Below are 41,427 nucleotides of genomic sequence, written 5' to 3' on the forward strand. Positions count from 1 at the left end.
AGCAGACCTCACTTTCCATGTTTGCCGGAGACTGGGAATGCTGCAAAGACAATGTTAACCACGTATACAGCGCCATTGAAAGACTGAATCCCGCAAGGGTAACAGGAACAGAATGCGGTCATGCTCACAGAGCAACCGTAATTGAAGGTCCTTACTGGGCCGGACGTCCTGATGGACTTCCTCCCAAACCCTACATTCATTATGTTGAATGGCTGGCAGAAGCTCTTCGCGAAGGCAAGCTTAAAATTGATCCCGCTAAAAGGATTAAAGAGCCTGTAACCCTTCAGGACTCATGTAACTATGTTCGCAACCAAGGTCTTAAAGACGTTACCCGCGAAATTATAAGTTACATCGTTGAGCCTGGGTACTTCGTTGAGATGGCACCAAATAAAGAGCACAACTACTGTTGCGGCGGCGGTGGCGGATTCAACGGAATCGGACGTTTCCGCGAACAGCGTAACGTTGCCCTCCGTAAAAAAATGGATCAGATTCTTGATACTGGCTGCAAGCTTGTAATTGCGCCCTGCCATAACTGCTGGGATGCTATTCGTGACCTTGAGGAAGAATATGAAATCGGCATCCGCTGGTCATTCCTCAAACCTCTGATCATCGGAATGCTCGATATTCCCGAGGGTATGCGCGTAGAGTGGTAGTAACACATGATTAATTGTCAGGTGTTTATCTAATATTGTCCGCAACGAATGAGGTGTCACATGTTTAAAAAAATCCTATTGGCTACCACCGGCTCGCCGGCAAGTTTTGGTGCTGCCCGTGTAGCTTTTGACATGGCAAAGCGCTATGGCTCTGAAGTTACGATCTTCCATGTTGTAGGTGTGCCCACAAAGGCATTCTCACATGTTGTCAATGACGTACGTACAGGCGAAGAAGTTGAGATAGATGACGAGTATCTCTCTTGGGTTGAAGAAGAGCTCAAGACCACTTTCGCCAAGCAGTTTGCAGGAGCTGACAACGCTAAGATCGTTCTGAAAACAGGTGTGCCCTCTCGTGAAGTACTTCGCGAAGCACGCAAAGAAGACTCCGATCTCATCATTATGGCTGCAAGCTCAGGTGAGAACGTGACCTTCCATAAAGGCTACCCCGGTAGCACTCTGCAGAAAGTAGCAAAAGCAGCTCGCTGCCCGGTTCTTTCTGTTCACCGTGAATCTGCTTCATACTGGGGTGGGTTCTCAAATATACTATTTGGTACTGACTTCTCAAAACAGGCTGAAAGTGCATTTAAATTCGCTTTGTCCACAGCCCGTGAACTCGACTGCGACCTGACTATCTTCCATGCCCTGGATATCAGCGGCAAGGTTCTGGACCAAAATGAAATCGAGGAAAATCTCCTCGTAGCCCGCAAGCGCACCCGTGAAACATACGTACCGCTCATGGGTGATTTCAAAAACTATGACATCGAAGTATGGGAAGGAACTCCCTACGTCGAACTCGTCAAACTCGCACGTGAAAAAAGCATAGACCTTATTTGTCTTGCACATCACACGAGTGAGCTTGATCCGGAAAGAGCACGTATCGGCTCAACTGTTGAGCAGGTCATCCTCAGGGCAAACTGCCCTGTGGTAAGCGTCAGCAAACCCGATAAGGTTTAGGTTTAATAACTGAATCGAAATTAATCCATTGGTTCCGGCAACAGGACAAAATCTGTTGCCGGACATTAAAAGGGTAGAGATTCACAGGAGGAGTTATTATGTCCAAGAAGATTTTAATTATAGATGATGATCAGGATATCCGTTCATACCTTGGCGATCTTTTTACTGATAACGGTTATGAAACCGTAATGGCTGAAGATGGCTCTGTTGCTATGGATATTGTTGAAAGCGAAAAGCCGGATCTGATTACGTTAGATCTGGAGATGCCGGGCGAGTGGGGGCCACGTTTTTACCGGAAACTCAGCCAGAATGATGAGCTGAAAAGAACACCGGTGATAGTGATCAGTGGCCTTCAGGCAAATAAATACGCTATTCCCAAAGCAATAGCTACGTTGACCAAGCCCTTCGATGCAGAAGAGCTTATCAAGATTGTCAAAGAAACAATCGGCTAGCTCGGGAATACATATCGGCAGTTTAGTGAGGCTTCACTGGGCTGCCGATTTTTTTAACTTGTAAGAATGCAGATGTACGGTGTAGTCTTCTCTCCACAGGTTATCCTAACCTGCTAAAATCATTACAAAGGTAACTTTATGCCAAAAAAAATAATGGTTGTGGATGACGATCCCTACATCGTGGACTATCTGGTAAATGTTTTTGAAGATCACGGGTATCTTACATGCAGAGCTTCTGATGGAATTTCTGCCTATGATGTGGCAATGGCTGAAAAACCTGATCTGATTACTCTGGATCTGGAAATGCCTCATGAATGGGGTCCTAGATTCTATAGGAGACTGACTCAGGAAGAACAATTTTCTGATATCCCGGTTATTGTTATCAGTGGATTGCCTGGTATTCATATGGCCATCAAACGGGCTGTCGCCACAATAAAAAAGCCTTTTGATCCAACAGAAGTCATTGAAATAGTAAAAAAAGCATTAGATCAACACGACTAGTCGAGAACAAATATCGCGCTGTCGTATTTTTCTATTACCGGTTATAAACCGGATGTGGGTCATGCGTTCCGGGGGAGCAGGATGAGTAACAAGAAGTTGATGCTGGTTGACGATGAGGAAGGAATAAGACGCTTCCTAGGTCTCACCTTGATGGATCTTGGGTATACTGTTGAATCAGCTGAGAACGGAAAGGCTGCTCTCGAACTTCTTGTGTCATTTCAACCGGACATAATTCTTACTGATATAAAAATGCCGCGTATGGACGGAATTGATCTGCTCAAAGCCGTCAAATCAGACTATTCTCACATTGAAGTCATCATGCTCACCGGCCACGGAGACCTTGACCTGGCCATTGAATCCCTTAAATTCGAAGCCGCAGATTTTATTACTAAGCCAGTCAATGATGAAGTTCTCGAAATTTCTCTTAAAAGGGTCATAGAAAAAATCGAGATGAAAGACCAGATTAGAGAATACACCGAGAATCTTGAAAAGCTGGTTGAAGAAAAAACTCAGAGGATTGTTGAACTTGAACGCCAGAATGCAGCTTGTCAGGTTGTTGAAGGTTTAAGCTCTGCCTTAGCCAGTGCAGCTGATGAAGTTGAGACCGGAAGTGGTCTCTTTAATGAATTGCCATGTCTTGTATCGATCCACACCAGATATCTCGAGATTGTAGCCACCAACAAACTTCTTAAAGAACGCCTCGGTGATGTTGTGGGCATGAACAGTTTTGATATATACTCTGACCGTAACTCCGCAGGTAATGCATGTCCTGTGCAGCAGACTTTTGCTACAGGTAAAGGTCAGCGTAGCAAAGAGACGTTCATAGGCAAAGATGGAGAAGAAATCCCTGTTACTGTTTATACTGCCCCACTGCCAAACAAAAACGGCGACATTGAGCTTGTTCTGGACATTTCAGTGGACATGACAGAGCTTAAGCGACTTAATGATGAGCTACTCGAAACACAGTATAAATTTCAACGCCTGTTTGATGAAGCTCCCTGCTATATTTCTGTTCAGAACAATGACTACTCTATTTCTGAAGTAAACCGCCGTTTCAAAGAAGACTTTGATGAACCTCTTGGGCTGTCATGCTACTCTGCGTACAAACACAGGGATACACCTTGTGAAGAGTGTCCGGTGCAACGCTCTTTCAAAGATGGTGAAGCACACCAGATGGAAACAGTAGTCACAACAAAGACTGGAGAGCAAAAAAATATGCTGGTCTGGTCTGCGCCTATTCGCAATGCTTATGGCGAAATCAAGCAGGTCATGGAAATGTCTACTGATATCACAGAAATACGCCGCCTGCAGGATCATCTCACGTCTCTTGGTTTTATGCTCGGCTCCATGTCACACGGAGTTAAGGGAATGCTCACAGCGTTGGATGGAGGTATTTACCGCCTTGAGTCAGGTCTTAGAAAACAAGATAATGAACGGGTGGAAGAAGCCAGTAAGGTTTTAAAAGATGTTGTCGGCCGAGTAAAAAAGATGGTCTTGGATATACTTTATTACGCCAAATCACGTGAAATTGAAGTAGAAGAAGTACGTGCAGGGCATTTTCTAAATGATACTGCAGCCCTCTTAGTCCCAAAAGCTGCTGCAACAAATGTTAACTACACAATAGATATTCCAGAAGAATTAGGGACCATTGAAATAGACTCCAGCTCCATGTCAGCAGCACTGGTTAATTTCCTGGAAAATGCTGTAGATGCCTGTGAAATGTCTATTCCTGACAAAGAACACCAGATCAAAATCTCAGCTCATGACGATGGCAACAAGGTTATTATTACCATCAGCGATAATGGATCAGGAATGGACCAGGAAACTAGAGAAAAAATATTCACTCTCTTTTTTTCCTCTAAAGGAAAACGTGGAACTGGAATAGGTCTTTTCATATCCAACCAGACAATAGAACAACATGGTGGAAAAATTAACGTTCAATCTGAAGTTGGGCATGGCACAACTTTTACCATTACCCTGCCGCGTAAAGCCAATCCTGCAAAGCTGCAGTCCATTGATCCATGCCATAGGCAATAATAGTCTTTTTAAGTAGGAAATTTGCTCGTTTTGATTAATTCCGAATTCTGATCTAAAGTCATTATCAATTAAAACAATTACGTTAATCTCAAACAAACTGAGAAAACTCCATGAAACTGACTACCAGATCCAGATACGGAACAAGACTGCTACTTGATATTGCCCTGCACTCCGCAAATGGTCCCGTCCCCAGTAAAGATTCAGCCCGTAGGGAAGAGATTTCTCTTAAGTACCTTGAAAAAATCCTTAAAATCCTTAAAGAATCCGGATATATTATAGGTAAGCGCGGCCCGAATGGCGGCAACATACTCACAATGGAACCTGACGAAATTTCTCTTGGCAGACTCACACAGGCATTAGAAGGAGATGAAACCGTACTTGACTGTGAAGGGGATGTTACGACTTGTCCTCGCGCTGCAGTATGTCTTCGCCGCTCTATTTGGGATGATGCCAACCGTGCAATGTACAAAATGCTAGATTCATATACTTTGGCCGATCTGATCAAAGATGCAAGACTTTGTCCCATGGATAGAAAAGAATAATCACTATAGAAAGTCTACTCAGGCTTTCAAAGAATCTACGGTCCATATACTCCACACCATAAGCCTGAAAGTAAAGGTTACTTCCAAATGGTAAATGAGTCTGAATCTTCAAAATAACGTTTATAAAAAATCATATACCTTTTTTTCAGCCTTCGGAGGCAATCTTGCTCAAAAAAATCCGTCATAGTTTGATCATGAAAATGATCCTCAGCGGAGGTGTTGCACTATTGCTCAGTGTTATTCTGTGGACAAGTTTTAACATCATCTTCTTTAAAAAAAATGTTACAGAAAATGTTCTCTCTGATATTGCAATGCTGTCTGACACTGTGCTGCTCAGTCTGCATCATGCCATGATGCTGGATTCCAAAGATTTTATTCAAAATGATATAAACAACATCAGCAGGCAGGGTGATATAAAATCTATAAGGGTCATTAATAAAAAAGGACGTATTATTTATTCAAATGACCCGAAAGAGATTAACAACATAATAGATATGCAAAGTCCTCCATGCTGGAAATGTCATCAAACCACTCCTCCTCCAGACAAAATGAGCCTGCAGCAGCGTAGCAGAACCAAAACTATGAACGGAAAAAGGATTATGGGAATCATGACTCCTATTCCGAACTCGGAAGGATGTTCCCCAGGGCCATGTCATGTCCATTCAAAAGACGAAAGACTGCTCGGACTGCTTGATCTTGAAATTTCAACAGAAAAAAAGAATGCCATTCTATACACATTCGAACGGGCTAATTTCGGAATTGCTCTTGTAGTTTTTTTTGCAACCTTTGCGGCATTATTTATTTATGCCTATAATTTCATATTCAAGCCTATACGTAAGCTTATCAAAGCAACCAAAAATGTAGGTTCTGCAAAAGATTTTGTTGAAGTACAGCTTGATCAGACTGACGAGATCGGAACCTTGTCAGATGCATTCAACATGATGGGCAGGCAAGTTCAGGAAAAACATAAGGCACTCATAGAGCAAAAGGAAGAGTACCGGGATCTTTTTGAGAATGTTCCTTGTCTGGTAAGTGTTGTTGACCTTAATTTCAGGGTAATCAGGCATAACAAAGCTTACGAAAAACATTTCGGCAAACCTCGTGGCAGACAATGCTACCAGATTAATAAGGACCGTAATACCAAGTGTACAGAGTGCCCTGTTGAAAGAACGTTCTTTGATCTGACTCCTCATATGAGTGAAGAATCAGGCCGATCTAAAACAGGTAAAAATATCCACTGGATTGTGTACACGTCACCAATCAAAGACCGTAACGGAAAGATTGTTGCCGCTATGGAAATGATGATTGACATCACTAGAAGAAAAGAACTGGAAGAGAGGCTTGCTGCTTCTGAACAACGATACCATGCCATTTTCAACTCTATTCCGGGGGCAGTATTTGTACTGGATGCCGACACTCTGAATATCCTCAACTGCAATGATCCTGTTGAAGAAATATACGGATATACATTTAAAGAAGTTGTCGGACATTCTTTTCTATTGTTCTTTAAAGAAGAAGAGCGCCCGGACTATGAACATCTTCTCAAAATTAAAGCAGAGATCGGGCCCTGTTCCCAGTTACAAAAATCCGGCAGCCCCATCTATGCAGTACTTCGAATCTCACCGGCTGAATTCAATGGCACAAAAACACTTATCGTCACCTGCAGTGATGTGACTCAGAAGCTCAAGGCAGAGCAACAACTTATTCAGGCCAGCAAAATGAGTACCCTGGGAGAGATGGCATCAGGAGTAGCGCATGAACTTAATCAGCCGCTATCAATACTCAAAACTATCAGTAATCTCATGATGCGCAAAGTATCCCGCGAACAGTATATTGATCCTGAAATACTCACAGAAATGGCTGATGGTATAAATTCTCATGTCGATAGAGCCAGTAAAATAATTACCCATATGCGTGAATTTGGACGCAAGTCAGATCTAAAAACGATGCCCGTTCAGATTAACGATGTGCTTAGGCGCGGTTTCGAATTTTTCAGCAGACAACTCAGGGTCCGCAACATCACCGTTGAATGGGATTTAAACAGCCACGTACCTATCATTATGGCAGATTCCAATAGACTCGAGCAGGTAGTCATCAACCTGCTCATCAATGCTCGTGACGCCATAGAAGAACACTGGTCAAATAAAGTTCCGCTGGCCGATGACAAGAAGATTTATATCTCAACAACATATACAGATGAAAATGTCATAATAGACATATGTGACACAGGGCCTGGTATTCCTGAACAAATTAAGGGAAGACTATTTGAACCGTTCTTCACGACCAAGGATGTAGGAAAAGGGACAGGATTGGGACTGTCAATCTCATATGGGATTATTAAAGATTACAACGGAAATATCAGCGCATCTTCCAGAAAAGGACTTGGCGCATGTTTCACTATAACTTTTCCACGCGGAGACTTGAACAAGCAGTAAATCGAAGCAACGTGATACTAACTCATGATCAAACATAAACTCATATTGAACATACACTATACTCAACATAGGACTGCGATATGGACATACTCAACTTTATCATAAACTTTATTTCTTCAATGGGGCTTGGTGAACAAATATCCATTGCTACAGGTCTCATATATATTGTTTTAAGCGTACGTCAGAATTCTCTTTGCTGGCCTTTTGGAATCATAAGTGTCGGAATATGGATGACAATTGTCTTTCAGGGCAAACTGTATTCTGATGCTTTTTTGCAATTTATATATGTAGTATTAGGCTTTTATGGCTGGTATCAATGGCTTCGCGGAGGAACAGACAGCGAACCGCTGAAAGTTCAAAGATTGAGTGCTAAAATGGCACTTAAGTTAACCGGAATGGGATTGATTGCCTTCCTCCCTGCCGGATACGCAGCAGAACACTATCTTCACGCTTCCTATCCGTGGTGGGATGCTTTGACCACCGTTCTCTCACTGATTGCTCAATATCTACTTGCTAAAAAATATATTGAAAACTGGATTCTCTGGATTATAGCCGATGTAATGTATATCGGAATATATCACTTAAAAGGATGGACGGGCTACAGTGGATTGATGGCCGTATATACCATCATGGCTGTTATCGGTTATATGCAATGGCTGAAATCATATCAGGCAGAGAGAGTAAAATTGTGTCAACCCGTATAGTCCTGATCGGTTCCGAATGTACTGGCAAAACGACACTAGCTGCAAAGCTGGCTGAACACTATAAGGTCAAATTTGTACCGGAATATCTGCGCGAATATTTTGAAATAAAACAAGGTAGTCTAAGTATCAGCGATGCCATTCCCATTGCATCAGCACAACTTGAGCTTGAAAATGAAGCAGAGAAAAGAGGTGATAACCCTATCATCTGTGATACTGATATCATCTCTTCAATAGTCTACACAAAATATTACTTCGGCAGCCGCCCTGATTGGTTTGAATCACAACTGCTAAAACGCAGCAAAAGTATTTATCTGCTCTGTGATATTGACGTCAAATGGAGTGCAGATGGACAACGGGACATGCCTGAAAATCGTAATTATATGCAGAAAATGTTCATTAAAGAATTACAATTCAGAAAATATTCTTTTCACTCAATAACGGGCTCACTATCTGAGAGAATAAAAAAATCCACCATACTAATTGATCTTGCATTAAGTAATAATGACAAAGCCAATTAGCATGGGGAGTAAAATGTAGCAGTTTCTTACTGTATTAGTTAAACATACAGATAAAACTTTAGATGAATATTTCAGGGACCTTACGTTCTTTGCAGTTATCGGCAAGCCACTTAGAAATTTCTATCATTCTGGGAACCTGTAATATTCTAGCACCTGAAGCACAGACTTTTACGCAGGCACAGCAAAAAATACATTTTTCAGGATCAGTTTCAACTTGGGCGCTTACAGTAATTGCACCACTGGGACAAATGCGTTCACAGGAGCCGCATAAAAGACAACTGTCTGAAGAAACAGGAGCAGCAGACATCTTAGGCTGACGTTCTTTATAATTGGCATTTCCTGGAACACTTATAGTGCGGGGCTTACTGAACTCTCCCATAGCAAACTTATCTCTCAGACACTCACCAAATTCTCTAGCTTTATTCAGATCAACTGAGTCAGGTCTGTTTACCGCAATCGGATATTTATCAGTAGAGAAGGAATGTTCACCTATAAATGCTGCGGCTGCCACGGGTTTAAAGCCAGCTTCTATGGTCATATCGACTAATTCAAGAAGTGCGTCATCATATTCTCTGTTTCCATATACAACTACAGGAACAACAGGTGTTCCAGAAGCTTTGAGTGCAGAAAATCTTTCCAACGCAACAACCGGAACCCGTCCAGAATATACAGGAACCCCGATTATCACCAGATCATCATCATTACAGCCATAACTTGCAGGCACCCTGTCAATACGACTTACATCAATAATCTCGACACTATCTGCCTTAACTCCTTCAGCAATTGCACCCAGAACTTTTCTAGTTGTTCTGGTGGGTGAAAAACAAATAAGTTTCAATTTGGGACAAGACATAAATTAACTCCAATACTATTTATATGGGCATCGTTAAAATGTTATTTCAAAATATATCAGAGAATTAAATACAACCATCAATTGTTTCTGTAAACACACTGAATTATTTAAAACCGGATATCATTAAATTGATATCCGGTTTTAGATATGCTGCATATTTAGCGCACAAAAACTTACTTGGTAAGCTTTTCCCAATCAACATTGAACTGCTCAAGTCCTTTGTCAGTAAGTGGGTGCTTGGCAAGTTCACATATTACTTTATACGGAATAGTTGCCACATCAGCTCCTATAAGAGCAGAATCCAGTACATGCAGAGGATTGCGGATAGATGCAACCAAAATTTTGGTAGGAAAATCATAATTATCAAAAATTGTACGAATCTGCTTAATCAGTTCCATTCCATCATGAGAGATTCCGTCAAGCCGCCCAACAAATGGACTCACATATGTTGCTCCGGCTTTAGCTGCCAAAAGAGCCTGCAAGGGAGAAAAGACCAATGTAACATTGGTCTTCAGCCCTTTTTTATACAATACCTTTGTTGCCACTAACCCTTCAGAAGTCATCGGCACTTTGATCACAACATTTTCACCGAAGGCAGAAAGGGCCTCAGCCTCACGGATCATTTCATCTGCTGTCGCCCCCACGACTTCAAGGCTTACCGGCCCTTCAACTATTTTACATATTTCAGAGGCCTGTGCTTTCCAATCACCTCCCTCGCGTGAAAGAAGAGTTGGATTAGTCGTAACTCCATCCATCACCCCCTGAGCCTGAGCTGCTTTTATTTCATCCACATTTGCTGTATCCAAAAAGAATTCCATATATTTCTCCTTTTATATCTATAGCTTATTCTTTCATATAATAATTTTAATAGAAGCAAAAGAATTATCTCTATTTAGCTATTCAACTTAAATATTCAATCCAGTTACTTAAGTAGCTGTATACAGATTGCCAAGTCAGCATAAATATTTCATCTATGTTCCTTACCTTAAGTTGACATTTAGCAATAGTCGACGTAAAGAAATATCCATCATGAACGTAACTTATTCCAATCTTGCACTTTATTCTTGGTGGTGGCGCAGCTAATGCGTCGCGGTTGGTTACGTTTTAAAAGCGTATAGTAATAAACTAAATTTAATAGAAACCGCGACAGTGAAAACTGATCGCGGTTTTTTTATTGCCCGCGGTTCACTGTCGTAAAAACAGACATTCAGGAGAGAGAAAATGAGTAACAACGTAACTATTGATGCTAATGGTTTTTTCGGTGAATACGGTGGACAGTATGTCCCTGAACAGCTTCTTCCAATCCTGAACGAGCTGTCTGCAACATTTGAAAAATATAAAGATGATCCCGATTTTATCCAAGAATTTCAATACTACCTCACAAAGTATTCAGGACGTCCAACTCCGCTTTACTTATGTTCAAACCTGACCGAAGAACTCGGCGGTGCAAAGATTTACCTCAAACGAGAGGACCTTAACCACCTTGGCGCACATAAAGTTAACAATACCATTGGTCAGATTCTGCTTGCTAAACGTATGGGGAAAAAGAAAATTATTGCTGAAACCGGTGCCGGACAGCATGGTGTTGCCACAGCAGCAACAGCAGCCCTAATGGGGATGAAATGTACAGTCTATATGGGTGAAGTTGACGTTGAAAGGCAGAAACTTAATGTTTTCCGTATGCGAATGATGGGAGCAGAAGTTGTTGCTGCCAAATCCGGCCAAAAAACGCTTAAAGAAGCGGTAGATGAAGCCCTTGCAGCGTGGGTACAGGAGGCTGATGACACATTCTACCTTCTTGGTTCTGCTGTTGGACCTCATCCATATCCTATCATGGTCCGGACATTTCAGTCTGTCATCGGCAAAGAAGCAAAAGAACAATGTCTTGAAGACGAAGGCCGTCTACCTGATTTCTGCATTGCCTGTGTCGGTGGCGGATCAAATGCCATTGGACTTTTTTCTGACTTTGTTGATGACAAAGAAGTCAAACTTGTAGGAGTTGAACCATCTGGACGCAGTCTTAAAGATGGAGACCACGCGGCGACACTCTGCCTTGGTGAACCTGGTATTATGCATGGCTTCAACTCATACATGCTTAAAGACAATAACGGTGATCCTGCACCTGTTTACTCAATTTCCGCAGGACTTGACTATCCTAGCGTAGGGCCAGAGCATTCCCACCTGAAAGATCTGGGAAGAGCGGAGTATGTTCATGCTTCCGACAAAGAAGCAACTGATGCGTTCTTCAAACTTTCTCAGACTGAAGGGATTATTCCCGCACTGGAATCTTCACATGCACTGGCATATGCTATGAAACTCGCCCCCACTCTCGACAAAGAAAAGATTATTGTCGTGAACCTCTCTGGGCGCGGAGACAAAGATGTTGGTCAAATCGAAGAAATGATCAGTAGAGGCGAGCTTAAACTTCCATAAAACAACACCAGTCCATTCATCTGCCAAGCTCAGATTTGCATCTAAACTGGATTATTTGTCCAATATTTTAACAATTGATATAAAATATACAGCTAATTTTTATTAAATAAAACAGCCCGATCTGGTGTGCCACGCATCATGAATCGGGCTGTTTCATTACAGTAAAATAAATATCAATCTATCTGCCCTTGCAGAACTTCTCCTGAAAGCCATCTTTTATATGTCCCCTCGAAATCAATCATAATCAGCGATAAAAGCGGTAGGAACGACCCTAAGTTACCGTTTATTCCATATTTTTTCAGATATGCCCGCTGCCCTGTAAAAATCAAATCTTTCTGCACCATAACCATAGCATTTTGAGGGACCACCACTTTATTTTGGCCCTCGTGACTCTTTACACAGGCATTAAGATCACTCGAAATCCAGTTTCGACAAACAATTGGACGTACATCATAAATTGAGCACCTGTTTTCATGTAAGAACGGGCATGGACTAAAATAATCTTTAACAAAGGACTTCAAAGATTTTATTTCCAACGGTGCAGCAGCTTCTATGCATTTCTCAGTATATCTGGTGAATTCAGATTCGTCGCAATTCTGTGCCAAATACAGGGCAATATTAAATGCTTCATGAGGCATTAGAGATATGTGCGAAGAGCAACAGTACGAACATCCTGAAGAACAAGCCAACTCAAAGTCAGGATCTAAGATCTTTACCTGCTGTAAGATTGCATCAAAATTAGCCTCAAATAAGCGAATCCCCTTCTCCACTAATTGCCGCGGGAAAAGATTATCTTCCGGAGTGATTCCATTTAAGTCAGCGCAAACAGCAAAACTCATATCCCGAAGAAACTTTATAACTTCAGGATGATCCTCAAATAGAGGCAGAACATGTTTAAGACCATCATCAACAATTCTATCAAATTTACTCATCTAATCCCCCGCAATATACAACTTAGCATTTGATTATTACTTAAAAACAAAATTAAAAAAAGTCCCCTCAAGCAAAGCCGGAGGGGACAAAACAACTCATATATCAAATGACTAAGGAGATAAGCATAGCAAGCTTACTTTTTATAGGCTAAAGAAAAACTTCTACTCAGAAAAATCAAGTTTTCAAAAGATCACTTTCAAAAAAAGATTACTTTTCATCTGGAGCTATTCGGCTTCGGTTAGCGAGAAATACTCCTGATATATTATGCCAAAGACTAAACAAAGCGCCCGGCAATGCACTGGCTACGCTGAAATATTTAGTTGCCAGGGCAACTCCTAAACCAGAATTTTGCATGCCGACCTCAATAGCCAAAGTAAGACAGTCTTTTCGTGGAAGACCAGCTACTTTACCAACACCATATCCAGCCAGTAGCCCCCCCAGATTGTGCAGGGCAACAGCTGCAAAAACGAGCATCGGAAATGTTGCGAGCATATCGTGATTAAGTCCGATTATACACGCAATGAGCAGAGCAATGACCAAGATGGAAACTGTCGGAAAAATATGAATGACTGGATCAAGTTTACTGCGCAAAAGACGCCTCAAAACAAGTCCATCAACAAGTGGAAAAATAACAATCCAAAAGACGGATTTAACCATCGGCAAAAAAGGAATATCAATCTGCTGATTTAAAACAACATAAATGATTGCAGGAGTAAGAATTGGAGCCAGAAGAGTTGAAATGAGCGTCATCGTTACGGAAAGAGCAACATTAGCTTTAGCCAGATGAGCAATCACATTTGATGCAGTCCCCCCAGGGCATGCCCCGATGACTACCATGCCGATCATCGCTTCCTGTGGCAGTCCCAGAACTGACGATAAAAGAACTGCGAGTAATGGCATAACTGTGTATTGTAAAAGAATCCCTAATCCTACAGCCTTATAATTTCTTATGGCAACCACAAAGTCTTTGAACTCAAGAGTTAGTCCCATGCCAAACATAATAAGACCAAGACAAAGGGCTATATGAGGCTTAAGCCAGATAAAAAGGGATGGATCAATGAAAGCAATTGCACTCAACAAGACAGCCAGGAACAAAAAGTGCCTTTCAATAAGGCTACAAAAAGACGAAATCATTTATCCCCCAATAAAAAATACAATACTAAGAACTGTTTCGTGCTGTAGTGCATAATTTTTATCTACGCAAGTAAGAAAATTATGTCAGAAAACATAATTATTTTTATGTATAAAACTATCTGCAAAATTATTTTTTCTTACAAACAGGGATAAAATCTAAATTTTTCATATATTTTAATATACACCACAAGCAAATATTCACATTCAGAGATTAAACATGTCATGAATATAACATGTGACTAAGTCAGTGCGATTGAATTGGAGGATGAGTTCAAAAAGGATTTATTCTAAAAGCAGAAATACTATAAGCCTATTTAGCACCCAAGAAGTATATCAACATTGATTAACAACATAATAAGACATTACAATCATAGTAGAATGTATCGACCACTTAAAATAAACCTTAAAACAATTTGAAGGACAGGCAGGTTAACAGATCAAATATTTTAATTCATTAAGATAAACGCGATACTTCTGAACTAACGGGCCTAAAGCTTCAGTCATGCCAAGTTTAGAGACATCATGAATTGTTGTGCCCAGACGACAGAGCGGTGCGAGGCTGAAATTTGCAGCAGCACCTTTAAGGCTGTGCCCTAAACGCCCAACTTCTTCAATATTTCCAGAGTCAAGACTGCGTTCCATCATTTCCAATTCTTCAAACTGGTGAACCACAAAATGCGGTATTAGTTCCCTCAGGTCTTCTTTTATAATAAACATACTTTGACCTGTCTCTTCTCCGGATATCATTCTTTACTCCGTAATTTTTATACTTTCAGGTAAATCAACCTGTTGAGATACAGCTGCAATTGAAGAACGTATTGTATCCCACTTAACAGGCTTAGCGATAAATCCGTCACACCCGGCAGATTTACTTTCTTCCTTGTGGTTACCTAAAATATGAGCAGCAAGAGCAATAATTGTAGACCTCATTCTCTCATCTTTTGCTTCTATATCGCGCATTTTTTTTACAGCTTTCATCCCACCCACTAAAGAATGATCAACATCCATAAAAACAATGTCGTAAATATTTTCTGAAAAAAGCTGAGCAGCCCTTAATCCATCCACTGCAGTCGTTACATCTGCACCTGTATCAGTGATAAAAAGTTCAAATATTTTTCGATGATCTTCATTCTCTTCTACAAGAAGCACACTCAAACCTTTCCCGCTCTTTTGCTGAAGAACATTTTTAGTCTCCCAGGCAGCAGCAAGGCAATGCATCAAATCACTATCAAAGACAGGTTTAATTAAAATATAACCAGCACCTGCTATCCTTGCTTCATGTTTTTCCTCTTCTGTGCAGCCGGCTGAAAACATTATCGTAACCATGCTGGCAAGCGATCCAACATGCTGTGCCTTTGCAAGAAAATCAATAGCTGCCATATCCTGCATTTTACTATCCAGTAAAATCAGATTGAAAGAACTTCCACGATCTACGACAGATTTAAGATAATCAAGTCCTTCTTCACCGCTTGCAGCAGCTACAACATCAGCACCTAATGATTTTAACCGACGGCTTAAAACCTCACGCACAGTATGATTATCATCAATTAAAAGTACGCTTGTTCCAGAAAAATCTGCTGCAACACCATTGGCTTCATTAACTGACTGTTTAAAAGGAATAGATAAGTAGAAAACACTACCATCACCGCTTTTACTCTCAAACCAGATTTTTCCATCCATCAGCGAGACAAGCCGTGACGCTGAAGCCAGTCCTAAACCTACACCGCCGAACTCTCTGCTGGTTGAAGAGTCAGCCTGCGCAAAACTTTCAAATATATCACAGTACTGTCCTTCAGGAATACCTATGCCAGTATCACGCACAGCATACAATAATCGGTCAAAATCATCTCCTGATTTCTCAAGACTAAGTCGCACTTCCACCTCTCCGCTAGAAGTAAACTTCACGGCATTGGCAACAATATTCGTCAAAATCTGGCGGACACGTACAGGATCTCCTACAACAAATGCTGGTACGTCCTGATCCACATCACAAATAACTTCGAGATCTCTGGCATGTGCCGATTGGGCGAGACTTTTACAAACACTTTGAACATCTTTAGACGGATCAAAAGCAATCGGTACAAGCTCAATCTGACCAGATTCAAGCATAACAAAATCTAAAATATCATTTATAATTTTCAGAAGCAGCTCACCTGCTCCCTTGAAAATTTCAACATACCCTACCTGCTCAGGATCAAGTTCTGTTTCGAAAAGTAAATCCCCCATGCCCAGAATAGTATTCATGGGAGTCCTTATTTCGTGGCTCATCATTGCCAAAAACTGACTTTTAAACTGACTGGCATTTTCTGCCTTTTCTTTAGCTTTTTCAAGTTCTTTAACTGTGAATGAGAGCTCTCCCAGAACCGCATTTAAGTGATTCTCTGCACTCACACGGTATTCAACCTCTTTGCTGAGTTTGAGGTTCGCTAAAGTCAGTTCTTTGGTCCGTTGCTCAACCTTCTTCTCAAGTTCATCATTCATATTTGAAAAATTGAGAGCTAGAGAATTTAGAGAACGAGCAAGTTCGCCGACTTCATCAGCCCGGCCTTCATGATTGAACTCCGTAAAATCACCATTGATAATACCTGAAGCCTGTTTTGAAAGCCTGATAACAGGAGTGACAAAGGATTTATTAAGAAAGAAAATTATGAAGATGACCCCAGCAAAAGCTATAGCCAAGGAATATGGTAGCAAATAATATAGGAGATGATGTATGCGTTTATTTACATAATTTTCTAAAAGGCCTACTTTAACAAGCCCAAGAAACTCACCATCTCTTAAAATTCTTTTTTCAACGAAAATCATTTCATCAGTATTGAGTTTTTTATCTGTACTGAATTCGCTGTAAGGCTTTCCATTAGGATCATATACACCACAAAAAGCAATTGCCGGTGCAGTACAAGCACTGCTGACCAGTTCATCAAGCCTGTTGTGCTGATACTTAATGATTGCCTGCCCACTGGAATAAGCCACAAGAGAAGCAACACCATCCCCCTCTGACTTGAGTGACTCAATTATCTCATTCTGCTGAAAATTCACAACAAAATATCCAAGCGGGCAAAAGACCAGTGCCATAATGAGTAAAAGTCCTAAAGTAACTTTATATCTGATCCTAAAAAAATTAAACATTCAGAACCAATTTCCCATATTATTTAACAGAGCAATCCGGATGAATCTCACCGGAAATAAGCTTAACACGTAAATCTTCAATTTTATCCAGAACATCAGAAGATATCAAATGTCTGGTATACTTCATTTCGGAAAGAGCTACCCCCCCGTTAGATAAATCATACATTTTGATTCCTGGCACAAAGTTTCCATCCAAAATGGATAGGACCTCTTGATACACAGCTAAATCAAGGCGTTTCATCATACTGGTTAGAACAAAACCTTTGGCCATATCATCTTGATCTGAATCAACTCCCACAACATAATTTCCGGAATTGCGGGCAGCCTGAATTACACCATTTCCAGAAAGGCCAGCCACAGCGTAAATAATGTCAGCCCCGTCAGTATACATCTGCTTAGCTATAATATTCGCCTTCTTAGGATCTTCATATCCTTTTTCCAAATTTCCATTCCATACATACTTTACATCTATCTCAACATCATTACCGGACAGTTTAACACCATATTTAAATCCATTCAAAAAATCTTTGATCACATAGTGTTCGTTACCACCGATAAACCCCACTCTTCCAGTCTTTGTCTGCCAGCCGCAAAGAGCACCGACAAGGCATGATCCTGAAAATTGCCCGAAATAAATGGAGGACACATTTTTGTAGCCATCAATTTTAGCATCATTAATTATAAAATATACTTCAGGATGTTTTTTTATAAACTCCAAAATAAGATCATGATTAGCTGAAGAATTTATTACAATAATCCCACAACCTTTAAGCAGGAGCGAATTTATCTTCTCTGGAACATCCTTGCGTTCTTCCCCTGTTGTACAGACCACTACATTTAAATGCCGTTCATTTTGCAGTCTGCGAAGTCCGGATATGGTAATCCCATTGAATGAATCATCATCAAGAGTCAGGCCGCCTACAAGAAATCCTACAGTATCAGAATTTGCATGACTATAGACTGGATATAGGCATATACAGAACACCAACATAACCTTAGACAGAATCATTAAATTAACTTGATACCTGCCCATAACGCATCTCCGTATTAAGCAAAGTAGGAAATAAGATGCTACTCCTCTTCATGATCAAGCAGTCCCCCAAGATCCGCACCTAAAACGCGTCCCGGCCATTTGTAGAAGCAATAGCCGTTTTCTTCCACGAATTTACGGATTTTCTGCTGCCCTCCTCGAGCAAACGGCAAAGAAGCAAATCCTATATGCTGTTTGGTTACCTCAATATCTCCAAAAAGATACATCAAGTTAAAAGGTACTGCTTTTTCAGGGTGTATCTCTGCCGGAACCACAAGATGCATAGCTCTGGAATTGCTGCCCCGGTAAACATTTATCTTACCTGTCCTAACCTGTTTTTCTTCAGTATCATTCTTGAAAAAAGGCTCGATCAAACGCTGCAGAGTTCCGTCAACCTTTGCTACAGCAAGCCCGTAATTAGTAATCGGAACCTGCTGTCTATCACAATCCCTTATTCTTCTAAGCATATCAGCACGATCAGCCATGCAGGCACCGCAATGCACAACTAATTTATAATCAGAAAGATCCAGAGGTAGACCGCATCCTGTCTTGGATTCAAAAATAATATCTCGACCAGTATAGCCTGCAATACGGGCAGGGATCATCTCTTTGCCAAGGTCCTCAGCTTTCGGATGGTGTGGACAGGCTTCAACAATCAAAATACGATCTCCATCCCGTAGGTTGTCGATGGCATTGGCTCCCTGTACAAGTTGCTCAAGATTGCCTTTATGGCGGGCAAAAAGTATCGGGAACGTTGTCATAGAAATATCATCAGGAACCGTATCAAGAACTTTTTTGACAGCCTGAGAGTCAGCTATGACTAGTGCAGGACGCCTTTTATGTCCCGATATAGTTTGAAAAAGTTCCTCCTCCTTGACGATTACAGCGATGCCACCGGCATCAAGAATTTCGCGCAGAACCTGAGATTTAGGAAGCCCCAAACGCCCTTTAGGAGAAACAGGATCATCACTGACTACGCAAATAACAAAATCTCCCTTCCCCATAAGATCACGCGCAAGAACAGGATCAAGCATATTTTCTTCAGGGGCCAGAGCCATTATGGATTTTTTAAGCCGTTCAATGCCGCGACAGTCTATGGTTGAAGTGGCTACAAAGCGAATTCCTCTGGAACCGCAAAATTCCATATCAGCAAGGCTCGGCCTTCTGATATCGGCCTTGTTGAAAACCATGACGCACGGGATTCCCCGTTCAAGCAGTAACGTTGTAAGTTCTCTTTCCTCATCGATAATGCCGGAATCATCTGTAACAATAACGGCCACATCAACACTGTACAAAGCATCTCTGATAACCTTGGCCCTATTATCACCTGGAATATGGGCATCGGTATCATAAATTGTTACCGGTCCCAGCGGATGAATTTCCGTACGGGTAAGAGGATACATTTCATCTTCATGTGCAACAGGACTTATTTCATCACTTTCAATACCTGAAAGAGCGCGAATAATAGATGACTTCCCCACATTGCTCCTTCCGGCAATAGCAATGGCAAGTCTTGGACTTTTTTCAACCTCAGCACTCATTCTTCAACCTCCGGATCAGGGATAAACGTACATGAATAATCACAATCTTTTTTTTAATTACACTTAATCGATAACACTTTTTATACTATTTTTCATCCAGATATATTAATTTCTATTATTTAATATAAAAAGACGCAATTATGCTTTTGTCACTAAAAATAAAAAAGCGAGGCCCTATATAGAGCCCCGCACAATAATCTATTCCGTTCTGGCATGTATAAAAGCTACTTCACCTGTTTCTTTTCAATTTTTTTCCATGTATCCCGCAACGTTGCAGTTCTGTTAAACACCGGTTTTTCTGGAGTGGAATCTAGATCAGCACAGAAATAACCAATTCTTTCAAACTGGCATCTGAACCCAGGTTCAACATTCCCCAGAGCAGGCTCAACATAACATTTCGGACGGACTTCAAGTGACTCAGGATTGATATGGTCTTTAAAATCAGAGCCGTCCTTGTTGTCCATAGGATTCTCTTTCGTAAAGAGATGGTTATATAACCGAACTTCTGTTTCTACAGCATGCTCAACTGAAATCCAGTGAATAGTTCCCTTAACCTTTCGCCCGTCTTTGGACCAGCCACCGCGAGTCTCTGGATCATAAGTACAGCGAAGCTCAATAATTTCACCGTTATCATCTTTAACAACATCAGTACAAGTCACATAATATGCGTATCTCAAGCGCACTTCACGACCGACTGACAGCCTAAAGAATTTCTTAGGAGCATCTTCCATAAAATCGTCACGTTCAATATACATAGTCCGGGAAAAAGGAACCATGCGGGTCCCTGCTTCAGGATCTTCAGGATTATTCTGGAATTCAAATTCCTCAACTTGACCTTCGGGATAATTTTCAATGACAACTTTCAAAGGATTAATAACTCCCATATATCTGGGAGAATTCATATTAAGGTCTTCACGAACAGAAAATTCAAGTAGAGCAAAGTCTACCATATTAGCAGCCTTAGCAACGCCAATACGTTCACAAAAGTTACGGATAGAAGCAGGAGAATAGCCACGTCTTCTCATTCCAGAAATTGTAGGCATTCTAGGATCATCCCAGCCTGAGACATACCCATCTTCAACCAATTGAATAAGACGGCGCTTACTCATTACAGTATAGCCAAGATTAAGCCTTGCAAATTCAAGCTGCTGGGGGCGGTAAACACCTAGAGTTTCCAATACCCAGTCATAAAGAGCGCGATTGTTTTCAAATTCCAATGTACAGATTGAGTGAGTAATTTTTTCAAGAGAATCAGAAATACAATGTGTAAAATCATACATAGGATAAATGCACCAATCATCGCCAGTCCTATGATGCGAAGCCTTTCTGATACGATAAATGGTAGGATCACGCATAATTACATTAGCAGAAGACATGTCAATTTTAGCTCTCAAAACATGTTCGCCATCGCCAAACTCACCGTTCTTCATTTTTTCAAAAAGCTCAAGATTCTCTTCTATGGACCGGTTACGATATGGGCTGTCTTTTCCTGGTTCTTTAAGTGTTCCACGATATTCGCGAATTTCTTCAGCACTAAGACTGTCTACGTAAGCCTTGCCTACTTTAATTAGCTGCACAGCAAATTCGTAAAGTTTGCCAAAATAATCAGATGAATAATGAATGCGGTCATCCCAGCCAAAACCGAGCCAACGAACATCTTCCTGAATAGAATCAACGTACTCTGTATCTTCTTTAACTGGGTTTGTATCATCAAAACGCAGGTTACATGTACCGCTATAATCTTTAGCAAGTCCAAAATTAAGACAAATAGATTTAGCATGGCCTATATGTAGATAACCATTTGGCTCAGGTGGAAAACGTGTAGCAACGCGCCCTTCATATTTCCCGGTCTCATTATCTTTATCAATAATAGCTGTAATAAAATTTTTACCAACGCTAAATTCATTATTTGTATCTGACATTTATATTTATCCTTAAAATATAGTATTCTCTCAGGAAAAAATTAGTTCCTGCTGACAGTGGACTTTAATTATTAATTACGAACACAATAGGCAAACTAAATACGAAAATTTAACCCTCCGGTCAAATATGTTAACACTTAAGCTGCAATTTTTAATAAAATATTATAATTTGAAAAATAAGAGCAATACAGTACACATCTTGTGAAATACAAGTTTTCAGTTCCTAAGCTCAATTAATAGATTGTTACAATATCAGTGTCCAAAGGATTTGTTCATAATTTATTTTTCTGATAGAGTTCTGAAAGTTTAGGTTAATCAGTATGTTCCGCATTTTCAGCAATGAGGATCACTGGTATAAAACGACAAGACACAAATTCAATCTGATTTTTTAAAAGGCTACTGATTACCGACATCACCAATATGTCGATGAAAACATTTTTTTAAGGAGTCCTTATAATGAATGTAGAATTGGCTAAACCTTTCATCAAGGCTACCACTGACATACTCAGCATGATGGCCATGGTGACCCCAACTCCCGGAAAACCTTTTGTAAAAAAAGGCAACTCTGCCACAGGAGATGTAACAGGAGTTGTAGGATTCACAGGTAATGTTAATGGCAGTGTCTCTATATCTTTTGAGAAAGCATGTGCTGCTCAAATAGTTAAAAACATGCTTGGCGGAGATATTCAGGATATTATTCAAGATGTTAAAGATGCTGTGGGAGAAATCACCAATATGGTTTCAGGACAGGCTAGAGCAGGACTTATAGAAATGGGATACAAACTTTCCGGTTCGACTCCAACTGTTATAATGGGCGATAATCATACAATAGCACATGTGACAACAGGTCCTGTCATGGCTATCCCCTTCAAAACAGACCATGGCAACTTTACAATTGAATTTGCCTTTGATTAAAGCAAAACATAATATTTCATAAAAAAACCGCCAAAACTTATTTCGGCGGTTTTTTTATTTTTTTTAAATTCTAAACTTTCTTCTCTCCAATCATACCTTCAGGCGAAAGTTGGATCTCAACCCTGTTTCGGCCGGCATTCTTAGCTGCATACAAACCGATATCAGCAGCTTTAAGCAAATGTTCAAGAGTCTTAGTCTGATCATTTAACGTGGCAACACCAATACTCACAGTAATCACGAGCTCACCTGATCTTGTATACATTTTCGACTGTTCTATAGCCTTACGCAACCTTTCTGCAACTAATTCAGCCCCTTCAACATCAGTATCCGGCAGGAGTATAGAGAACTCTTCCCCACCGATTCTGCCGAAGACATCAATATTACGCAAAACCTTTATCCCTATAACCGCAAGAGCTTTCAATACATCATCACCGGCATCGTGGCCGTACATATCATTAACATTTTTAAATAGATCAATATCCAGCATTAATAAGGATAGCGACCTGTTATATCGTAAAGATCTTTGTAAAGCATCCTCAGCACTTTCCATAAAGTAACGACGATTACTAAGCCCTGTCAGAGGATCTGTAGTTGCAAGTGTCCGCAACTTATCTTCTGCCTCCTTGCGCTCCGTAACATCACGTATTGTACCTACTACCCACCACTCTTCCTCTCTACGTAAAGGAGACAACAGCACTTCAGCAGGGAAAACAGTACCATTTTTACGTCGAACATTTACAGTAAAAGCTCCATAATTTGAAAAAAGAGTATCAACACTTGATACATCTACGCTGTCAGGATCAGCATTATCCTCGCCTCGAACACAACAGTCTAAACTCTCTCCAAGCATCTCTGAAGCTGAATAACCAAAAATTTTCTCTGCGGCAGGATTCCAAAAATGAACCAGTCCATTTGCATCCATCAGTACAAGAGCATCCTGAACAGAATCACTTATGCTGTGAAGCATATCCTCACGGTCCCGCAAGTCCTGAATAGCTTTCTGCTGAGTCGTAATATCTGATGTCGTACCACGAAACCCTGTAACTGCCCCTCCGGAATCAAAAACAGGAACCCCGTTGAATTCGAGCCAAAGTTTACGCCCTTCACGGTTGATAAACCTGAAAATAAGCCCGGAAAAACTATGCCCGTTATGAGCTGCATCAAGGAATTCTTTACGCACATCCCAAGAAGATTCTTCATCGACAAAATCAAAAGGAGAACGACCGATCAGTTCCTCTGAACTATAACCGAGAATATCTTCAGCCCTTCCTGTAACAAATACAAAGCAGCCATCAGGCCCTGTCTCCCAAATAAATTCTCCAGCAGCATTTGCAACGTCGATAAACAGTTTTTCACTTTCCCGCAGTTTAGAACTAACTTTTTCACGTTCAACGATAGAAACTGTTTTTCTCCAAAACAAAAATCCACTTAAAAAATACAAAAATACAACTAGAAGAATAGTAACTCCACTCCATGGAACGATCAGCTTGGATTCTTTAACTTCACTGATTATTTTCCAACCCTCTTTAAATTTAACCCCCATGGACAATGTGCTGGGATACGTTTTTTCTTCCAGGGTGGTAAATGTATACAATCCATTTGAGGTAGAAATCTGTCCTGATAACTTTTCTGAAATAATTCTCCACTCGTCTGGATAATTATCTTGTATTGTCCCGCCACTTCCACCAAACAGGAATTTCCAGTCAAAACTTTTCTCAGGGCCTATAATCCATCCGCCACTCTCATTTACAAAATATACTTCACCAAATGATTCAGAAATCGACTTACTAAAAACATTAAGCAAATCATTACCTGAAAAATTTATTACAACCAGTCCGAGTTCCTCTCCCCATTTTCCGCGAACCTTTTTAATAAATCGCAAAACAGGAGTATAAGGAACAACGATTCGACCATATTCTTGATTAAGATCAAAAGCAGAAATATATACTTCATCATTCAGTGTCTTTGCTTCTTGCATATATCCACGATTACTTTTGTCCTGAAGCAAATCTTTTTCCACACGATTAGCTGTTCCATGTGTCATATTAATACGGACCAGCTCATTACCATCAGTAGCAAAATAACGAACCTGAACACAATTACGGCGCTCTGTTCCATAGACAGCAAAAAGCTGTGCAATACTGTCATATTTTTCAGCCAAGTTACCATTTCCATCCATACAGTTTTCTACAAGACCGGTGAGCAGACATGCATCTTCAACACCAGCCTCCAACCATAAGCTTAAAGCATTATAGTTGTTTTTAACCAGATTTATCTCCTCGTTTTCAACAAGGTCACGGTACTGGACTCGCTGGATGTACAAAATACTGACAGCAACAACCAAAACAAGAATAGCAAATGGGAGATAACCTTTGATGAAACTTTTAAAAACTTCGCTGGAAAATTTTCTTGCCATAATTATAATAATCCCCGGATTGCTTTATATTATCTAATTAAATCAACAGGTTTAACTGCCTCCATAAATAAAGAGTCAGGTTTACGAACCTGTCCATTTTCATCTATGTCTAAACAATAAGAATTAAATTCTGGAATTTTAGATTCATCAGCCCTGACAGTTGATATCAAACCAAAACCTGCTCCAGAAATGAGTCTGCCCAGTGAATAGCTATCATACATCCACTGATGCACTTCTCCTGAACGTCTAAAATTCCCCAGCTGTTCAGCCGTAAGTTTCGACTCGTCAGGAAAAGAAAGTCTAGACACATTCTCAGCATTAGCCGGATTCTTCAAATAAGAAAGAACATCAGTTGCCTCTTTACCTGCACGCGAAACAATAAACGATTCTGCGACCAAAGGTCCAGCGGCAAGGTGTTTTACAAATTCACCACCAGGAACATTACGTACCATCTGGTCAAAAAGCTCTATCATGATCCAATCATAAGCTCCTTGAGCCTCGGCATCGCCTTTGCGGGCGCGTTCCAAAAGCATAAGATAAAGGCGAGTAATTGTTTCCAGATCAGGAACGGCAATTCGTAGCACTCCACCTTTCCTAAGTACTCTGAAACATTCTTTTAAAAAAATAGGAGCAAATTTTTTGTTTAGATGCTCCAGTACATGCGAACAGTAGATAACGTCCACTTCATCATCTCTTAACGGCAGACCTGAAGTCAAATCATGAGCAATAACACCCGGCCCAGTTGAGCTGAAATCGATATTCAACCAGTCATGGTGGAATGTTTGACCACATCCTAAATTAACCTTCTTCATACTATACCTTAAAGTTAAAACAGACACGATAAACTAAAAAATTTATCTTTCAGTATTATAAAGACTATATCATTTCGCTTTTACGTTCAATGCAATTGGCCGGAATACGCATTCTTTGTGCTGTACGAACCGAAACACCGAAACGTTCAGCCACCTGTGCAGGTGTCGCACCCCGAATATACGCCTTCTTTATACGTTCACGCAGACGCACCTTATTTAAATCTTCTAAATCAGGAACTGATACTCTGACCCCTCCCCAAAAAAACATAAGCCTTTCGGCAGCTTCAGTCCCTAAGACTTTTATCAACACCTCTGCAGACATGGCCCTTTTACCGTCCAGATCAGGAAACTCTGAGGGCTTATGGTTAAAACATGTATTCATCAATCACCTCCAAGCTTAACCAAGGTCGTAGTTATCACAAATTACTGAACCTTTCTTTCAACATTCAATTCAACATTCAATTCAACATAACAATGGAGACAGTATTTATTCTTAAGTCAATTACAATGCAAGCTATTTTATAAATATATTTTACTATTTGGTAAAATATATTTATAAAATAGCTATTTCATCCATAAATAAAATAAAAAAAAGACTTTTAATTTATTTAAGTGTAGTAAGAATACTCCAAGGAGGACATATGAGTTTTTATCAGGACATGGTCGAAGGACTTAAAAACATGATTGGACCAGGCAAAAAATTTGTAAACCCAACCCAGATGGCAAAAGCATGTGACGTGGCACCGAACCAAATCATCCGATATATCCGGCAGGAGCGAGGCAAACACATTCAAGTTATTGCTAGAGTTCTTGATTCTGTAGGGGCAAAAATAATTTTCCCGGATGAAGAATCTGAAAAGAACACTGCTGCCTATCACGAGATCCCTCTGGCAATCGCAAAGCCGGACTCAATAAATTCAGGCCTGACTCCAGATATATATAATGAAGGGATATTACGGTTCAATGCTCACTGGCTGAAAAGTAAAGGCGACCCCGAGCAGATGAAACTTTTGACCGTAACCGGGGCATCAATGAGCCCTCGCATAGAGGATGGAGATCGGATAATTGTTGATGAATCACAAAAAGAATTATTTGAAGGCAGGATATATGCTATCCGTATAGACAGCGAGATAGTTATCCGGCGTATAGCCAAGGAACCTGGAAAAATTATTCTTGTATCTGATAACCAAGAAGCGGAAGTAAGACGCATAGCTCTTGAAATAAAAGATGAATCGATCGGCTGGGCAGCTATAGGAAGAGTTGTCTACGTAGCAAAAGACTTACTTTAGGTTTCCCCCAATATTTTGAAAAAAAATTTAGATGTGCTGTTGACAGTTTTCAATAATGTCTTACTTTGATTCAATCCGTTCAGATAGTTTTTCAATAATAAAATTATCCAAACGATATTAAGGGTCACGACCCGAAAAAAATCAGAGTATCTAAATATTGGAGGACAACAAATGAAACTTAAGCCGCTTAATGACCGTATACTGGTCAGACGCCTTGAAGTGGAAGAAAAGACTGTAGGCGGAATCATCATTCCTGACTCTGCTAAAGAAAAACCCATGAAAGGTGAAGTCATTGCTGCCGGCCCCGGTAAGCTTGATGATGCAGGCTCCAGAATTGCACTGGGAGTTAAAGAAGGCGATGCAGTTCTCTTTGCAAAATATGCCGGCACTGAAATCAACATTGACGGTGTTGACCATCTCATCATGCGCGAAGATGACATCCTCGCTGTAGTTGAAGCCTAATTATACTATTATATTATAGAAGACATTTCTTAAGGAGATAAGATCACATGGCTAAACAGATTCTTTTCGACGCAAAAGCGCGTGAAAAACTGAAAACAGGCGTAGATAAACTCGCCAACGCTGTAAAAGTAACTCTTGGACCTAAAGGCCGTAACGTTGTTATGGATAAATCTTTTGGTTCCCCTGTTATCACTAAAGATGGTGTATCCGTAGCTAAAGAAATCGAACTGGCAGACAAGTTCGAAAATATGGGTGCTCAGATGGTTAAGGAAGTTGCTTCCAAAACATCCGACATCGCTGGTGACGGTACAACAACAGCAACAATCCTTGCTCAAGCTATTTTTACCGAAGGTGTTAAACTTGTTGCTGCTGGCCGTAACCCAATGGCTATCAAACGCGGTATCGATAAAGCTGTTGAAGCTATCATCGATCACCTCGAGACTCTTGCCAAACCTACTCGTGACCAGAAAGAAATCGCTCAGGTCGGTACTATCTCCGCAAACAATGACGTTACCATTGGTAACATCATTGCAGAAGCTATGAATAAAGTCGGCAAAGAAGGCGTTATCACCGTAGAAGAAGCTAAAGGACTCGATACAACACTTGACGTTGTTGAAGGTATGCAGTTCGACCGCGGCTACCTTTCTCCATATTTCGTAAGCAACGCTGAAAAAATGATCTGCGAAATGGATGAGCCTCTCATCCTTATCAGCGAAAAGAAAGTTTCCAATATGAAGGAACTTCTTCCTGTTCTTGAACAGGTTGCGAAAATGAGCAAACCTCTCGTAATCATTGCTGAAGATATTGAAGGCGAAGCTCTGGCTACCCTCGTTGTCAACAAACTGCGCGGAACTCTTAACGTTGTTGCTGTTAAAGCTCCAGGTTTCGGTGATCGCCGCAAGGCAATGCTTGCCGATATTGCAGCTCTTACCGGCGGCGCTGTTGTTTCCGATGACATCGGCCTCCAGCTTGAAGGTGTTTCCCTTGAAGATCTAGGCTCTGCAAAACGCGTTGTTATCGACAAAGATAACACCACCATCGTTGACGGTGCAGGCGAAGGTGATACTATCAAAGCTCGTGTTGGCCAGATCCGCAACGAAATTGAAATATCCACATCCGATTACGACCGCGAAAAACTTCAGGAACGCCTTGCAAAGATCGTTGGCGGCGTAGCTGTTATCAACGTCGGTGCTGCTACTGAAACTGAAATGAAAGAAAAGAAAGCTCGCGTAGAAGATGCACTCAACGCTACCCGCGCAGCAGTTGAAGAAGGTATCGTTCCTGGTGGCGGAACAGCTCTTATCCGCTGTATCTCTGTCCTGGACAACGTAACTCCTTCTGATGACGATGAAACAGCAGGTATCGACATTATCCGTCGTGCCATTGAAGAGCCTCTCCGCCAGATTGCAGGCAATGCAGGTCTTGAAGGTTCTATCGTTGTTGAAAAAGTTAAAGAATCCAAAGACGGTAACGGTTTCAACGCAGCTATCGGCGAGTACGAAGACCTCATCAAGGCCGGCGTTATCGATCCGAAAAAAGTTACCCGTATTGCAATTCAGAACGCTGCTTCCGTAGCAGGACTTCTGCTTACCACCGAATGCGCCATTGCAGAAAAGCCTGAAAAGGCTGCTGACATGCCAGCTATGCCAGGCGGCATGGGTGGAATGGGCGGTATGGGTGGAATGGGCGGCATGGGCGGCATGGGTGGAATGGGCGGAATGTACTAAGCAATTCCCCCGGACACTCAAAGTCAATAGTATAAAAAATCCCCGACAGCCATTTGGTTGTCGGGGATTCTTCCTATTTTACGACCTGACAGAAAAATATTTCTAAAAATCTAATTTGATAGTTTTAGAATTCTCTGTTTTTTTAGCAGGACCTTTTTTCTTTACGGATTTAGCTGCAGGTGTACCTCCAGCCGAACCATCAAGATTGAAAGTTGTTCCACTCTTTTCTGCTCCAGCAGATTTAGCTTTGCTTTTAGCTGCCAGAAGCTCGCTAGAAGTGGCACCGGGCTTATACCCGCGCCCAAAAACCTTCGGACCGAGTTTATCTGAAATTTTCTTTGCCTCACGGTTCAACGGATTAAGTTTAATAGCTGCTGCCGATGCATCATAAGCCTCGGTATACATTCTTTTAGCTAGAAATAACTTGGCCTGCCGCACGAAAAGACTTTCATTCGCCCCGAAACGCCTAACTATATCTTTAATTACAGCAAGAGCTTTATCTTGCTCAGTCTGCATTTCCCACGCAAGGAGAAGAGAAATATAAGGTCGGCTATCAGATGGTGTTTGAGCAATGGCGCGTTCCAGATATTCTACCCCGTCAACAGGATATCCACCTTTAACCAGCCTGCTGCCCACATCCTGTAAAAGTCCGCGTTCTTCGGGAAAGGCCTCAGTAATTTTTCTAAAATACTTTTTGGCATCATTAATGTTTTTTTCAGCCAGAGCCTTTTGACCTCCAAGAACATACTTATCAATCTGATTCTTTTGCTTTCTTATTTTTTCAACAGCAGCTTTTTCAAGAGCGTCCTTAATCGTGTCATGAATTTTAAGTAGCAAAGCAGCAAGTTTTTTCTCCTGCCCTTTTGTATACTTAAGTCCTCGAGGCAAAACACGCTTAAGCTCTTCCATTGATAGCAGTTGACGAAAAACCTCATCTGCAAGAATTCCAATTTCAAATTTCTCACGGCCGAACACTTTACTTGAAGCGAGTTCATCAAGTGAAAGACTCAATGCATGCAAACAGCGCAGGTAATCTTTCCGCTGTCCATACGCCTTCGCGCGAGCAATATTTTCTTTGATGCTCTTTGGTGAACTCATACCTGCCGACTCCCGGTCAAAAACATATTTTAATCCCTAATAATATTACTGATAACAATCATGTATCTACTAAATACTATCAATTTATTACACTTTAGCCAAACTATTCCCAAATATACCAGAGAGCAAGATTAAAGCAAGTACGCCTGAACTTATGCTTTATAACAAGTGATACAGGTTAAGTTTTTCATAATATAAACAAAAAATCATTCATGCTAGTCTTCAATATTTTACGTAATAACTGTTCTTGTCAAGAAACATAGGCAAAGTACCCACTTTTTTGTGCTAAATCTCGTCACCCCAAAAGGCGTACTCAGTCTAATTGACTGAGGAGTTCACAGAGGGTAATACGCCTCGGATAGATTATTTTTAGATTTTATTAATTCTTAAATCGAAACAAAGGCAAGCTGAACTGATGAATATATATTTATTTATTATTTTATTCTCCATAGCAGGAGCATGCGTACTCGGAATAATTGCCCGCAGGTTGAACATTCAGGCTCTTTCTCCTGTTTTACCTCAAGAATTTAATGGAATTTTTGATCCGGAAGAGTACCGAAAATCTCAAGACTATACTAAAGCCGGAACTGGACTTGAAAATATTTCAAGCTCTTTTATGACACTGGTTACAATATTTTTTATCCTATGTGGAGGATTCAATATCCTTGATCTTTGGGCTGGATCATTTGGATATGGACCGATTGTTACTGGACTGATTTTTTTTGCTGGGCTGGCAGTTCTCAGTGATTTAGTCTCTTTACCTTTTTCCCTCTACAGCACTTTTGTCATCGAAGAGAAATTTGGCTTTAACAAAACCAACCTTAAGACTTTCATTCTGGATAAGTTAAAAGGATACATCTTAGGAGGAATTATTGGAGGAGTCATTCTCAGCGGTGTACTGCTCTTTTTTAATGCGACAGGCTCATTAGCATGGCTTTGGTGCTGGATCTTCACAATAGTTATAACCCTTGCCATTCAATATATAGCTCCCACATGGATTTTACCCCTCTTTAATAAATTTACTCCTATCGAAAATGGGGAGCTCAAAGATAAGATCGAGAATTTTGCAAAGGCCAACGGGTTTAAGATTTCCGGAATATTCATGATTGACGGTTCTAAGAGATCCACTAAAGCCAATGCGTATTTCACCGGATTTGGAAACAAAAAAAGAATAGCTCTCTTCGACACTTTAGTTGAATCTCTCAGTACTGATGAAATCGTTGCTGTGCTTGCTCATGAGATAGGGCACTGTAAGCTGGGACATATCCGCAAGATGCTGCTTATTAGTATCGCCAACACAGGAATTGTTTTTCTGCTTATGTCTTTTTTTCTAAACAACAGGGAACTTTTCTCGGCATTTAGTATGGACCATATTTCCGTACATGCCGGGCTTATTTTTTTCGCACTACTCTACACTCCGGTATCAATTGTCCTTTCAATATTCAGCAATATTCAATCTCGTAGACACGAATATGAAGCTGATAATTTTGCAGCCGCAACAACCAAAGAGCCATTATCATTAGTAAGTGCTCTTAAGAAACTGTCCGTCAGCAATCTTTCAAATTTAACACCTCATCCATTTTATGTCTGGCTTGAATACAGTCATCCACCGGTTCTCAAAAGAATAGAAAACCTTCAGAATCAGAAATAAGGCGAAATCAATGCTGCTGAAAAGTGAAAGGGAACTTGTTATAAAATATGGTCTTAGAATGCTTGAAGCCGGTCTTACAACAGGAACTGGCGGTAACCTGAGTGTTTTGAATCGTAAAAAAGGCTTACTGGCAATTAGCGCAAGTGGTCTGGATTACCGTGAGACAACTCTGGATGATGTAGTGATCATGAATCTTGAAGGTGAAATTGTCGAATCTAAACGCAAACCTTCAAGCGAAGCAGGATTCCATACTGCCCTGTATAAAAAAAGATCTGATATCAACGCAATAGTTCATACCCATTCAGTATATGCAACTACAGTTGCCTGTCTTAATATGGAACTCCCTGCTGTGCACTATCTGGTAGGCTTTGCAGGCAATAAAGTCCCTCTAGCCCCTTATGCGACATTTGGGAGCGCACAGCTGGCAGAAAACGTATCTGAAACCATTAAAAATTTTAATGCTGTTCTTCTCGCCAACCATGGCCTAATCTGTATTGGTCATGAAATTAAAAATGCTTTTGATGCTGCTGAAGAACTGGAGCTGGTAGCCAGAATTTATATTCAAGCACTTTCAGCAGGTAAACCGGTTATTGTACCAGATGTAGAAATGGAAAAAGTTATCGACAAGTTTTCTACTTATGGTCAAGCAGGTGGCAAGGAAAGCAAAGGTTAACAAATGGATACTCAATCCTTGAATGCCATATTCGAAATTGCATTTCCGCTATTTCTGATCATGGACCCGTTAGGCAACCTTCCGGTATGCTTATCAATGCTCAAAGAGTTTACACCATCCCAGCAACGTAAAATTCTGTTCAGAGAACTACTTTTTGCATTGGGAATCATAATTTTGTTTATGTACTTAGGTGCCGGACTGATGAAAATGCTAAGCATCCACCAGTCCACACTACGCATAGCTGGTGGGGTAATCCTTTTTATCATTTCTATGAAAATGATTTTTCCGAAACCGGATATATCCTCTACTGAAGTAGAAAAAGACCCTTTCATAGTTCCCATTGCCGTACCTTTATTTGCTGGCCCATCTCTTCTTGCTGCGGTGATGGTTTACGGATCAAGAGGTGATACGGACTTAAAAGTTCTGACAGGTACAATGCTGGCTTGGGGAATGACATTCATCATTATGATGACCGGGCCGACATTATCACGGATACTTGGTAAAAGAGGATTACGAGCCTGTGAGCGGCTTATGGGATTAATTCTAATTCTTTTGGCAGTTCAAATGCTTGAGGATGGCATTGCGTATTACATAGGTAATGTACTTAACAGATAAAACTGTACAAAACTAAATTTCGTACTTCTTAAGAGTTAGATCAATAACAGATTTAAGATCATCCCCCCTTATGGGCTTTGAAACAAAATCAGCAACACCGAGCTCATCCATCTTCTTAAAATCACTATCATCACCATAAGCACTCATTACTATAATGGGAACCTGACTATTACTAGATTCATTTTCCCGAATCATACCTATAGCTTCATATCCGTTCATTTCAGGCATCTGGATGTCCATCAGTACTAAATCATACTGCTGTTCTCTAATACAATTTAACACTTCAAGCCCATTACAGGCTGTACGGACAGAATGCCCCCATGACTCTAGATGTCTCCGCATGGTGACTTGGCTGCGAATATCATCTTCTGCCAGTAAAACTGATAATTTTTTAACATCACTACCGTTTGACGATACCGTGCTGGTGCTTCTATTCTCTGTAGACTCTATTTTATAAGGATAGCTACTGGATTTACCACAAATATCTCGCAAAAAAGAATCCACAGTATCTTTAAGTCGATGCACAGAGATGTTGCATTTATCAACATATTTTTGAATATCTATTGGTAAACTGGAATCTTCAAGCACTTTCAAGCTTCCAGTCATACCGGCTAACGGAGTTCGTAACTCATGTGCAAATACATCAAACAAGTCATTGTCAAAAATATTTCGGTGATCACTATGGCTGCAATCCTCAGCTCCGATATCCTTGATTTCACTGATATCAACAACGATTCCTGAAATGCCGAGAAAAAGGCCATTCATATCTTCAATACTAGTCAAACAATGTTTAAAAAATAATTTTTTACCAAATGAGTTTTTAATCTCACTCTCGAAAGTATACACACCCTGACTTATAGACAACTTATTTAAAAGCTCACCACCGTTCTCTAGATCAGACAAATGAGAAAGTAATTTTTCATGCCATTTCCCTGTTGCATCAGGAAAACAGGATATGCCTAAATCACGACAAATTTCATTTGAAAAAAGAACCTTACCACGACTGTCTGTTCGATAATAACCAATTCCACCAAGTTCCAGCAGTCTCCCCTGGCTTAGTTCCTGTTTAGCCAGTTGATCATGTCCGGTATAATCAAGTTCATACAATAAATATAGAAATGAAAAAATAAGTACAGACATAGAAATTACTATGTATATCAAGTATACTCCGTGAAAAGCACTTGCGAGAATTATTACTGCCGTACAGACGGAGATTAATATATAATATATCTGTTTATTCATATTATAGTGCATTTATATTTAAATATATAATGTATGTTCAAAAAAATATAATGACAAATTTTCATACATAGTATTTTACCCGTGACAGCATGGCAAGTCTTTATCATTTTTTTGAGACATTTTTTTATTTATATTCTCAAATAATAAGCTTAACTACTATATTTACTAACCTCAATTATATATCTCAAAAAAAATACTCAATCATTTTAGCAAAAAATAATAAAAGTCCCACAACCTGATGCAGGAAGCGGGACAAATATTTATAATCTATTTTTAAGTAAAGATTATAGACTCAAAGTCATTCCTTGGGCAGAACTGAGCTCGTTAGAATCTATGTTGGAAGAATCATGATTTACATTTTTAAGCATTGCCAATTCTTCTACAGAAAGAATTTTATTTATATCAAGTATGATCACAAAGTCATCACTCTGCTTACCCATACCACGAATGAATTCAGTCTTAATGGTTGTTCCCATACGAGGAGGCTCTTCAATCATATTTTCTGTAAGCTCAATAACTTCTCGGACAGAATCTGCCAAAGCCCCCATAACCGTACTCTCACCATCAAATACGACTTCCACAATAATAATACAGGTATTAATCGTATCTTCTGTTCTACTCATACCGAATTTTAAACGCATATCAACCACAGGGACTGCGTGACCCCTTAAATTAATTACACCACGCATAAACTTAGGGGTTCTAGGAATTCGAGTGATTGGAGTCAACTCAAGGACCTCACGGACACTGGAAATATCCAGAGCGTAAATATCCTTATTCAGAGTAAATGTAAGATACTGATTTGTTGTGCTATTAATCTCAACACTCATCATAACACCTGCTTTTTTTATGGCTCACAAACTAAATAATCACTGATTGTTATACTATAATATAAAAAAAATGATTCTACCATATTTTATTAAAATTTTTCAAAATCTCCATCTGAAAAATCACTGCTCATATCCAGGCTGACACCTGAAGATTCAGTATGTGAAGTAGTCTTTTCTGCTGATGGTTGAGAGTGAAATCCTTTCGTAGGTGTTACCATTGATCGAGTGGTAGGCAGTGCTCTGACTGGTCTTTCTGATCTAGTTCCCACACGAAAGAAACTCATAACCTGCTGCAACTGTTCAGCCTGACTGGAAAGTTCTTCAGAAGTGGATGCCATTTCTTCGGAAGCTGAAGCATTTTGCTGAGTAACCTGATCAAGCTGCTGAACAGCTTTATTAATCTGTTCAGCTCCTGAAAGCTGCTCACTGCTGCCTGCTGCAATTTCTTGGACAAGTTCGGCAGTGCGCTTAATATCCGGAACAAGTAAAGTCAGCATTTCACCAGCCTTTTCAGCTACACTGACAGTACTAGAAGAAAGCTCTCCTATTTCTCCTGCAGCTTCCCCACTTCTCTCAGCCAGTTTTCTAACTTCAGCCGCAACAACAGCAAATCCTTTTCCATGTTCCCCGGCTCTAGCAGCTTCAATAGCAGCGTTAAGTGCCAGAAGATTTGTCTGGCGAGCAATTTCTTCAATAATTGAAATCTTTTCTGCAATATTTTTCATTGCATCAACAGCTTTAGAGACTGCAGCACCGCCATCTTCTGCCTGCTTTGAGGAAAGTAATGCTATCTGTTCAGTCTGCTGAGCGTTCTCTGCATTCTGTCTGATATTGGCCGTCATTTCCTCAATTGATGCAGAAACTTCCTCAACATTCGCAGCCTGCTCAGTTGAAGCCTGAGAAAGAGTTTCAGCTGTAGCTGAAAGTTCTTCACTGCCTGAAGCTACATTTTCAGAAGAACTGCCAACCTCTGCAACAACATCCGAGAGGCGAGCCACCATATCGTTTAGAGCGGCGGCCAGAATACCAATTTCATCCCGCTGTGTAATATCAAGAGTTTTAGTAAAATCACCTTGCGCCATGTTTTCAGCAAAAGAGACCCCTTTACGTACAGGTCCGGTTATTGCGCGCGTGACAGTAATTGAAATTAAAATACCACAAAAAAGAGCCAGAGCCAGACCACTCAAAATCAGAGAAAAAGAAGAGCTGATAACGCCTGAAGCAGAAGCCTGCTGTTCAACCATCATATGCTGACTAAGATCAAGAGCCTCTACCCCGATAGCAGCCATTGCCTTCAACTCAGTTTTTTGAATTTCACTTTTTTTAACTATAATATTAAATCCTTCAAGGTATCCTCGAGCAGCACTTTCTAAAGCGCTTATATCCCATCCTGATTTTTCAACCACCCAAGGATTTTCTCTAAGCCTATCACAAATACTGAGTATTGAATTTAAATTACTCCGTACCTTTGATACAGATTCGCTAGAACCTGTTCTAAGAAAACTTATACCTTCAACTCTTGTCTGCAGAAAGTATCTTTCGGCGTCCACTAGAGTCGTATATGCCAAAAAAGAATCAGAAGAATTTCCAATTTCCGCAACATTCGCCAAACTCTCCTGCATAAATTCTTTGCACTGATGCAACATTTGAGAAACAGCGACTTTAAGCCTATCGGCCTCAGCTACACAATTAGTTATGGCTTCCTTTTTATCATCTTCATACTTAATATAAGTCTTAAAAACATCTCCGTAGCTTATGGCACTATTTGAAATATTTGAAATATCATCGAGGCCTTCTCCAGAAAATATATTTTTATTCTCTGCGATATGACTACTTATTGAACCAATATTTTGTGAAAATTCTTTCTTGTAGTTATCAGTACCTTTAAGCGTATAATAAAGTACAGTTAAACGTGCCTTATACATATCAGTAACAGCCTTACTGACAACGTCAAGGCGGTTATTCTGTACTGAAACTTGATTAAGTCCATACCAACCAACACCGCCAACAGCTACTGTTAAAAGCAGAACAATAAGAAACCCACCACCAATTTTCCACCCAAGCTTCAGGTTGTTGAACATTTACATCTCCACTTTTATTAAAACTTTAGTTGGTCAACGACTTTATAATTGCATTCCTATTACTAATAACAAAGTAGAAGTGCAAGTACATAGTATTCTAATCACTCACTGCATTTGTATGATAAATAATACACTTAGACAATATCTCTTCTGAAATCGGAATAATTATGTAAAACTTTAGTATATGACCGAATAAACAGTTGCTGCTATAAATAAAATAGTCTGAAATTTATTTCTGAATGAAAACTATATTTGCAAAGTCTCGTTGATTGCGACTACAACCTTGTCAAGTTCTTTAAAAAGCGTAGGCATAATGTCATTAGCCTCACACAACTTACTTTTGCGAACGTTTTTCTCTACCTTCTCGGCTAATGACGTGACAATTTCAGCTCGTATAGTTGCTGAAATACCTTTCAAGGCATGAGAAAATTTAATGGCCTTAGGAATATCTGAATTCGCAAGAGCTTCTTTCAAAGACTTAGCCCTCGCAGGTGCATCTATAAGGTATACATTTAAAATTTCATTACCAAGTTCGACATCATCACCTAAGTGATTCAAAAAAGTCTTCTTATTAAAAACAACATTCGACATTACTATCCTCCCGTATCTCGGCAAACACGAGGTTAATTGAGTCACATTACTTTCGTATAATAGCATACTTAATCGTTATAAACTAATCTAAAATAACTAGGCAGATCAGATAAAACCTTACGTTTGAAAAAACGTTCTCGTCCAGCTTCTATAGCTAGGTTTCGCGCAAAATCTAAATCGTTTAGGCCCTCTGTTAAGCGAAATACTTTTAAATTAGTTATTCCAATATCTGCACATATATGCCAATCACGAGGGTGATGTAATGATAATTGACTTAAAAACCCCAAACGGGTTGGTTCTCCGCCCATCACATCTGCAAATATAAGATCAAGCCTTTTAAATACGGCAAGATTTTTTGGGTCGATATACAGAGCAGCAAAATAACAATCAGCAGCACAAGAAGGGATATCACTAGCTTCATTAAAAGCGACACCAGGTCGGAGAGTTATTCCATTCTTAAATAATTCATCTCCCCAAAACATCAACAATTCCAAAGTGTCCTTAGGTTTATTCTTCTTTTGATCATATACAGCAGACACATACGAAAACCACCATTTTAGAGCCAAATCATTCAAGCCTAAATGAACTGCACATAATGATGCGATCATATTAAAGTAACAATTTTTCGGAAAAATTTTCTTTTCAAAATATGGTTTAGCAATCAGTAAATATAATTCACGCAGATCAGCGCGAACTGATAGTCGAAAAAGAGCTGCATCACGCATCACGCCCATCTTACATGCTAAAAGTTTATTAATGAGGTTACCCCATTCTACAGTCATCCCGCCAGATTCGCCCAGAGAAGCACAAGCCAGATTCGCATATAGCTGAGCATCATCAATATCAACTTTGCGTTTTGAAATTCTTTTTACAAAGTCCAAAATACTTTTAGCTCTATTTACTGGAAGATGATCGCGCATAATGCGCTCATACCCTGCAAGGCCCAAAGATGCAGCATAAGAAGGATCCGCTTGGAGTCTGCTTAAAATTTCTTTTAATTCAAGAACATCTCTATAGACGATAATTTCTTTACCAATATCAAAAAGCTCTCCTAATTCCTCTCCAATATCCGGAGTAACCACTGCACAGCCACAAGAGCATGCTTCAAAAATTCGAAAATTAATTTCTCCAAAAATAGCTTCGTTAGGCACAATCCGAGTCTGACGATATACTTCCATCATCTGTGAATAATTTAAATCTTCAACTTGATGCAAATCAAAATGTGAATTCAAAAATTTAATAAACCATAGTCTGGATGGACGAGCTTTGGTAACCCTGCCGACAAATGTAAGACTGTGCGATCTAGATGAATACGGGATTAGTCCTCCAGTCGTACCGGACTGAATACCTAACCGTGCTCCCATCCATGGAATCCAGCATATTTCAGCTTCACAATTTTTCTTTAAAATCGGAACATATTTTTTTTGGGTAGTCAGCACACCATCAAACAAAGAACCATAAACACCGTGCCAGTGCATATTTAAGTGAGTATCAACTGACCAGAAGATCTTTATACAATCTATTTTATGCATCCCGCTTAAAAAAAGGCGTAACCCAAGAATTTCCTGCTGAAAAATTAAATCAGGTTTAAAACCCAGCTCATTAAGTTTTGAGGAGACATCAAGTTCATTATCGTAACTACGAATACAGCAGACCTCACAGCCAAGGGAAACAAAGGCATCAATCAATGGCTGTCGGCAGTTAATCAGGAAAAGCTTTTTCATAAATGTCTGTATATGCTAAGCGGTTATAACTTTAAACAAAATATATTGTTACACATCAAGGATTTTAATTACCACAAGCTTATAAAAATGATAAAAATTACTTAAGCACAATATCCAAGTTAGCTAAAAGAGAGACCGCTTCAGGCAATGAGAAAACAGTCTTGTTCAGTTTGTTTGTTTCAGCATTCATATAATAATTTCGTGATGTACTAAAGTCCGCACGAGTCAAATCGTTCTGATGAAACTGGCATTTAGATAAATCACAATTATCAAAAATAACACTAGAAAGTTTATTATGACGAAATGAGGCCTCGATTAACGAGCTGCTGCTGAACGTAACTTTAGTTAAATTCATATCACTAAAAGAACAGTTATCAAGTAAACAATTATCATAAGATGCAGTGATTACTATTCCAACACTGCCCCAATTAATGCCAAGAAGCTTTGAATCACAAAATTCTGTTCCAATAATCTTGGTATTGCAAAGCCGGGCCAAAGAAAGATTACATTCTTGAAAACGACAGCTTTCAAATTCACAATCTAAAAAATTAGTATATTGTAATGAGGATCTTATAAACGTGCATTCAAAAAAAGAAGTACCCAAAAAACTTTTATTTTTTAGATCTAATCCTCTAAAATTTACTTTTTCATAATGATCTTCACTAAAAATTTTCATTTTATCTTCTTCCTCATTCTCATAGAAAAGTTAGTGAGTAAATTTCAAGTGAGTAAAGTTCAATAGAGCAATGATATATCTGACTTGAGTTTTGACACTAATCACCTACTATATCTTCATCAACAACTTTTCTATAGTCTTCGCTACTCTCAGAGGCCTTGATTAACTTGATGCACTATTGCTGTTTTATATAAGATTTGGCCTTCATCTGGATCTAAGGATACAATTTACCATAGGATTCCTACTCGTAACTTATACCAAAGGGAGTGCAGAAGACTGAGGGTACTACGCTTTTAGAGCTAATCAGAAAATTAATAGCTGACATTTAATCAATCGGACGAGAATTAAAACTATCTTTGTTTAAAAGACTAAAGTCGTAGTAGCTATGTAGTTGCATGGGATTTAAATTTATAATTCATATGAATATTATCAAGTTTCATATGACCAACTTACAGCCCCTCAAATTCTAACTTTACTTTATAAAAAATTATCTCCCAACTCCTATCCCCCTCCCTAGCTAGCTCATTAACATCCAGGGTGAATAGACTAATCGAGTATATTTAGCAGAACGCAAGAAGCCCCGTACAACGTAGTTGTACGGGGCTTGGCTGCCCTTTTTACAGGGCGAAAAAAAGTCCTTGCGACGACCTACTTTCCCACTAGCTACCTAGCAGTATCATTGGCGATGGAGGGCTTAACTTCCGAGTTCGGAATGGGGTCGGGTGTGGCCCCTCCTCAATGGTCGCAAGGACAAATTCCTTGGTCAAAAACTTTGGACCGTGCGTGGTCCTTGGTTATTAACTATAAATATATAGTTAATAGGGAAAGAAGAAAGATAAGTCGCACGATTTATT

General features: G+C 40.0%; 36 protein-coding genes and 1 rRNA gene (1 of these 37 only partly in view). 17 read left to right on the forward strand and 20 right to left on the reverse strand.

Annotated elements, in window-relative coordinates; all coding sequences use genetic code 11:
- The 9 genes from hmcF to H589_RS19335 all read left to right on the forward strand — a co-directional run.
- Positions 1-653, forward strand: partial view of a sulfate respiration complex iron-sulfur protein HmcF gene (hmcF, locus tag H589_RS0106610; RefSeq protein ID WP_027721290.1) — the final stretch only. The gene continues 736 nt to the left of window position 1, outside the view; 653 of the gene's 1,389 nt are visible here — the last part of the coding sequence; its start codon lies beyond the left edge, outside the window; its stop codon occupies positions 651-653.
- A gap of 60 nt (positions 654-713) precedes the next feature.
- On the forward strand, positions 714-1,607 hold the full coding sequence (locus tag H589_RS0106615; protein ID WP_027721291.1) for a universal stress protein: 894 nt from the start codon (positions 714-716) through the stop codon (positions 1,605-1,607).
- A gap of 98 nt (positions 1,608-1,705) precedes the next feature.
- Positions 1,706-2,059: a DVU0259 family response regulator domain-containing protein gene (gene divK, locus H589_RS0106620; RefSeq protein ID WP_027721292.1), complete on the forward strand. Its 354-nt coding sequence runs from the start codon at positions 1,706-1,708 to the stop codon at positions 2,057-2,059.
- A 138-nt stretch (positions 2,060-2,197) separates the two neighbouring features.
- Positions 2,198-2,560: a DVU0259 family response regulator domain-containing protein gene (divK, locus tag H589_RS0106625; protein ID WP_027721293.1), complete on the forward strand. Its 363-nt coding sequence runs from the start codon at positions 2,198-2,200 to the stop codon at positions 2,558-2,560.
- 81 nt (positions 2,561-2,641) lie between these two features.
- Positions 2,642-4,597, forward strand: a complete 1,956-nt coding sequence (locus tag H589_RS19330; protein ID WP_035075230.1) for a response regulator — start codon at positions 2,642-2,644, stop codon at positions 4,595-4,597.
- A 110-nt stretch (positions 4,598-4,707) separates the two neighbouring features.
- On the forward strand, positions 4,708-5,139 hold the full coding sequence (locus H589_RS0106635) for an RrF2 family transcriptional regulator (protein WP_027721294.1): 432 nt from the start codon (positions 4,708-4,710) through the stop codon (positions 5,137-5,139).
- 164 nt (positions 5,140-5,303) lie between these two features.
- Complete coding sequence (locus H589_RS0106640; protein ID WP_027721295.1) at positions 5,304-7,574, forward strand: PAS domain S-box protein; 2,271 nt, start codon at positions 5,304-5,306, stop codon at positions 7,572-7,574.
- 80 nt (positions 7,575-7,654) lie between these two features.
- The gene (pnuC, locus tag H589_RS0106645; RefSeq protein WP_027721296.1) at positions 7,655-8,278 is read left to right on the forward strand and encodes a nicotinamide riboside transporter PnuC; all 624 of its coding nucleotides are present in this window, start codon (positions 7,655-7,657) and stop codon (positions 8,276-8,278) included.
- Positions 8,263-8,796, forward strand: a complete 534-nt coding sequence (locus H589_RS19335) for an AAA family ATPase (RefSeq protein WP_035075234.1) — start codon at positions 8,263-8,265, stop codon at positions 8,794-8,796. Before pnuC ends, H589_RS19335 begins: the two co-directional genes overlap by 16 nt.
- A gap of 58 nt (positions 8,797-8,854) precedes the next feature.
- On the opposite strand, the gene H589_RS0106655 is transcribed toward H589_RS19335, so the two are convergent.
- Positions 8,855-9,649 (reverse strand): 4Fe-4S binding protein, encoded by a 795-nt coding sequence (locus tag H589_RS0106655; protein ID WP_027721297.1) that lies wholly within the window; start codon positions 9,647-9,649, stop codon positions 8,855-8,857.
- A 173-nt stretch (positions 9,650-9,822) separates the two neighbouring features.
- Positions 9,823-10,467: a fructose-6-phosphate aldolase gene (gene fsa, locus H589_RS0106660; RefSeq protein WP_027721298.1), complete on the reverse strand. Its 645-nt coding sequence runs from the start codon at positions 10,465-10,467 to the stop codon at positions 9,823-9,825.
- A 403-nt stretch (positions 10,468-10,870) separates the two neighbouring features.
- Here fsa and trpB point away from each other — a divergent pair, with 403 nt between their 5' ends.
- Entirely contained in the window at positions 10,871-12,082 is a 1,212-nt protein-coding gene (gene trpB, locus H589_RS0106665) for a tryptophan synthase subunit beta (protein ID WP_027721299.1), read from the forward strand.
- A gap of 173 nt (positions 12,083-12,255) precedes the next feature.
- On the opposite strand, the gene H589_RS0106670 is transcribed toward trpB, so the two are convergent.
- The 7 genes from H589_RS0106670 to H589_RS0106700 form a co-directional block, all read right to left on the reverse strand.
- Entirely contained in the window at positions 12,256-13,014 is a 759-nt protein-coding gene (locus H589_RS0106670; RefSeq protein ID WP_027721300.1) for a YkgJ family cysteine cluster protein, read from the reverse strand.
- Positions 13,015-13,222: 208 nt separating this feature from the next.
- A complete protein-coding gene (locus tag H589_RS0106675) occupies positions 13,223-14,149 on the reverse strand; it encodes a bile acid:sodium symporter family protein (protein WP_027721301.1) in 927 nt (308 codons plus the stop codon).
- 429 nt (positions 14,150-14,578) lie between these two features.
- Positions 14,579-14,896: an Hpt domain-containing protein gene (locus H589_RS0106680; protein WP_027721302.1), complete on the reverse strand. Its 318-nt coding sequence runs from the start codon at positions 14,894-14,896 to the stop codon at positions 14,579-14,581.
- 3 nt (positions 14,897-14,899) lie between these two features.
- Positions 14,900-17,224 (reverse strand): response regulator, encoded by a 2,325-nt coding sequence (locus H589_RS0106685; protein ID WP_245577054.1) that lies wholly within the window; start codon positions 17,222-17,224, stop codon positions 14,900-14,902.
- A gap of 73 nt (positions 17,225-17,297) precedes the next feature.
- Positions 17,298-18,311 (reverse strand): BMP family lipoprotein, encoded by a 1,014-nt coding sequence (locus H589_RS0106690; RefSeq protein WP_027721304.1) that lies wholly within the window; start codon positions 18,309-18,311, stop codon positions 17,298-17,300.
- A 38-nt stretch (positions 18,312-18,349) separates the two neighbouring features.
- On the reverse strand, positions 18,350-19,849 hold the full coding sequence (gene hydF / locus H589_RS0106695) for a [FeFe] hydrogenase H-cluster maturation GTPase HydF (RefSeq protein WP_027721305.1): 1,500 nt from the start codon (positions 19,847-19,849) through the stop codon (positions 18,350-18,352).
- Positions 19,850-20,073: 224 nt separating this feature from the next.
- Entirely contained in the window at positions 20,074-21,771 is a 1,698-nt protein-coding gene (locus H589_RS0106700) for a glutamine--tRNA ligase/YqeY domain fusion protein (protein ID WP_027721306.1), read from the reverse strand.
- Between the two features lie 456 nt (positions 21,772-22,227).
- On the opposite strand from H589_RS0106700, the gene H589_RS0106705 reads away from it, so the two are divergent.
- Positions 22,228-22,686, forward strand: coding sequence for a chemotaxis protein CheX (locus H589_RS0106705; protein ID WP_027721307.1), 459 nt, complete (start codon positions 22,228-22,230; stop codon positions 22,684-22,686).
- A 70-nt stretch (positions 22,687-22,756) separates the two neighbouring features.
- On the opposite strand, the gene H589_RS0106710 is transcribed toward H589_RS0106705, so the two are convergent.
- The 3 genes from H589_RS0106710 to H589_RS0106720 all read right to left on the reverse strand — a co-directional run bounded on the left by H589_RS0106710 (position 22,757) and on the right by H589_RS0106720 (position 26,296).
- Positions 22,757-25,102 carry a sensor domain-containing diguanylate cyclase gene (locus tag H589_RS0106710; RefSeq protein WP_027721308.1) on the reverse strand — a complete coding sequence of 782 codons (2,346 nt, stop codon included), beginning with the start codon at positions 25,100-25,102 and terminating at the stop codon, positions 22,757-22,759.
- Positions 25,103-25,131: 29 nt separating this feature from the next.
- On the reverse strand, positions 25,132-25,914 hold the full coding sequence (locus H589_RS0106715) for a class I SAM-dependent methyltransferase (protein ID WP_027721309.1): 783 nt from the start codon (positions 25,912-25,914) through the stop codon (positions 25,132-25,134).
- A gap of 64 nt (positions 25,915-25,978) precedes the next feature.
- Positions 25,979-26,296 carry a helix-turn-helix domain-containing protein gene (locus tag H589_RS0106720; protein WP_027721310.1) on the reverse strand — a complete coding sequence of 106 codons (318 nt, stop codon included), beginning with the start codon at positions 26,294-26,296 and terminating at the stop codon, positions 25,979-25,981.
- Positions 26,297-26,555: 259 nt separating this feature from the next.
- Here H589_RS0106720 and H589_RS0106725 point away from each other — a divergent pair, with 259 nt between their 5' ends.
- From H589_RS0106725 to groL, 3 genes are all read left to right on the forward strand, one after another.
- A complete protein-coding gene (locus tag H589_RS0106725; protein WP_027721311.1) occupies positions 26,556-27,203 on the forward strand; it encodes a S24 family peptidase in 648 nt (215 codons plus the stop codon).
- 171 nt (positions 27,204-27,374) lie between these two features.
- A complete protein-coding gene (groES, locus tag H589_RS0106730) occupies positions 27,375-27,665 on the forward strand; it encodes a co-chaperone GroES (protein ID WP_027721312.1) in 291 nt (96 codons plus the stop codon).
- Between the two features lie 47 nt (positions 27,666-27,712).
- Complete coding sequence (groL, locus tag H589_RS0106735) at positions 27,713-29,392, forward strand: chaperonin GroEL (RefSeq protein ID WP_027721313.1); 1,680 nt, start codon at positions 27,713-27,715, stop codon at positions 29,390-29,392.
- A gap of 102 nt (positions 29,393-29,494) precedes the next feature.
- Here groL and H589_RS0106740 read toward each other — a convergent pair whose 3' ends face one another.
- The gene (locus H589_RS0106740) at positions 29,495-30,490 is read right to left on the reverse strand and encodes a tetratricopeptide repeat protein (protein ID WP_027721314.1); all 996 of its coding nucleotides are present in this window, start codon (positions 30,488-30,490) and stop codon (positions 29,495-29,497) included.
- Positions 30,491-30,905: 415 nt separating this feature from the next.
- Between H589_RS0106740 and H589_RS0106745 the strand changes: the two genes are divergently transcribed.
- The 3 genes from H589_RS0106745 to H589_RS0106755 are packed head-to-tail and all read left to right on the forward strand — an operon-like array spanning position 30,906 to position 33,429.
- The gene (locus tag H589_RS0106745) at positions 30,906-32,141 is read left to right on the forward strand and encodes a M48 family metallopeptidase (RefSeq protein WP_027721315.1); all 1,236 of its coding nucleotides are present in this window, start codon (positions 30,906-30,908) and stop codon (positions 32,139-32,141) included.
- A gap of 10 nt (positions 32,142-32,151) precedes the next feature.
- A complete protein-coding gene (locus H589_RS0106750; protein ID WP_027721316.1) occupies positions 32,152-32,814 on the forward strand; it encodes an L-fuculose-phosphate aldolase in 663 nt (220 codons plus the stop codon).
- Between the two features lie 3 nt (positions 32,815-32,817).
- Positions 32,818-33,429, forward strand: coding sequence for a MarC family protein (locus H589_RS0106755; RefSeq protein WP_027721317.1), 612 nt, complete (start codon positions 32,818-32,820; stop codon positions 33,427-33,429).
- Positions 33,430-33,441: 12 nt separating this feature from the next.
- Here the strand turns inward: H589_RS0106755 and H589_RS0106760 are convergent, their stop codons facing one another.
- The 7 genes from H589_RS0106760 to rrf form a co-directional block, all read right to left on the reverse strand.
- Positions 33,442-34,590: a hybrid sensor histidine kinase/response regulator gene (locus tag H589_RS0106760; protein WP_169433110.1), complete on the reverse strand. Its 1,149-nt coding sequence runs from the start codon at positions 34,588-34,590 to the stop codon at positions 33,442-33,444.
- A 365-nt stretch (positions 34,591-34,955) separates the two neighbouring features.
- Complete coding sequence (locus H589_RS0106765) at positions 34,956-35,501, reverse strand: chemotaxis protein CheW (protein WP_027721319.1); 546 nt, start codon at positions 35,499-35,501, stop codon at positions 34,956-34,958.
- 89 nt (positions 35,502-35,590) lie between these two features.
- Positions 35,591-37,582, reverse strand: coding sequence for a HAMP domain-containing methyl-accepting chemotaxis protein (locus H589_RS0106770; protein ID WP_027721320.1), 1,992 nt, complete (start codon positions 37,580-37,582; stop codon positions 35,591-35,593).
- A gap of 246 nt (positions 37,583-37,828) precedes the next feature.
- Positions 37,829-38,173 (reverse strand): Hpt domain-containing protein, encoded by a 345-nt coding sequence (locus H589_RS0106775; RefSeq protein ID WP_027721321.1) that lies wholly within the window; start codon positions 38,171-38,173, stop codon positions 37,829-37,831.
- Between the two features lie 68 nt (positions 38,174-38,241).
- Positions 38,242-39,897 carry a glycosyltransferase family protein gene (locus tag H589_RS0106780; RefSeq protein ID WP_027721322.1) on the reverse strand — a complete coding sequence of 552 codons (1,656 nt, stop codon included), beginning with the start codon at positions 39,895-39,897 and terminating at the stop codon, positions 38,242-38,244.
- 97 nt (positions 39,898-39,994) lie between these two features.
- A complete protein-coding gene (locus H589_RS0106785; protein ID WP_027721323.1) occupies positions 39,995-40,573 on the reverse strand; it encodes a pentapeptide repeat-containing protein in 579 nt (192 codons plus the stop codon).
- 635 nt (positions 40,574-41,208) lie between these two features.
- A 5S ribosomal RNA gene (gene rrf / locus H589_RS0106790) occupies positions 41,209-41,323 on the reverse strand.
- Between the last annotated feature and the right edge of the window lie 104 nt (positions 41,324-41,427).

This window comes from Maridesulfovibrio zosterae DSM 11974, from assembly GCF_000425265.1.
Lineage (GTDB): Bacteria > Desulfobacterota > Desulfovibrionia > Desulfovibrionales > Desulfovibrionaceae > Maridesulfovibrio > Maridesulfovibrio zosterae.

Excerpts from the sequence above, each read along its gene's own strand:
- H589_RS0106615 (WP_027721291.1), top strand. The coding sequence starts at position 714 with ATGTTTAAAAAAATCCTATTGGCTACCACCGGCTCGCCGGCAAGTTTT.
- divK (WP_027721292.1), top strand. The coding sequence starts at position 1,706 with ATGTCCAAGAAGATTTTAATTATAGATGATGATCAGGATATCCGTTCA.
- divK (WP_027721293.1), top strand. The coding sequence starts at position 2,198 with ATGCCAAAAAAAATAATGGTTGTGGATGACGATCCCTACATCGTGGAC.
- H589_RS19330 (WP_035075230.1), top strand. The coding sequence starts at position 2,642 with ATGAGTAACAAGAAGTTGATGCTGGTTGACGATGAGGAAGGAATAAGA.
- H589_RS0106635 (WP_027721294.1), top strand. The coding sequence starts at position 4,708 with ATGAAACTGACTACCAGATCCAGATACGGAACAAGACTGCTACTTGAT.
- pnuC (WP_027721296.1), top strand. The coding sequence starts at position 7,655 with ATGGACATACTCAACTTTATCATAAACTTTATTTCTTCAATGGGGCTT.
- H589_RS0106655 (WP_027721297.1), bottom strand. The coding sequence starts at position 9,649 with ATGTCTTGTCCCAAATTGAAACTTATTTGTTTTTCACCCACCAGAACA.
- fsa (WP_027721298.1), bottom strand. The coding sequence starts at position 10,467 with ATGGAATTCTTTTTGGATACAGCAAATGTGGATGAAATAAAAGCAGCT.
- trpB (WP_027721299.1), top strand. The coding sequence starts at position 10,871 with ATGAGTAACAACGTAACTATTGATGCTAATGGTTTTTTCGGTGAATAC.
- H589_RS0106670 (WP_027721300.1), bottom strand. The coding sequence starts at position 13,014 with ATGAGTAAATTTGATAGAATTGTTGATGATGGTCTTAAACATGTTCTG.
- H589_RS0106675 (WP_027721301.1), bottom strand. The coding sequence starts at position 14,149 with ATGATTTCGTCTTTTTGTAGCCTTATTGAAAGGCACTTTTTGTTCCTG.
- H589_RS0106680 (WP_027721302.1), bottom strand. The coding sequence starts at position 14,896 with ATGATATCCGGAGAAGAGACAGGTCAAAGTATGTTTATTATAAAAGAA.
- H589_RS0106685 (WP_245577054.1), bottom strand. The coding sequence starts at position 17,224 with ATGGCACTGGTCTTTTGCCCGCTTGGATATTTTGTTGTGAATTTTCAG.
- H589_RS0106690 (WP_027721304.1), bottom strand. The coding sequence starts at position 18,311 with ATGGGCAGGTATCAAGTTAATTTAATGATTCTGTCTAAGGTTATGTTG.
- hydF (WP_027721305.1), bottom strand. The coding sequence starts at position 19,849 with ATGAGTGCTGAGGTTGAAAAAAGTCCAAGACTTGCCATTGCTATTGCC.
- H589_RS0106700 (WP_027721306.1), bottom strand. The coding sequence starts at position 21,771 with ATGTCAGATACAAATAATGAATTTAGCGTTGGTAAAAATTTTATTACA.
- H589_RS0106705 (WP_027721307.1), top strand. The coding sequence starts at position 22,228 with ATGAATGTAGAATTGGCTAAACCTTTCATCAAGGCTACCACTGACATA.
- H589_RS0106710 (WP_027721308.1), bottom strand. The coding sequence starts at position 25,102 with ATGGCAAGAAAATTTTCCAGCGAAGTTTTTAAAAGTTTCATCAAAGGT.
- H589_RS0106715 (WP_027721309.1), bottom strand. The coding sequence starts at position 25,914 with ATGAAGAAGGTTAATTTAGGATGTGGTCAAACATTCCACCATGACTGG.
- H589_RS0106720 (WP_027721310.1), bottom strand. The coding sequence starts at position 26,296 with ATGAATACATGTTTTAACCATAAGCCCTCAGAGTTTCCTGATCTGGAC.
- H589_RS0106725 (WP_027721311.1), top strand. The coding sequence starts at position 26,556 with ATGAGTTTTTATCAGGACATGGTCGAAGGACTTAAAAACATGATTGGA.
- groES (WP_027721312.1), top strand. The coding sequence starts at position 27,375 with ATGAAACTTAAGCCGCTTAATGACCGTATACTGGTCAGACGCCTTGAA.
- groL (WP_027721313.1), top strand. The coding sequence starts at position 27,713 with ATGGCTAAACAGATTCTTTTCGACGCAAAAGCGCGTGAAAAACTGAAA.
- H589_RS0106740 (WP_027721314.1), bottom strand. The coding sequence starts at position 30,490 with ATGAGTTCACCAAAGAGCATCAAAGAAAATATTGCTCGCGCGAAGGCG.
- H589_RS0106745 (WP_027721315.1), top strand. The coding sequence starts at position 30,906 with ATGAATATATATTTATTTATTATTTTATTCTCCATAGCAGGAGCATGC.
- H589_RS0106750 (WP_027721316.1), top strand. The coding sequence starts at position 32,152 with ATGCTGCTGAAAAGTGAAAGGGAACTTGTTATAAAATATGGTCTTAGA.
- H589_RS0106755 (WP_027721317.1), top strand. The coding sequence starts at position 32,818 with ATGGATACTCAATCCTTGAATGCCATATTCGAAATTGCATTTCCGCTA.
- H589_RS0106765 (WP_027721319.1), bottom strand. The coding sequence starts at position 35,501 with ATGAGTGTTGAGATTAATAGCACAACAAATCAGTATCTTACATTTACT.
- H589_RS0106770 (WP_027721320.1), bottom strand. The coding sequence starts at position 37,582 with ATGTTCAACAACCTGAAGCTTGGGTGGAAAATTGGTGGTGGGTTTCTT.
- H589_RS0106775 (WP_027721321.1), bottom strand. The coding sequence starts at position 38,173 with ATGTCGAATGTTGTTTTTAATAAGAAGACTTTTTTGAATCACTTAGGT.
- H589_RS0106780 (WP_027721322.1), bottom strand. The coding sequence starts at position 39,897 with ATGAAAAAGCTTTTCCTGATTAACTGCCGACAGCCATTGATTGATGCC.
- H589_RS0106785 (WP_027721323.1), bottom strand. The coding sequence starts at position 40,573 with ATGAAAATTTTTAGTGAAGATCATTATGAAAAAGTAAATTTTAGAGGA.